Origin of the sequence: Gordonia sp. VNK1 (assembly GCF_040049135.1) — a bacterium.
GTDB classification, from domain to species: Bacteria; Actinomycetota; Actinomycetes; order Mycobacteriales; family Mycobacteriaceae; genus Gordonia; species Gordonia oleivorans.
The window spans coordinates 19,442-76,384 of sequence record NZ_JBDZDJ010000007.1 but is presented as its reverse complement, the minus strand read 5'-3'; the positions used below and the strand labels follow the sequence as shown (position 1 = coordinate 76,384).

Here is a 56,943-nt window from a genome sequence, read left to right as displayed (position 1 = left end):
GATCGACGCCGACACCGGCCGCGGCGAGAGCGATCTCCTCGGCGGTGGGGACGAAGAGCTCGTCGACGTAGGGCCTGATCTGGGCCAGGGCGCCGACCAGTCGTCGTTTGGATTCGTTAGTGCCACAACCGAGTGTGACGATCCAACGAGCCGCGTAGTCGCGATGGTAGGTCAGTTCCTTGACGCCCTTGTCGGCCACCGCGGCCAGGACGGGGTCACGGGAGGTCCGCAACCGATCCACAATGGCGAGCCGCCAGGTGGCGAAGACCAGGAGCCGGACCATCGAGACCGCGAAGTCGCCGTTGTCGACCTCGGTGAGGTGTACGTTGCGGAAGTCTTGCTCGTCCCGGAAGAACGCGAGAGCATCCTCGTCCGGAACCGGTGTGGTGTCCGAAATGTGTGGCACCACCGTGGGATTGGCGGCAGCCGCACGGGCCAGCAGCAGCCGCGCGGCGCCGAGCAGATCGAGACCGATGTTGGCCAGCGCCACTTCCTCTTCGAGTTCGGGTGCATGCGTGCACCATTGGGCGAGGCGGTGCGCACTGATCAGCGCATCGTCGCCCAGCATCAGGCAGTAGGTCGCGAGCGCATGGCGGTCGACGTCGTCGGGGACCGTGGTGTCGACACCGGCGAGCGGGTCGTCGAAGCTGGTGCCGAAGGCCCATTGTCCGTGCGAGTCCTCGTCGACGAGTCCCTGATAGGCGTTGTCGTGGTCTGTCATGTTTCTGTCCGTCTCCTCGCCGTCACTCACATGTGGGGGACGTTGTCGGGGATCTCGTAGAACGTGGGATGGCGGTATACCTTGTCGCCGCTGGGGGCGAAGAACGGGTCCTTCTCCGACGGGCTGGTGGCAACGATGTCGCTCGAGCGCACCACCCAGATGCTGACTCCCTCGTTGCGACGGGTGTACACGTCCCGGGCATGCCGCAAGGCCATCTCGTCGTCGGCAGCGTGCAGAGAGCCGACGTGGACGTGGTTGAGTCCGCGCTTGCCGCGCACGAACACCTCGTACAGCGGCCATTGCGCCTTGATCTGGCTCATCGGTGATTCTCCTGTTCTCGCACGGCGAAGGCGGTGGCGGCGTCGCGGACCCACGCTCCATCCTCGTGGGCGTTGCGGCGCACCGCGATGCGTTGGGAATTGGTGGCGCCGTTACCCTTGACGACCTCGGCGAACTCGCTCCAATCGGGTTCGCCGAAGTCGTAGTGTCCGCGATCGGGATTCCATGCGAGGTCGGGGTCGGGGAAGGTGACGCCGAGTGCTTGCGCCTGCGGCACACTCATGTCCACGAACTTCTGTCGCAGGTCATCATTGGTGTTGCGTTTGATGCCCCAGGCCATCGATTGTTCGGTGTTGGGCGATTGGTCGTCGGGCGGTCCGAACATCATCAGCGCCGGCCACCAGAACCGGTCGACCGATTCCTGGACCATGGCGCGTTGGTCCTCGGTGCCCGACATCATGGTGGTGAGCAGTTCGTAACCCTGCCGCTGATGGAACGACTCCTCCTTGCATACCCGGATCATCGCCCGGGCGTACGGCCCGAAGGAGCTGCGGCACAGCGGAACCTGGTTGCAGATGGCGGCTCCGTCGACAAGCCAGCCGATGGTGCCGACGTCGGCGTAGGTCACCGTGGGGTAGTTGAAGATCGACGAGTACTTCTGCTTGCCGGAGATGAGCTTCTCCGTGAGGTCGTCACGATCGGCACCGAGCGTCTCCGCGGCGGAGTACAGGTAGAGACCGTGACCGGCCTCGTCCTGCACCTTGGCCATCAGAATCGCCTTGCGCCGCAACGAGGGTGCGCGGGTCAACCAGTTACCCTCGGGCTGCATGCCGATGATCTCGGAGTGTGCGTGCTGGGCGATCTGGCGGATCAGCGTCTTGCGGTAGCCGTCGGGCATCCAGTCGCGTGGTTCGATGCGCGCCTCGTCGGCGATCGTCGCGTCGAACCACTCCTGCAGGTCGGTGGTGTCGATGGTGGGGCTGCTCATCTCACTTGCCTTGTCGTCGGGGGCTGTGTCGCCGTGCGCCGTGCGTGTCTCAAACCGCTTAGCGGCCGGCGAAGCGCGGCTTGTTCTTGTTCAGGAATGCCTGCACGGCGGCCGCGTGGTCGGCGGTGGCCCCGAGGTGTCGTTGGGCGTCGAGTTCGCGGTCCAGTGCCGCATCGAGGCCGTCGGCGGAGGCGCCGACGAGTGTCTTGATCCGGCGGTACGCCTCGGTGGGTCCGGTCGCGAGACGCAACGCCAGTTTGTCCACTGCCGTGTCGAATTCGGCGTCGTCGACGACGCGGTGCACGAGTCCCCAGTCGGCGGCCTGTACGGCATCGACGCGGTCGCCGAGCATCAGCAGTCCCATCGCCCGGCTCGCACCGAGCATCGACACGAGGTGATGCGACAGCCCGGAGTCGCTGGCCAGCCCGATGCCGGCGAAGGCGGTCGCGAAGGTCGCGTTCTGCGAGGCGATCCGGATGTCGGCGGTCAGCGCTATGCCGAGTCCGGCGCCGACACACGCTCCGCGGATGGCCGCGACGACGGGGACGTCGATGGCCGCCAACGCGCGAATCACCGGGTTGTAGTGTTCGGCGACGGTGTCCATCGCGTGTTCGGGTGATTTCTTCAGTTCGGCGACGTGATCGCCGAGATCCTGTCCGACGCAGAAGTTCTTGCCGTCGGCCGTGAGCAGCACCGCACGGACGCTGCGGTCGCCGGCGACCTTGTCGATCGCCTGGAGCAGTGCGACCTTGGTGTCGACGTCGAGCGCATTGTGGGCTTTCGCGCGGGCCAGGGTGATGGTGGCGAGCCCGTCGGCGATCTCGAGGGTGGTGGTCATCTTCTCTCAGCCTTTCCAGTCGTAGAATCCGCGGCCGCTCTTGCGTCCGAGTTCGCCGCGAGCAACCTTGTCGCGCAGCAACTGTGGCGGTTCGAAACGCGGACCCAAAGTCGCGGTGAGGTGTTCGGCGACGGCCAGGCGTACGTCGAGACCCACCAGGTCGGTGGAGCGCAGCGGGCCCATCGGATGTCGATAGCCCAGTTCCATGGCCCGATCGATGGATTCGGCGTCGGCGACGCCCTCCTCCAGCATGCGGATGGCCTCCAGGCCCAGGTGCACGCCGAGACGGCTGGTGGCGAAGCCGGGTGAGTCGTTGACGACGATCGCGGTCTTGCGCAGCGCCTGCGCCCACCCGACGACTGCGTCGACGGTCGCGGTGGCGGTCTGCGGCGCGCGCACGATCTCGACCAGTTCCGAGACGGGCACCGGGTTGAAGAAGTGCATGCCAACGAACCGGGTCGGATCGGGCAGTGCCGCACCGAGTTCGGTGATCGACAGTGAGCTGGTGTTGGATGCGATGATCGTGTCGGCGTCGAGCGTCTTCGCAAGTTGGGTGAAAACATCGAGTTTGAGCGCGGTGTTCTCCGGCACCGCCTCGACGACGAGGTCGAGATCGGCGGGGAGTTTGTCCGGTGCTCCGACGGTGCTCACCCGCGCGAGCACGGCGTCGGCTTGTTGGCCGTCCAGCTTGCCGCGTTCGGCGGCGCGTCGAAGTCCGGTATCGACACGCTGATACGCGGCCTGTTGATCGACGGTCTCGGCGATGGTGACCGTGGCCCCGCGTTCGGCGAAGACCTGCGCGATGCCGGCACCCATGCGACCACCGCCGACGACGCCCACGCGAGCCGGAACCTGATTGCTGCTCATGACTTCCTCTCCAGAAATGCACTCATCCGCTGGGCCTTGTCGGCGCTCTCGAAGAGCACGGCCTGCACGATGTCGTCGGCCCACGGGTGATGTCCCGGGGCGTCGATGACCTTTTTCGACAGCCGCAGCGCCAACGCCGATTGCGTGACCACACGATCGACGACGGCGTGGGCGGCGACGAGCGGGTCGTTGGAGATGTCCATCACCAGGCCGTGACGCAGGGCCGTGCCGGCATCGAGTCGCGCTCCGCCGAGCAGAACCTGCTTGGCGACCGAGGTACCCACCAGCTGCGGCAGCCGGTAGCTCGCGCCGGCTGCGGCGAGAATGCCCAGTGCGGGTTCCGGGTTGCCGAACACCGCGTCCGGCGCTGCAATCCGGATGTCACACGCGTAGGTGAGCTCCGCTCCCCCGCCGAGCGCATAGCCACGCACCGCGGCGACCGTCGGCAGCGGCAGGGCCGCTACCCGGTCGAAGAGGGTCCGGTTGATGCCGGCAAGGGCATCGTCGCGGGTGCGCCGCGCGAGTTGGGCGATGTCGGCGCCGCCGGCGAAGGTGCCACCCGCTCCGGTGAGGATGACCGGCTTCGGTGCCTGTTCGACGGCGGCGCACACCCGGTGCAGTTCCGCGATCATCTCGCCGGTGATGGCGTTGCGCTGGTCCGGGCGGTTCAGCGTCACCACATAGCGATCACCGCCGTCGACGATCAGGACGTGCGCCAGGTCGTCGAGCTCCGGCACCGCTGTGCCCTCGGCAACACCACTGGACATCTCCGAGCCTCCTCACACTGTGGACTCTTCTAGTAATAACCGACTGTTTGGTCGGCTGGCAACCCCTGAGTCGAAATACCTACCGACTCTCGCATCGGCGTTTGCCATGATGAGCATGTGACTGATGAACAGGTGACCACGGTGAAGCCCGCGAAACCCGCGAAACGCACCGGCCGCCCGGGCCGCCCCGGCTACGACCTCGACTCGCTGCTCGCCGTAGCGGTCAAGGTCTTCAATGAGAAGGGTTACGACGGCACCAGCATGGATGTGCTCGCCGACCGGCTGGGCATCAGCAAGTCCTCGATCTATCACCACGTGTCGGGCAAGCAGGAACTCCTCGAGCTGGCCCTCGGGCGTGCTCTCAATGCCCTGTTCGCGGCGACCACCGAGACGGGCGCCACCGAGGGAAGGTCCATCGAGCGCCTCGAATACCTGGTCAGACGGAGTGTGGAGATCCTGGCTGCGGAGCTTCCCTACGTGACCCTGCTGCTGCGGGTACGCGGAAACAGTGCCGTGGAGAGACGTGCACTTGCCCGTCGGCGGGAGTTCGACGAGTTCGTCGGCAACCTGGTGATCGCGGCCGCGGAGGAGGGCGACGTCTCCCCCGCGGTCGACCCGGCATTGGTCGCGCGATTGCTCTTCGGCACCGTCAATTCTCTGATCGAGTGGTACCGCCCCCGCGTCGGCATCAGTGCCGACGATCTCGCCGACGCCGTCGTCGCGATGACCTTTGACGGATTGCGTCGTCCCCGCACCTGACGCGACCTCCCTCTTGACATGGGACCTTGGTCCCAGCGATGGTAATTACCGACCGAATGGACGGTAGAGGGAGTTGACTGTGAGCCGGATGTTGGACAGCTACGCACAGGGACGGTGGTACACCGCACCAGACGAGGGCACCGCGTTGCCCGACGCGGTCGACGGATCGGAGGTCGCGCGGATCAGCTCGACCGGCCTGGATCTGGCCGGGATGGTGGACTACGCACGAACCGTCGGCGGGCCGGCGCTGGCGGCACTGACCTTTCACGAACGCGCCGCGCTGCTCAAGCAGCTCGCGCTGACCCTGATGGCCGGGAAGGACGAGTTCTACGAACTCTCCCGGCGAACCGGAGCCACCGATCGCGACTCGGCCGTCGACATCGACGGCGGATTCGGCACGGTCCTCAGCTATGCGAGCAAGGCGCGTCGCGAACTCCCCAACGACACCGTGTATCTCGACGGAGCCGTGGAACCGCTGGGCAAGAAGGGTACCTTCGCCGGGCAGCATATTTACACCTCTCGGCGCGGAGTTGCGGTGCAGATCAACGCCTTCAACTTCCCGGTCTGGGGATTCCTGGAGAAACTGGCGCCCGCATTCATCGCCGGCGTGCCGTCGATCATCAAGCCGGCCAGCGCCACCGCATACCTCACCGAACTCGTGTTCCGTCGGATCGTCGAAAGCGGAATCCTTCCCGAGGGATCGGTGCAGTTGCTCTGCGGGAGCGCACGCGATCTGCTCGATCATCTCGACGGCCAGGATTCGGTGGCATTCACCGGGTCCGCCGACACCGCGGCCCTGCTGCGCGCGCATCCGACGGTCGTCTCGTCGGGCCTGCACTTCACCGCCGAGGCCGACTCGCTCAACGCCTCGATTCTCGGCACCGACATCGGTGTCGACGATCCCGAATTCGAGCTCTACATCAAGCAACTCGTCACCGAGATGACCGTGAAGGCCGGCCAGAAGTGCACCGCGATCCGCCGCGCCCTGGTTCCCGAAGCACTCGTCGACGCGGTGATCGAGGCGGCATCTGCGCGCCTCACTGAGGTCCGCGTCGGCAATCCGAGCAATCCCGACGTCCGGATGGGCGCGCTGGCGGGCATCGAACAACGCGACGAGGTACTCAAGGCCGTTCGCGGACTGACGAAATCCGCCGACATCGTCTTCGGCGATCCCGATCATGTCGACGTGATCGACGCAGATCCCGGCAAGGGCGCCTTCCTGTCACCACTGTTGTTGCGGGCCAACGATTCCACTGCACCCGAACCACACGACATCGAGGCCTTCGGGCCGGTGGCCACCGTCATCGGGTATCGCGACTGTCCCGACGCCGTGGCGTTGGCGGCGCGCGGGCAGGGCAGTCTGGTGGCGTCGCTGGTCACCACGGATTCCGACCTCGCCGGCGAGGTGGTCCGAGGACTGGCCCCGTTCCACGGGCGCGTGCTGGTGCTCAACTCCGAGGATGCCGCCGAATCCACCGGTCACGGTTCGCCGTTGCCGGTCCTCGTTCATGGTGGTCCCGGGCGTGCCGGTGGTGGTGAGGAACTCGGCGGTATCCGCGGAGTGCTCCACCATATGCAGCGCACCGCCGTTCAGGGGACGCCGAATGTGCTGACCGCCGTGGGGCGTCGCTGGGTCAGCGGTGCCGATCGCCGGGAAAGTGACGTGCATCCTTTCCGGAAGGACCTGTCACAGTTGCAGATCGGCGACACCATCGTCGGCGGTCCACGCACCGTCACGCGCGCCGACATCGACCACTTCGCCGAGTTCACCGGCGACACATTCTACGCCCACACCGATCCGGTTGCGGCCGCGGCCAATCCCCTGTTCGGCGGGATCGTCGCCCACGGGTACCTGGTGGTATCTCTGGCGGCCGGACTGTTCGTCGACCCGGCTCCGGGTCCAGTCCTGGCGAACTTCGGGGTCGACGGTCTGCGGTTTCTCACGCCGGTGAAGGCCGACGACAGCCTGACCGTCACCTTGACCGCCAAACAGATCACGCCACGCCAGAGCGCCGATTACGGTGAGGTGCGCTGGGATGCCGTCGTCACCAACGCCGACGGCGCCCCGGTGGCGACCTATGACGTACTCACCCTGGTCGCCAAGGGCCAGGACTGAGCCGATTCAAAGCCGAATTGAGGAGCACACCATGACCATTCGCGTTGCCGTCTGCTACGGCGAGCCCACCGACCCCGCCGCCTTCGACGAGTACTACGAACGGGTGCACATCCCGCTGGCCAATGCGATTCCGGGCCTGACCGACTACACCTACGCCAAGTCGTCATCGCTGGACGGTTCGCCGGCACCGTACTACTCGGTGGCGAGCCTCTACTTCGCCGACGCGGAGTCACTCAAGGCCGGGCTGACCTCGCCGGAGATGGGAGCGGCCGCCGCCGACGTCCCCAACTTCGCCACCGGCGGCGTCACCATGTTCACGCATGAGGAAACCTCGGTCCGTCCATGACAGCGACACCCGCATCCTCGATTGACGATCACCCGATCGCCCGCCGGATGTGGGCCGAGGACAACGCATCCCGCGCGCTCGGCATCGAGTTGATCGAACTCGATGCCGGGCGGGCCCGGACCTCCATGCGGGTCGGGGCGCAGATGGTCAATGGCCACGGCATCACCCACGGTGGCTACGTCTTCATCATCGCCGACACCACCTTCGCCCTGGCGTGCAACAGCGGCGCCGATGCGGCAGTGGCCGCACGCTGCGACATCCGATTTCTCCGGCCCACTCGCGAGGGTGACGTCCTCGTGGCCGAGGCCCACGAGGTGCAGAGCTTCGGCCGCAACGGCATCTATGACGTCACCGTCACCTGCGATGGTGACGTGGTCGCGGAGTTCCGCGGTGACAGTCGGACGATTCCGGCGCGGCGGGACTGAGCGGGCGCGACGCCGCACCTCGCCTTACATCGACCTAACCGATGCATTAGCTCAATTAAATGCGCTGTACAGAACCAATCACCCCCTGAATCATTGACGACAACACACGTGATGATCAGCGGACTTTTTTGGAGGGTTACGGTGACAAACGAACAGGTCGAGGTGCTGATCGTCGGCGCAGGTCAGGCCGGTATCGCGATGAGCGAGCACCTGAGCGCACAGGGAATCGAGCACTTGGTGCTCGAGAAGGATCGCGTCGCCGAACGGTGGCGCTCCTGGCGCTGGGACTCCCTCGTCGCCAACGGCCCCGCCTGGCATGACCGCTTCCCGGGCATGACCTTCGACGGTGACCCCGATGCGTTCGTCGGCAAGGAGGGCGTCGCCGATTATCTCGCCGCCTACGCGTCGATGATCGACGCGCCGATCCGCACCGGCGTCGAGGTGACCTCGGTACGCAAGCTCGACGACGCTGCCGGATTCCGGGTGACCACCACCGACGAGACGATCGACGCACGCTACGTCGTCTCGGCCACCGGCGCCTTCCAGAAGCCGGTCATCCCACCGTTGGTTCCCGCGAACTCCGGACTGCACCAGATTCATTCGAGTTCGTATCACAATCCGCAGCAGCTGCCCGACGGCGCCGTCCTCGTCGTCGGAGCCGGTTCGTCGGGAGTGCAGATCGCCGACGAACTGCGGGCGTCGGGACGTTCGGTGTACCTCGCCGTCGGCCCGCACGACCGGCCCCCGCGCAGTTATCGTGGCCGCGACTTCTGTTGGTGGCTGGGTGTTCTCGGCAAGTGGGATGCCGCAGCTCCCCCGGCCGGAGCCGAACACGTGACGATCGCGGTCAGTGGCGCGCACGGCGGACACACCGTCGACTTCCGTGGCCTCGCCGCCGACGGCATCACCTTGCTCGGTCGTGCCGAAGGGGTGACCGATGGCGTGATGACCTTCGCCGACGACCTGCGCACCAACATCGAGGCCGGTGACGCCAACTACCTGTCGATGCTCGACGAGGCCGACGCGTACGTCGCCCGCAACGGCCTCGACCTGCCGGAGGAACCCGAAGCACGGGTGATCGGCCCGGAACCGGCATGCGTCACCGATCCCATCCGGTCACTGGACCTTGCCGCACAGGGCATCACGTCGATCGTGTGGGCCACGGGATTCGCCTATGACTACGGCTGGCTCCAGGTGGACGCGCTCGACGAGAACGGGCGCCCCCGCCATCAGCGTGGCATCTCCAGCGAACCCGGCGTGTACTTCCTCGGACTGCCGTGGCTGTCGCGCCGCGGGTCCAGCTTCATCTGGGGTGTGTGGCACGACGCCAAGTATCTCGCCGACCAGATCGCCATCCAGCGTGGCTATCTCGCCTACCGCGCGCCGGTCGCCGAGCCGACCCCGGTCGGATAGTCCACCGACCCCACCACACCGAGAGGACATCACACCATGACCGCCACCCCACTGACCCCCACCCACACCCGCATCCGGCCGTTCAACACCCGCGACACCTATCCCGAGCAGAACCTCGACAACGACCTGTGCCAGGCCGTCGTCGCCGGTGGCGTCGTGTATCTGCGCGGTCAGATCGGTCAGGATCTCGACACCCGCGAATCGGTGGGCATCGGCGACGTCGAAGCCCAGACCGAGAAGGCCATGAGCAACATCGCCATGCTCCTCGACGAGGCCGGAAGCTCGTTGCGCGACATCGTGAAGGTGACCGTCTACCTCACCGACATCCGCTACCGCGAAACCGTGTATCGGGTGATGGGACGCTGGCTGGCCGGCGTGTTCCCGGTGTCGACCGGTCTCGTCGTCGAGGCCCTCGCGCGCCCCGAGTGGCTGGTCGAGATCGATGCCACCGCCGTACTGAGCGATTCGGGAGACGCCCGATGACCCTGTCACTGATCGCCCGTGACCCGGCGACCGGAGCCTTCGGCATCGTCATCTGCTCCTCGAGTCCGGCGGTCGCGGCTCGTTGTGCGCACGTACGCCCAGGCGTCGGTGTGGTGGCCTCGCAGAACATCACCAATCCGGCGTTGGGTACCGCGGTACTCGACGGCCTGGCGGCCGGTTCGGATGCCAGCACCGCACTGAAAGCCGCTCTGGCGCAGGAGGACTTCCCCGATCACCGGCAGGTGACCGTGGTCGACGCGCGGGGTGCCGGCGGGGCCCACTCGGGTGCGCTCAGCCTCGGCGTCCACCATCACCTCGTCGGCGATCAGGCCGTGGCCGCAGGCAATCTCCTCGCCGACGTGTCGGTGATCGACGCCCTGCTGACCGGCTACACCGACAGCGGCTCCACCGACTTCGAACGACGTCTCCTCGACGGTCTGGGCGCCGCAATCGAGGCCGGCGGTGAGGCCGGCCCGGTTCACTCGGCGGGTCTGCTCGTCACCGGCGACGTGGCGTGGCCGGTCACCGACCTGCGGGTGGACTTCGCCGACGACCCGTACGCCGACCTCGAGGCACTGTGGCGCCTGTGGCAGCCACAGAAGGACGACTACCGGGTGCGCGGCGTCGACCCGACCCGCGCCCCGTCGTATGGCGTTGCGGGGGATCTGTGACCTCGCCCGACACCGTCGTCTCGGCTCAGGTGACCGCCGATCATGACGTCCTCACCGCCCTGTCCCGCGACCTCTACGACGATCCCGAAATCGCCTGGGAGGAAGAGCGTTCCGCGCGCCGGGTGGCCGATCGGCTGGCCGACGCCGGATTCTCGGTCACCGAACGATTCTGTGACCTGGACACCGCCTTCGCCGCCACCGTCGGCAGCGGAGATCTACATATCGCCCTGTGCGCCGAATACGATGCGCTGCCCGGTCTCGGCCACGCCTGCGGCCACAACCTGATCTCGGCGATCACCGTCGGCGCGGCACGTGCGCTGACGCCGGTCGTCGACGACCTGGGCATCACGCTCAGCGTCATCGGCACCCCGGCCGAGGAGGGCGGCGGCGGCAAGATCGAGATGCTCGAACGCGGCGGATTCGACGGCCAGCACGCCGCGGCGATGGTTCATCCCGGTCCCGTCGACGTCGCCCGCGCGCGACCATTCGCGGTGTCGCACAGCCACATCGAGTATCACGGCAAGGCCGCCCACGCCGCCGCCTACCCCGAACGTGGCGTCAACGCCGCCGACGCCTTCACCATCGCCCAGGTGGCCATCGGATTGCTCCGTCAGCAGTTACCGTCGTCGGTACGTGTGCACGGCATGATGACCCGTGGCGGTGAGGCGCCCAACGCCATCGCCGAACGCACCGAGGGCCGGTGGTATGTGCGCGCCGAGACGCTCGCCGAGCTGGCCGAGGTGGAACCCCGCGTCATGCGGTGCTTCGAGGCGGGCGCACTCGCCTCCGGCGCACAGCTGACCGTCACCCCGGAATCCAAGCCCTATGCCGAATTCCGCACCGACGACGAGCTTCTCGGCTGCTACGAGCGGCGCGCACTGGCTCTTGGACGACGCTTCGAGTCGGGGGCGGATTCGATGATGGCGCGGGCGTCCACCGACATGGGCAACGTGTCGCAGGTACTGCCGGCGATTCACCCCTACATCGGCATCGATTCCATGCCTGCGGTGAACCATCAGATCGAATTCGCTTCCGCCACACTCACTTCCGCGGCCGAAGTCGCCATCGTCCAGGGCGCCATCGCGCTGGCCGGCACGGTGATCGACGCGGCGACCGTGTCGTCGATCCGGAAGCGACTCACTCACCAGGAGCCCTGATGATCTCGTCCGACCGTGGTGCCGTGCGTATCGAGCACGATCTGCTCGGTGACCACGACGTCCCCGCCGACGTCTACTACGGCGTGCACACCTGCCGAGCGCTCGACAACTTCCCCATCAGCGGCGTGCCGATCGCGCGGTACGGCGATCTGGTGATCGCGCTCGCCTCGGTGAAACAGGCTGCCGCCGAGACCAATCGCGACCTCGGATTGCTCGACCCCGGTATCGCCGACGCGATCATCGCGGCCTGCAACGAGATCCGCGAGGGCGCACTGCATGAGCAGTTCGTCGTCGACCAGATTCAGGGCGGGGCGGGAACGTCGACGAACATGAACGCCAACGAGGTGATCGCCAATCGGGCGCTGGAGATCCTCGGATACTCGCGCGGTCGCTACGACATCGTCCATCCGCTCGAACACGTGAATCTCGGACAGAGCACCAACGACGTGTACCCGACGGCGGTGAAGGTCGCCCTCGCCCGCGCGGCGCACACCCTGGAGCACTCGTTGCGCGAGTTGGCTTCTCGATGCCGATCCAAGGCCGACGAGTTTGCCGACGTCCTCAAACTGGGTCGCACCCAGCTGCAGGACGCGGTGCCGATGACGCTCGGTCAGGAGTTCGGCGCGTACGCGGTGACCATCGCCGAGGACGCCGACCGGATGAGCGAGGCGACTCTGCTCATCGCCGAGATCAACCTCGGTGGCACCGCGATCGGCACCGGCCTCAACACCGACCCCGATTACGCGGCACGCGCCTGCGAACGCCTTGCGGCGATCACCGGCCTGCCGTTGTCCACGGCCGACGACCTCGTGGAGGCGACCTCGGATGTCGGGGCCTTCGTGCAGCTGTCCGGCGTCACCAAGCGCGCCGCGGTGAAACTCTCCAAGATCTGTAACGACCTGCGGCTGTTGAGTTCCGGACCACGGTCGGGGTTAGGTGAGATCACCCTGCCGGCGGTGCAAGCCGGATCGTCCATCATGCCCGGCAAGGTCAACCCGGTGATCCCGGAGGTGGTCAACCAGGTGGCGTTCGAGGTGATGGGCAATGACCTCACGGTGAGCGTCGCGGCCGAGGCCGGCCAGTTGCAGCTCAACGCCTTTGAGCCGATCATCGTGCGCGCGCTGCTCTCCTCGCTGACTCATCTGGCCGCTGCGGTCGACGTGCTCGGCACGCGGTGCATCGCCGGGATCACACCGAACGTCGATCGGATGCGTGAGGCCGTCTACGGTTCCGCCAGCCTGGCCACCGCACTGAATCCCCTTCTGGGCTACGAGACCGCCACCGCCCTGGTCGCCGAGGCGATGTCGACCGGCGCATCGATCCCCGATCTCGTGCGGCGGGGGGCACTCGTCGACGAGGCCGTGCTCGAGCGGATTCTGAGCCCGGTTCATCTGCGTCGGACCGGCCAACAGTCGCCCTCGCCGGTCGAGTAGCCCTCGACGGGGCCCAGGACGAAGAAGGTCACCCCGGCGACGGGAGGGTCGCGCCCAATCGCGGACACGACAGTGCCGCAACAAGATAGCCACGCAGCAGGGAGCGCGCCCGGGGTGCGTCGAGGTTCTCGTTGCGGCCGACGAGGTGGATGCCCACTCCGTCCTCGAGTGCGACGGCGGTGGCCGCGATGTCGGCGGCGTCGCCGTTGATCACGAAATCCCCGGTGCGCACACCGTCGGCGATGACGTCGCGGTACAGCGACGCCTCGAGTTCGAACAGGCGCGCCATGAGCTCCGCATGACGTGTCACCCGGGCACTGTGCAGATGCAGTTCGTAGAGCGCCGGCCACATCGGGTCGTCAGGGTCGCAGATCCCCAGATCCACGAGCGCACCGAGTCGGTCGAGCGGATCGTCGTGCTGCGCCATCACGTCTCGGCGCCCCCGATAGAACCGCTCGACGGCGGTCTCGTGTACCGCCAGCAACAGGTCGTCGAGTTCGGGGTAGTAGTAGGCGACCGATCCGGGCGACAACTGCGCGGCGGCGGCGATGTCCTTGATCCGCAATCCGATCAGGCCGCGCTCGGCGATGGCAGCCGTTGCCGCGGTGATGATTTCAGCGCGACGGGCATCTTGCCGGCGGGGACGGGCCATGCCTGCCGATCCTGCCCTGCACCGCACCTCGATGCAAGCGTGCACTTGCATCGGTTCCGCCGATGTCGCGGATCGAATCTTCGGATGACGAGATGTCGGTTACAGGTGGGCGAACCGGCAGGTCTCGCGATACCGTCGAATCATTCTTTGCGATTGAGCGCAAAGAATGCCCATCCCAGCGACCCGCTGATCGGCACAGCCCAGCCCACGGAGCGTTCCCCATGCGTGACCCCCGCTATGACATCCTCTTCGAACCGGTCAAGATCGGGCCGGTGACCGCCCGCAACCGTTTCTTCCAGGTCCCCCACTGCAACGGAATGGGATACCGCGACCCGTCGGGGGAGGCCGCGATGCGCCGCGTCAAGGCCGAAGGCGGGTGGGCGGTGGTCTGCACCGAGCAGGTGGAGATCCATCCCACCTCCGACATCGGGCCGTTCATCGAACTGCGACTCTGGGACGACCAGGACATGCCGGCGATCGCGCGCATCGCCGACCAGATCCACGAGGGTGGCGCGCTGGCCGGAATCGAACTGGCGCACAACGGCCTCAACAGCCCGAACCTCATCAGCCGCGAAACCCCGCTCGGCCCACAGCATCTGCCCGTCGTGTCGTGGAACCTCGACCCGGTCCAGGCCCGCGCGATGACCAAGGCCGACATCGTCGACCTGCGCAAGTGGCATGCCGATTCGGTTCATCGCTCGCTGGCCGCCGGATATGACATCGTCTACGTCTACGCCGGCCACGCCATCGGCGGCCTGCACCACTTCCTGTCACGGCGGTACAACAACCGCACCGACGAGTACGGCGGCAGCCTGGAAAACCGTATCCGGCTGATCCGCGAGATCCTCGAGGACACCCGCGAGATCGCCGACGGCAAGGCCGCCGTCGCCTGCCGCATCTCCGTCGACGAACTCCTCGGCGACGAGGGCATCACCCGCGCCGAGATGGAGGACGTCTTCGGCATCATCGGCGAGCACCCCGATCTCTGGGATCTGGTGCTGGGCAGTTGGGAAGATGACTCGGTGACATCGCGTTTCGGCCCCGAGGCCGAGCAGGAGCCGTACGTCACCGGCCTCAAACAACTCACCACCAAACCGGTGGTCGGTGTCGGCCGCTTCACCTCCCCCGACACCATGGTGCGCCAGGTCAAGGCCGGCGTCCTCGACCTCATCGGTGCCGCGCGCCCATCGATCGCCGACCCGTTCATGCCCAACAAGATCGAACGCGGAGACCTCGAGGACATCCGCGAATGCATCGGATGCAACATCTGCGTCTCCGGCGACTTCACCATGTCCCCCATCCGCTGCACCCAGAACCCGACGATGGGCGAGGAGTTCCGCCGCGGCTGGCATCCCGAACACATCGCGCCGAAGGCCTCCGACTCGTCGGTGCTCGTCGTGGGTGCCGGACCCGCCGGCCTGGAAGCCGCTCGCGCCCTGGGCAACCGGGGATACTCGGTCACCCTGACCGAGGCCGGTCGAGTCCTCGGCGGGCGCCTCGCACGGGAGTCGAAGCTGCCCGGGCTCTCCGCATGGATCCGGGTGATCGACTACCGGCTACAACAGATCGAGAAACTCGACACCGTCGACATCTACCGCGAATCGCCGATGACGGAACAGGACATCCTCGAGTACGGCTTCGACCACGTGCTCGTGGCGACCGGCGCCTCCTGGCGTCGGGACGGTGTCGGCCGCTGGCACACGCACGGCATCGAGATCGAGGCCGGCACAGATGTTCTCACGCCCGACGACATCACTTCCGGGCTGCGCCCACAGGGCAACCGGGTGGTCCTCTTCGACGACGATCACTACTACCTCGGTGCGGTCATCGCCGAGATGCTCGCCAAGGAAGGATACGACGTCACCCTGGTGACGCCGGTACCGCAGGTGTCGCAGTGGACCACCAACACCATGGAATCCCACCGCATCCGGGCACGCATCATCGAGGCCGGTGTGGCCGTGCGCACCGACACCGCCGTCACCGCCATCCGCGACGGTGGCGTCGACACGGCGTGCCGGTTCACCGGCCGCGCCGGGCAGATCGAGGCCGACTCCGTCGTCCTGGTCACCGCGCGCCTGCCGCACGACGAGCTCTACACGGGTTTGCATGCGCGCGAGGACGAGTGGGCCGACGCCGGCATCCGCAGTGTGCGTGGGGCCGGTGACGCATGGGCACCCTCGACGATCGCCGCGGCCGTCTGGTCGGGACACCGCTACGCCGAGGAACTCGACACGCCCCCGTCCGATGCGCCGGTCCCGTTCCGACGCGAGGTGACCCAGTTGTCGATCGAGCCGGTGTTCCGCACCCCGGTTTCGGTGTCCTGACCCGCGCGCCATAACCCCACCGCCGCAACCCACACCACCACAATTACACCGCCGCAGCCGAATACTCCGGAGTCGCCATGTACGCCCAGCACATCTTCACCAATGCAGCCGTCTGGCAGACCGGCGATGGCGCATCCGGCGCCGACACCGTCGCCGTGGCCGACGGGGCGATCATCTCCGTCGGCGGCGGCGTGGATCGCGCTCTCGTCGGCCCTCGGACGCAGGTGCACGACCTGGCGGGTGCGAGCCTGCTGCCCGGCTTCATCGACGCCCACGTGCATCCGGTGGCCGGGGGGCTGGCCGCGCTGCGCTGTGACCTGTCGGAGTTGCCGCATGATCGTCGGCGTTACCTCGACGCCATCGGGGCCTATGCCCGCAGCCATCCGGATGAACCGGTCATCAGCGGAAGCGGTTGGTATGGTGACGCTTTCCCCGGTGGACTGCCCACCCGCGGCGATCTCGACGAGGTCGTCGCCGACCGGCCGGTGGTGTTGTCGAGTCATGACGGTCACGGCGTGTGGGTCAACTCGGAGACGTTGCGGCGCACACGCATCGACGCCTCGACCCCCGATCCCAGCGGCGGGCGCATCGAACGCGACCCGACCGGCCGGCCGACCGGGGTGCTGTTCGAGCGGGCCGGCGACCCCGCGAACGCCCTCATTCCGGCCTACGACGACGAGTTCCTCCGTCGTGCGTTGCTGACCGCGCAGTGCCGGCTGCATGCGGTGGGCGTCACCGGCTGGCAGGATGCGGGCGTGGACATCCCGGCATTCGGACTGTCGGACACGCTCGCCACCTATATCGCCGCCGATGCCGCCGGAGAGTTGACCGCGCGGGTGTGCGGCGCACTGTGGTGGGCCGCGGAGAAGGGTCTCGGGCAGCTCGACACGCTGCTCCAGCGACGAGAACAGGCGCACGGCACTCGCTTTCACGTCGACACCGTCAAGGTGATGCAGGACGGGATCTGCGAGAACTGCACCGCCGCGATGCTCGCACCGTACACCCACCTGCCTGCCGGGGCCGCGCCGGAGGGTCTGTCGTTCATCGATCCGGCGGAGCTCGACGAGGTGTGTGCACTGCTCGCGCGCAACGACTTCCACATCCACATGCATGCGGTCGGCGATCGTGCGGTGCGGGAATGCCTCGACGCGCTGGGCGCCGCCATCCGGTCACGACCGGATGGCGCTGCACGCCATCAGATCGCCCATCTCGACATCGTCGACCCCGCCGACATCCCACGCTTTGCCGAGCTCGGCGTCATCGCCAACATTCAGGCGCTCTGGGCGCGTCGCGACACCGAGATCATCGAACGCAAACTTCCCCTGCTGGGCGACGACCGGCAGCGGTGGCACTTCCCGTTCAGGTCGATCCTGTCGGCCGGCGGCGCTTTGGCGATGGGCAGCGACTGGCCGGTCACCGATCCGAATCCCTTGTGGGCCATCCACACCGCGGTCCATCGGACGGGTTCGCTGGCCGACCCGCACGCCATCGGCGACGACGCCCGAACCGTCCCACTCGTCGCCGAGGAAGCCATCGGGCTGCGGGCGGCCGTCGACGCCTACACGATCGGCGCGGCACGCGCGATGCATGCCGACGACGCGACCGGGTCCATCGAGGTCGGCAAGGATGCCGACCTCGTCGTCCTCGACGGTGACATCCGTGAGGCGCGTGACATCGGTGAGATGACGGTGCGGATGACGATGGTCGGCGGTGCGGTGGTGCACGACGCCTGAGGTTTGTGTCCCGCGATTATCGGCACGTCAGTGCAGCCGTTCGAGGTCAGCGAAACGGTCGAATCCCCAATCAAAGGTCAGGATGCGAGTTATCCCGTTGGCGCGCATCGCGGCAACGTGTAGAGCGTCGGAGCACCAGCTCCGCCGAGGACAAGCGGTATGGCGGCGTCGATGTCCTCACGGCGGATCGAGAAGACATCATCGACAAGTTCGTCGAGCGCGTTGCATGCCGGTTCGATTGCGTCGAGTCGCTCAATCGCGGCGTATCGGCGCAGCAGTTCTTGATAGACCTCGGCGTCAGTGACAAGCCTGGTCTCGTCGAGAATCAACTGATCGAGAATGTCGCGGGCCCGATCCCGATGTGGGTGATCGGCGCCGACGAGATACGTCGGGATGTTGGCATCCAGAAAGACACTCACGCCAGGTAGCCGCGTTCGGTCTCGTCAAGCAACTGTTCGATATCCCCGGTCGGGAACTCATGGGTGAGTGCCTTCCTCAGCGCTGCCAGCTTTCGTGCCTGCGTCTGACGTGGTTGTTGTGCACGCGCTTCTCGCAGGGCAGCGCGCACCCACTGCGACACAGTCTCGCCCTGCCGCTGAGCGAACGCCTCGATCTCGGCATACTCGTCGTCGTCCATCACGACCTGTAGACGTTTAGTCACTCAGTGAGTATGACTCGCTCAGGGCTGATCATGCCGGTCTCGGGCACGTGCGGAGCCTACCCACGGTCCATTGCTTCGGCGACTCGCGCGGGCCCAGTCAGCTCACGCGACACCCCCACGTCCACGCCCTCGTTGCACTGAGCGCGCCAGCACGCAGGCACCGCGTCGAGCAGAACCACCCGCGCCAATCCCCCCGATCCGATCGACGTCGTCGACGAGGCGACTCCCAGAGATACGACGGTGGCCCGGCCCCTCCAGCGGAGAAGCCGGGCCACCGTCGTGATCGCGTCTCAGCCGACAGTTTCGGTGATCCGCGGCTCGTCGGTCACCACCGGTTCTGCTGCGGCAGAAACACTCCCCCGTCCGCGGAGATGGCCGGCGACCGCGATCAGGGCGAGCAGCGCCAGGGTGCCGAGGGTGAACACCTCGAACCTCATGCGGCCGACTCCCCACGTCTCGAGGAAGTCGTAGTCGATGCCGACGAGGTTCTCCAGCGTTCCGGGGAAGACCGCCACCCACACGCCCAGCGCGGCCCAGAACGTCGTCACGGCGACGGCCACGGTGATGCCCACGCGCCCACCGGGAATCGAGTAGGAGCGGCCTCGCGCAGGATGGGTGAACCGCAGGCGAAGCGCCGCCGGGAACACGAAAAGGTATGCGACGAGGGAGGTGGAGATGGTGATCGTGAGCACGACGGCGAACGTCGCGGCACTGTCGCCGCGGGAGAACAGCACACCGGCGACCATGAACACCAGCGCGATGACACCGGTGAACACGTTGACGCGCACCGGAGAATCCCGCTTCTCGTCGAACTTCGCGAAGTAGGGGAAGAAGCCACCGTCGGCCGCCGCGACGGCCAGCGCACGGTTCGCGGCCAGCGCCCAGGTGGCACCGGTGACGCCGAGGCCGACGATGAAGGCCAGCACCGCGAGCTTCACCAGAAGGCCCGCAGCCGGGCCGTAGACGCCGAAGACGGTGTCGACGGCGGCCATGAATCCGCCGATGCCGGTGATCTTGTCTGCCGGGAGCACCAGGAGCAGGGCCAGCACCGGCAACGCGTAGACCAGGATTCCGACGAAGCCGCTGACCGCAATGCCGCGGGGAACGTCACGCTGCGGGTTGGTCATCTCACCGCCGGCCTGACTCGGCACCTCGAAACCGACCAACGAGAACAGCAGCAGCGGAACAAGTCCCAGGAAACCGGTCATCGTGGGCGACCAGCTCACCGCGCCGATGCCGTGGAACCCGTGCTGGAGACCGAAGATGACGGTGGTGATCAGGAAGACCGCGGCGAGACCGAGTTTCAGGTAGGTACCGATCCGGAAGACCACCCGGGCCCGCCGCATCGACAGCAGTGTGACACCCACCGAGGCGCAGACGAACACGACCTTGAACGCATAGTCGCCGACGGTGCCCTCGCCCACCGGGCGAATGAAGCTGCTCCACGCCTCGGTACTGATGAACGCGAGCGAACCGCCGATCCACAGCGGGTTGATCGACCAGTACATGATGGTGGCGATCGAGCCGGGCAGTCGGCCGAAGGCACGTTTGACCCACTCGTAGAGGCCACCCTCGTCGGGGAAGGCACTGCCCAGTTCGGCGGTCACCAGGCCGTAGGGAACCATCCACAACACGGCCAGCACGAGCAGCCAGGTGAAGGTCTCCCCACCGAAGGACGAGATCTCACCGACCATGTCCAGGCTGATGAGTGCCGACAGGATCATGATCGGGACGTCGAGACGGCGCAGCGAATGCCGCAGATGCAGATCCGGCCCGTCCTGGGCCACTGGATGAGTTCCCATGAGTCAACTCCTGCTCGACGAGGGGAATGAAGACGTGTGCTACCAGCCTGAATGCCGAGGTTTCATCTGTACAGTCTTTGTTTCCGTGGTTTAGTATCGGAAGAGTCGAATCAACGAGGTGAGACATGGCGGACTACACGCTGCGGCAACTCGAGTACTTCGTGGCGGTCGCCGAAGCCGGCAGCATCACGAAAGCGGCCACCGCCGTACACCTTTCGCAATCGGCGATGTCGACGGCACTCACCGACCTGGAGGGCTCCCTGGGAGTCCAGTTGTTGGTACGCCACCACGCGAAAGGCATCACGCTGACACCGTCGGGCCGCGAGTTGCTGGTCGCGAGCAGGCAACTGCTGGCGTCGGCCGCCGACCTGCGGTCGATCGCCCACGGCATGGGCGGCTCCCTGACCGGGTCCTTGTCGATCGGCTGCTTCGAGGTGATGGCGCCCTATCTGCTGCCCGAATTACTCAGTACCGCAGCGGAAAAGCTGCCGCGGCTGCAGTTGCAGACCACCGAGGTCGACCTCGCGGATCTCGCCGAGGGCGTCGCCGATGGCACCTTCGAACTCGGGATCGGTTACGACCTCGTCGACGATCCCCGGCTGAAGCGGTGGCCACTGCGGACCGTGCCACCCTACGTCCTCGTGTCCGGTTCACACAGGCTCGCGAAGCGGAAATCGGTACGGCTGCACGAACTCGCGGACGAACCCATGGCCCTACTCGACCTACCGCACAGTCGCGACTATTTCGGCCGGGTCTTCCGGGAATGCGGGGTCGAACCCAACGTCCGGTATCGATCCACCACCGTCGAGACCTGCCGCGCACTGGTGGGACGAGGACTGGCCTACACCGTGCTCAACCTGCAGTCGGCGGTCCCCATGGCGCTCGACGGACACGCGGTCGCGTCGATCCCCATCGCCGACGACGCCCCAGCCCTGACCATGGTGCTGCTCAACGCGATCGCCGCGCGGCCGACCAGGCGGGCCGGGGTGGTCGCCGAACTCTGCCGCGACCTGTTCGGGACATAGCTCTGCGCTCGATACATCCCAGGCTCGTTACAGCTCAGTGCCCGCTACGACGATCAGCGGCGATGAGTTCCGCTGCCCGCTCCGCGATACTCATGATGGTGCCGACCGGATTGACCGACGTCAGCGTCGGCATCACCGAGGCATCGACGACGCGTAAACCGTTGACGCCCCGCACGTTCAGTCGGCTGTCGAGAACCGCGAGTGGATCGTCGTCGGCTCCCATCCGGCAGGTGCCCGACACGTGATAGACGGTCTGATGGGTCGCGCGCAGGGCCTCCGACAGTGCCTCGTCATCGTCGACATCGGGTCCGGGAAAGACCTCCCGCACAACCCAATCCGACATCGGAGCGGTGGCCGCGATACGTCGCGCGGCGCGAACTCCGGCCAGCAGTGCGGCCTCGTCGGCCCCATCGGGGTCGGTGAAGTAGCGGTAGTCGATGGCCGGCGGTGTCGCCGGATCGGTGTCGGTGATCCACACGCGCCCACGACTGTGGGGTTTGGCCACGTTGGGGGTGATGGAGATGATCTTCTCCGGCAGTTCGGTGCCGTAGGTGACGGCATGGTCGGCGACGGCCTCAACCGGGAAGTGCATCAACATATCCGGCCGTGCCGGGCTGTCGTCGGACAGGCGGAGCGCGGCGCCCGCATCCCAGCCGGTGGCGCAGGTCGTCGGCACATCGCGATCGGTCTCCCACACGATCAGCCCTTCGGCGTGATCCATCAGGTTCTCCCCCACCCCGGGCAGATCGACCCGGATCGGCACACCCGCCGCCGCGAGAACCTCGGCGGGGCCGATGCCCGAGCGCTGCAGGAGTGCGGGCGACCCGATGGCGCCCGCGCAGACGATGACCTCGCGGTCGGCATGGATGTCGGCGGATTCGCCCCCGGCGTCGACGGTACGGACACCGGTCGCGCGGTGGCCGGCGAAGAGCATCGTCGTGACCGAACGGTTTTGCACCACAGTCAGATTGGGACGTTGCGCAATCACGTCATGCAGATAGTGCACCGACGTCGACGACCGGAGATTACTCTCCGGCGTGTAGCCGATCTCGAAGAATCCCGCGCCCTCACCGGTTTTCGCGAAGTCGATGTCGCTGTTCCAGGCCGTCCGGGCCGGCAGATCCAGCGCCTCCCGCGCCGCGGCCACCACGTCGGCGACATACGGATTCCGGTCCGCCGGCGCCACCTTGGTGATGGGTGTGACGAGCCGGTCGAAACACCGGCCGAGCGTCTCCACATCCCACCCGGCGACCCCGTAGTCGGCCCATTCGTCGACATCGGCGGCGAGTGGCCGCCAGGTGATCATCGTGTTCGCCGTCGAGCATCCACCCAGGATGTGCATGCGCGACTGACGAATTCCGGAGTTCCCGCGTTCTTGCGGCACGCTGCGGTAATCCATGTCGTACTCGCTGCCGATCATCTCGGCCCAGCGGCGGATCGACCGCGCCCGCGGTTCGTGCTCGTCGCTGGGCCCCGCTTCGATGACCGTTACGGTGACGTCGGGGTCCTCGCTGAGCCGGGCGGCGACGATGCATCCCGCGGTGCCGCCGCCGACCACGACGTAATCGCTTCTCATGCAGCGGGTTCCGTCATCAGTACGGTCGGGGAGGCGACCGCGGCGGACTGCCGCAGCCGCATCAGGCCGTAGTAGAGCGGGCAGATCACCGCGAGCCCCACCAGCCACGAGATGTCTACGCCACCGAGCGATTCCGCGATCGGACCGACCCACAGCGTGGTCGAGAGGAACGGGATCTGCAGGGCGATGCCGAGCACGTAGCAGGCGATCGCCGTCCAGTTGAAGCGGCCGTACACGCCGCCGTCGCGGGCGAACAGCGAGGGAATGTCGTAGACGCCGTGCCGCAGGAAGTAGTAGTCGACCAGGTTGACCGCGGTCCACGGGATCAACACGCACAGCAGCAGGGACAGGAAGTTGGCGTAGTTGGCGAGGAAGTCGTCGGCGCTGACGAGGGCGGGCACCATCGCGATGGCGAAGAGCACCACGGCGATCACCGCGCGACTGGCGGCCTGTGGCCGCCATCGTGGCAGGATGTTCTGTCCGACGGTGATCGTCGACAGCGCACCGCAATACAGGTTCATCCCGTTGGTCAGGCTGATACCGACCGCGAAGACCGCGAACAGTCCCGTCGAGATCCCGTGGGTGAGCGTGGACATGCCGTCGAGGGTGTCGGCGGCGGGTAGCGCCGCGCCGACCAGGACGCCGAGCAGCATCGGCAACACGGAGCCGAGGACGCATCCCGCGTAGGTGGCCCAGAACGCGGTGGTGACGCCGGTGTCCTTGGGGAGGTAGCGGGTGTAGTCGGAGACGTAAGGCGCATAGGCGATCTGCCACAGGGCCGCGGCGGAGAACGTCGCCATGAAACCGGCCCAACCGAAATCACCGCTGTGCCAAGTACCCTCGGGCAGGCCGTTGACGCCGACCATCCAGACGAATGCCACCAGCAGTGCAAGGCCGGCCACCACCGAGAGGACGGCGGCCATGGAGTGGATCAGTTTGTAGCCGATGACGGTCACCGCGACGCTGATGCCGCCGATGATCAGGATCGCCCAGTTCGTCGGCAGTCCGGTGACCTCGGCGAAGGCCTGGCCGCCGAGGACCGCGTTGGAGGCGAAGAATCCCAGGTACATGAAGACGACGAGTACGACGACGAGGAGGCTGCCCAGCGACCCGAACTGCGCGCGGGTCTGCAGCATCTGCGGCACGCCCATCTGCGGTCCCTGCGCCGCGTGCAGTGCCATGACGACGCCACCGACGAGGTTGCCGAGGACGACGGCCAGCGCGCCGGCCCAGAAGGGCAGACCGAACACCGTGGTCGCGAGTGCGCCGGTGATGATGGTCAGCAGCATGATGTTGGAGCCGAACCAGACGGTGAAGATGTCGCGGGCGCGGCCGTGTCGCTCGTCGTGCGGGATGTGGTCGATGGTGCGGCGCTCGAGTGCCGGCGCGGCACCTCCCGGCGCGGACTCGGGTGTGGTCGTCATGAATGCGACTCCTCGTTGCCGTCGTGGTCTGTGGGATGTGCGCCACGTCGTCGGGGCGTTCAGGCCAGTATTCGACAGCGCGCATCCCAGGGAAAACAGAATCTTCCGACCTTCTGGATCAGCAAATCAGATGCAACTGTCATCGGCTGCACCGATGTAGATCATCAGATAATTCGGCTCGACAGGATCTGTTGCTTCATGGCCGAGTCGGTCACCATGGGTGCATGTCTGCACTCACGATCGATTGGCACGCCCGCGCGGCCGGCCTCAAACTGCCGACCGACGCCGTCATCGACGGTCGTCCGGTTCCCGCGGTCTCGGAAGACACCTTCGATGTCATCAACCCGGCCACCGGGGATGTCCTCGTCGCTGTCGCCGCCGGTGCGGAGGCCGACATCGACGCCGCGGTGGACGCCGCACGGCGGGCCTTCGACGACGGCCGCTGGTCGCGTCGCTCCGCCGCCGACCGTGGCGCGATCCTCATCCGCTTCGCGGATCTGCTCGTCGAGCACGCCGACGAACTCGCGCTCCTGGTGACCCTGGAGATGGGCAAGGCCATCCGCGACTCGATCGACGTCGAGGTGCCCGGCGCGGCCGCGGTGTTCCGCTACTACGGCGAGGTCATCGACAAGATCCCCGGTGAGCTCCCACCCACCGCCGACGGCAGTGTGGCCATGGTCCGACGCGTACCCCTGGGCGTGGTGGGTGCGGTGGTTCCGTGGAACTTCCCCCTCGACATCGCCGCGTGGAAGCTCGCGCCGGCGCTGGCAGCCGGTAATTCGGTCGTCCTCAAACCCGCCGAGGAATCACCGCTGTCGGCGCTGCGGATGGCCGAGATCGCCCTCGAGGCGGGCATCCCGAGCGGCGTCCTCAACGTCGTACCCGGTCTCGGGGCCACTGCCGGACGTGCCCTGGGCCTGCACCCCGACGTCGATTGCCTGACGTTCACCGGGTCGGCCGAGGTCGGCAAGAAGTTCTTGGCCTACAGCGCCGAATCCAACATGAAGCAGGTGTGGCTCGAGTGCGGCGGCAAGAGCCCCAACATCGTCTTCGCCGACTGCGGCGACCTCGAATCCGCTGCGGAGATGGCGTGTTTCGGGATCTTCGGCAACCAGGGTGAGGTGTGTTCGGCCAACAGTCGACTCCTCGTGCAGCGGGAGATCGCCGACGAGTTCGCCGCGACCCTCGTGGCGAAGGCCGCGGCGTATCGGCCCGGCGATCCGCTGGATCCGTCCTCGACCACCGGCGCGATGGTGTCGCGCAAGCAGCTCGACCTTGTCCTCCGCTATGTCGAACGGGCACGATCGGAAGGTCGGATCATTCTCGGCGGCAACCGAATCGGAGACGCCGGGTTCTTCATGGAGCCCACCGTCGCCACCGACCTGCCGGCGGACTCGACGGTCATCACCGAGGAGATCTTCGGCCCGCTGCTCGCGATCATCCCGTTCGACACCGAGGAGCAGGCCATCGCCATGGCCAATGACACCGACTACGGTCTCGCAGCATCGGTGTGGACCGCCGATCTCGATCGGGCCTTGCGTGTTTCGGATGCCCTGCACGCCGGAACGGTGTCGGTCAACACCGTCGACGCCCTGTCTCCGGGGACCCCGTTCGGCGGCTTCAAGGGATCGGGATTCGGGTCCGACCTCTCCGTGCACGCCATCGACAAGTTCACCGGACTCAAGACGACCTGGATCGCGCGGCGGTAGGTCGGTCGGGCATCTGAGATGCGCGGCGGGTGACGCCCATCAGGCGCGTGCCGGTTCGTTGCTCTGCGCACCCGCGATCGCCGATTCCACCAGATTGCCCTTGTCCAGGGCGCGTCCATCACCGAGCGCGGTAAGCCACTCGTCGGTCGACGCGACGGCGGCAAAGTTGGAGTGGAACAACACCATCAGCGTCGTGTGCAACTGTTCGGCAGAGACCGATCCGGCACCGTTGGCCAGGTGCACCGCACCGGTGGCATCGGACAGGATCTCCGCGCTCAATCCGCGCACCTCGGCCTCGGCGGCGGTGGCGAGGTCACAGTTGTTCGTCATATAGCCGACGATGGTGATGGTGTCGACGTCACGGTCGGCGAGCCACTGCGCCACCTCGGTGCCACCGAAGACGGTCCCGAACTGTTTGGTGGCGACCAACCAGTCGTCGCCGACGCGCCGCGCCACCTCGGGATGAAGCTTCCATCCCTCCGATCCCTCGGCATAGACCGGGAAGTCGGCGGGCAACGTGTGCTGCAGCGCCACCACCGGCAGCCCCGCCGCAACGGCCGCGTCGATCGCCCGCGCGATGTTGGCCAGCGACTCGTCCCGCGGCGGGTACTGGATCTGCATCGGTCCGTCGAAGTAGTCGTTCTGCACATCGACGATGACAAGGGCGCGCTTCGGTGCGGTCATGGGACATCCTCTTCCGGTGTTCGGCGAGAACGGATTTCCTCACCGTGCACTGCAGTCTGCTGCGGTATCGTCGGGCGCAGAAGTGGCACGAATGCCACAGTGCGATGGAAACGCGCCACCCGTGGGCGCGACGCGCAGCGCCGAAAGGAGCCGACGGATGCACGTCGCGATCTTCGTCTTCGACGGTGTGAGTCTGTTCCACGTCGCCGCCCCGCAGATGGTGTTCGGCGAGGCCGCCGTAATCGCCGACGACCCGGCGGCGTGGTCGGTCACGTTGTTCTCGACCGGCACCGGGAGCGTCGAGGTGGCCGGCGGAACACGGCTGTCCGGCATCGCCGGGCCCACCACCGCCGACGACGCCGACGTCGTGATCATTCCGTCGTGGCCGGAGTCCACACCCGAGATCGGCGAGGATCTGCGTGAGATCCTCGTGCGCGCGCATGCACGCGGCGCGGTGGTCGCCGGGCTGTGCCTGGGCGCCATCGCGGTCGCCGACGCCGGCTTGCTGGAAGGCCGTGCGGCCGTGACACATTGGCTGGGCACCGACACCCTGCTCGGCCGCGGCCGTTGCGGCTCGGTCGACGACTCCGTGCTTTACATCGACCACGGCGACGTGATCACCTCGGCCGGTACCGTCTCGGCGGTCGACGCCTGCCTGCATCTGCTGCGCCGCCGCAGCGGAGTGGACCTGGCCAACCGGGTGGCCCGTCGCATGGTGGTGGCACCGCATCGCGACGGCGGTCAGGCGCAGTACATCGAGAACCCGGTCACCGCAGTCGATTCCGAGGCATCCATGAGCACGGTCATGCAGTGGGCGGTCGGGCGGCTCAACCACAACCTCTCTGTCGCGGTGCTGGCCGACCACGCCGGCATGAGCCGGCGAAGCCTCATCCGCCATTTCCGGAGCGAGACCGGCACCACGCCGGCACGATGGGTGACCCGGCAACGGCTTGACCGCGCCCGGCAACTCCTCGAGACCACCGACCTCGATCTGCGAATGATCGCCCACACCTGCGGCTTCGGCAGCGAGGTGACGCTCCGCCAGAATTTCACCGCGCAGTTCGGGGTACCGCCGTCACGTTTCCGCAGCCAGTTCCGATGAGGATCAGTCCACGAGATCCTCATAGCGGTACTCGGTGGCGATCTGCACCGAATCCCGGTGTGCGACACTCTCCCGCTGCTGGAGTTCGACGCGGCGGATCTTGCCCGAGATCGTCTTGGGGAGTTCGAAGAACTCCACCCGCCGCACCTTCAGGTACGGGGCGAGGTGATCGCGGGAGTACTCGAGGATCGCGCGCGCGGTCTCGGCGGTGGGCTCCCAGCCCTGCGCCAGAGTCACATAGGCTTTCGGGATCGCGAGCCGGGTGTCGTCGGGTTGGGGTACGACGGCGGCCTCGACCACGGCCGGATGTTCGATGAGCACGCTTTCGAGTTCGAAGGGTGACACCTTGTAGTCCGAGGACTTGAACACATCGTCGGTGCGGCCGACGTATGTGATGTAGCCATCGGAATCCCGTTGCGCCACATCACCGGTGTGGTAGTAACCGCCGGCCATCACGGCCTCGTTGCGCTCCGGATCGCCGAGGTATCCGGTCATCAGATTCTTCGGATGCTGCGACAGGTCCAGGCAGATCTCGCCCTCGTCGGCGAGTTCGCCGGTCAGCGGATCCACCAGCACCACCGGCACTCCCGGCATCGGGCGGCCCATCGATCCCGACTTCACCGGCTGCCCCGGCGTGTTGCCGACCTGCAGCGTCGTCTCCGTCTGCCCGAAGCCGTCCCGGATCGTCAGTCCCCACGAGTCTTCGACCTGACGGATCACGTCGGGGTTCAACGGTTCACCCGCGCCGAGCAGTTCGCGCAACGCGTCCGGACGTTGGCCGAGGTCGGCCTGGATCAGCATGCGCCACACCGTGGGTGGTGCGCAGAAGGTGCTCACCTTCGCGCGGCGGAGTTGATCCATCAGGGCCGCCGCGTCGAACCGGCCGTAGTTGTAGACGAAGATGGTGGATTCCGCGATCCACGGTGCGAAGAAACAGCTCCACGCATGCTTGGCCCACCCCGGTGAACTGATCGCGAGGTGAACGTCACCGGGGCGCAACCCGATCCACGCCATGGTGGTGAAATGCCCGACGGCGTAACTGGTTTGGGAGTGCTCGACCAGCTTCGGCCGGCTGGTGGTACCCGAGGTGAAGTAGATCAGCATCGGATCGTCGACGTCGGTGACCGCCTCGAACGGACCGGCCGACTCCGATTCTCCGGCGTCGGCGTACCCGACCCAGCCCGGTGCCGGCGATCCGACGACGATCCGGAGATAGTCGCCGTCGAGGTCGTCGAACTTCGGTGTGTCGGCGGCGTTGGCGATCACCGCACGCGCCTGCCCGCGGTCGATGCGGTCGCGCAGATCCTCCGGGCCGAGCGCCGCAGTCGTCGGCATGACGATCGCACCGAGTTTCAGCACGGCCAGCATCGCCTCCCACAACTCGACCTGATTGCCGAGCATCAGGATGACGCGATCCCCCTTGCCGATGCCCAGGCCCCGCAGCCAGGTGGCGACGCGATCGGAACGCTGCGCCATCTCGGCGAAGGTGACCGTCACCTCCGACCCGTCCTGCTCGGTGATCCACAGGGCGACGGAGTCGTTGTCGCGGGCGATGACGTCGAACCAGTCCGTCGCCCAGTTGAAGCGACCGGACAGTTCCGGCCACCGGAACTCGGCGACGGCCTTGTCGTAGTCGGAGATGAGACTGATCATCTGGTCGCGCCCGGCGCGGTAGAGGTCGGTGTTACTCGTCATGGACGACATGATCCACGTCACACGCCGGTCCCGACACCCCCCGAAGAGGGGTCGCTCGATGAGACACCATCGGGCCGCCGGGAGAGGTGGGTGGGTCGGCGCGGTCGTGTCGGTTCGATGGGCCATGCTCGAACGATGACGACACGACCTCCACGCGTCGAGGACCACCCGCGGACGACCACCTACGAGACAGGTGACGATGCCGCCCTCTCCCCCGACGCGTCCGTCGAGATGACGTCGTTCCGCGATCTGGACCTCACCGATCGGGACCTGATGGGTGTGGCCCTCACCGATTGTGAGGTGCGATCGGTGATCTTCGACGGCGCCGACCTGAGTGCATCGCGCATCGCCGACTCCGTGCTCACCCAGCTCCAGGTGGGGCGATTGTCGTTGCCGCGCAGCACTCTCCGCAATCTGCACATGTCGCGTTGCCGGTTCGGCGCGCTCGACATGTTCGACGCAAGGGTCCGCGGAATGGTCGTCGAGGGTTGCAAGGTCGACCTGCTGAATCTGCGCGGCGCCGACGTCCGGGATGTGCTCTTCCGGGACTGCACCGTCGGCGAGATCGACCTCGGCGACGCCGCCCTCTCCCGCCTGGCGTTCGAGGACTGCACCGTCGGGGCCATCGATGTGCACCGCGCGAAGCTCACCGATCTCGACCTGCGCGGGGCGCGGGTGGGCACGCTGCGGCACCTGGACGGACTGTCCGGGACCACCATCGACGGCGAACAGCTCATCGGATTCGCAGGACTGTTCGCCGCCCATCTGGGCGTCGAGGTCGACTGAGCGCCGCCTGTTCTATAGACTATTTTTTACAGTCGTCAGCGAGACCAGGAGGCATCACCATGTCGGACACCGTGCAGCGAACGCTTCGCGACCACGTCGCCGGTTGGCACCCCGCACCGATCGTCGAGACCGACATCCTCGATCCGGCCCAGGCGAGCCGACTCGCCGCCACCCTGGACACCGGCGAGACCTTCGGGCCGGAAGACGCACTCCCCATCCCGTGGCATTGGGTGTACTTCTCGGAGTGGCCGCCGACGGCGGACCTCGGAGCCGACGGACACCCCGCGGATGGCCACTTCCTCCCGCCGATCCCCGACCGGCGCCGCATGTTCGCCGGGTCGCGGATCACCTCCACCGGGCCGCTGCGTCTCGGCGTCCCGACCGAGAAGCGATCCTCGATCGCCGCGATCACCGAGAAGACCGGACGCACGGGCGACATGCTGTTTGTGACCGTGCGATCGGAGTACCGCCAGGACGGCGACGACGAACCGCGCCTCGTCGAAGAACAGAACCTGGTGTACCGCAGCGACTCCGGGCATTCGCGCCCGTTCGAGCGCCCGTCGTCGGAGTTGGGCGCGTCCACCGCACAGTGGTCGACGGAACCGACCCCGACCACCCCCACGCTGTTCCGCTACTCCGCGCTGACCTCCAACGCCCACCGCATCCACTATGACCGCCCGTATGTGACGGAGGTCGAGGGTTACCCCGACCTGGTGGTGCATGGTCCGCTGCTGGCCACCTACATGGCCGAACTGGTACGCAGCCGCCGAGGTGGAGAGTCCCTGCGCGACTTCGAGTTCCGGCTTCAACGCCCGCTCTTCATCGGTGACCGGTTCCGGGTGGAGGCCACCGACACCGGCGGTGACATCGCACTGCGCGTCGTCACCGGAGGCGACACGGTGCATGTGTCCGGACGAGGATCGTTCTGATGAGCAACCAGGTCAGCATCGCCGAAAAGATCCGCACCGCACGGACATTCCTCTTCGTTCCGGGCGATCGTCCGGAACGATTCGACAAGGCCGCCGCGGCCGGCGCCGACGTCGTGATCGTCGACCTCGAGGACGCGGTATCCCCCGCCGACAAACCGGCGGCCCGCGAGCACATCGCCGACTGGTTCGGCGCCGGGAATTCGGCATTGATTCGCATCAATGCCGCACAGACACCCTGGCACGACGACGATGTCGCTCTCGCACAACAGCTTCAGGCGTCCGTCGTCCTCGCCAAGGCGACCGACGCCGACGCGGTGGCCGCGGTCGGAGCGGCCACATCCGCATCGGTGATCGCCCTGATCGAGACCGCGCGCGGAATCGGCAACGCGGGCGCCCTCGCCGAGCTCGACGCGGTGGTCCGACTCGGCTTCGGCGCGATCGATTTCGCCGTCGACATCGGCGTCGACCCCAATGACCGTGAGGCGCTGTTGTTCGCGCGCTCCGGACTCGTGCTAGCCAGTGCCGCAGCGGGTATCGCCGCACCGATCGACGGTGTGACCACGGCCCTGCGCGAACCCGACGTCCTCGTCGACGACGTGCGGTACGCCGCGCGCATAGGCATGCCCGGCAAGCTGTGCATCCACCCCGCCCAGGTGGCGGCGGTGCACGACTGCCTTGCGCCTACCGACGACCAGATCGCCTGGGCACGTTCTATTCTCGAGGCGGCCGGGCTCGGCTCCGCAGCGGTCGCAGTGGACGGCCACATGGTGGATCCGCCCGTCGTGGCACGCGCAGAACGGATCCTGGCTTCGGTGAGTCGCTGACTTCATCAGCGCTCGCTCACGCTTCTCACCGGTTCGACCAACGGGTTACGGCTCGACCGGCGGGAGGAGGAACGACGACTGTCGATCACTTGCCCAGTGCGCCAATGTCATTGCGTACCAGCTGCAGCCTGCGGAGGCCTCGACACGGCTCGTCGTTTCGACGGAGCTCAACGCGGCGGCTTGCGCTCCTCACCGGCGGGAGAAGGAGGCTCGACCGGCGGGGTAGTGGCTCCACCCGCGGGGTCACGGCTCCACCGGCAGGGTCACGGCTCGATCGGCGGGACAACGGCCCGACCAACGGAAGGACGACTCGGCCGGCGGAAGAACCGGCCGCTACTCCTCGCGGCGATTGTCGGCGAGCAGCCGACCGGCCTTGCGGACGTGTTCGGCCATGGACTCGCGTACCGCCCCGGCGTCCCCGCGGCGCAATCCGTCGAGGATGGCGCGGTGATCATCGGCCGACGCCTGCGGCCATCCCTCGACCGAGGCGAAGAATCGTCGAGGTGCGTAGCTGAGAGACGACTTGATCATCCACGACAGCTTGGGAGAGTCGGCGGTGCGGTAGATCCGACGATGGAACTCGTGGTTGAGACGCTCCACCTCGTCGTTGTCGCCGCGGTCGGCCGCCGATTCCAGATCGGACTGGATCGCCTCGAGGGCGGTGAGCCCGGCGTCGTCGATGTTCGCGGAGGCCCGGGCGGCGAGTTCGCCGGCCAACAACGCCTGACCGGCGAACACATCCTCGATGTCGGCGCTACTCAGGGGCGCGACGACGAATCCGCGCCGCGGCTCGACCCGCAGCATCCCCTCCGTCTGCAGCGAGAGCAGACCCTCCCGCGCCGGGGTCGCCGACACCCCGAGTTCCTCGGCGACGTTCTCCGGCCGGATGAACTCGCCGGGTTGCAATTGCCCCGACACGATGAGTTCACGCACATATTCCGAGACCTCGTCGGATAGTCGGGGGCGACGACGGCGTGGCGATACCGCCGCGGAGGATGATCGGCCCGTCGGCCCCTGATCGGGCATAGTCTATAGACTATACACAGGCTCGTCCGAGGTTCCCCGCCGTCGACCGTGCCTACAGTGGAGCCGATGTCTGAGCGCCGCGCACCCGAGACCACCGCCGGGGTTTCCCCGCAGGCATCGGACTCGGGAGTGTTCTCCTCCCTGCGAATCCACAACTACCGCCTCTATTTCGGCGGGCAGGCCCTGTCGTTGGTCGGCACCTGGATGCAGGCCACCGCCCAGGCCTGGTTGGTCCTCACGCTCAGCGGGTCGTCGGCGGTCCTCGGCGTCATCGTCGCCCTGCAGGCCGTTCCGATCCTGGTGCTCGGACCGTATGCGGGGGTGGTCGCCGACCGGGTGGATCGACGGAAGCTGATGATCGCGCTCCAGTCGGTGATGGGTCTGCTGGCGGCCGTCCTCGCGGTCCTCACCCTCGGCGGCTGGGTGCAGGTGTGGCACGTCGGAGTGCTGGCGGTGCTGTTGGGGCTCAACAACGCCTTCGAGAATCCGGCCCGCCAGGCCTTCATCCACCAGATCGTCGGCGAATCCCTCATCCGCAATGCCGTCACCCTCAACTCGGTGATGGTCAACGCCGCCCGCGCGGTGGGCCCGGCGGTCGCCGGCGTCATGCTCGCCGCGGTCGGTGCCGGTTGGTGCTTCGCGGTGAACGCGGCCAGCTTCGTCGCCGTCGTGGTGTCGCTGATCGCGATGCGCACCGCCGACATCGCCCATGAGAAACCCATCAAGCGCGGTAAAGGTCAACTGCGCGAGGGACTTCGGTACGTATCCGGAAAGCCGCTGCTGTGGGTGCCACTGGCGATGATGGCCCTCGTCGGCACGCTGGCCTACGAGTTCCAGGTGTCGTTGCCCGCGGCCGCACGCGACTCGTTCGGCGGCGGACCGCAGGCCTTCGGATTCATGACCGCCGCGATGGGTGTCGGCGCGGTCGTCGGCGGCCTGCTCGTGGCCGCGCGGGGAACCACCGGATTGCGCACGTTGACCATCGCCGCGGCAGGCTTCGGGGTCACCATCGCCGTCACCGCCGCCGTCCCGCACCTGTGGATGGCGATCGTCGCGCTCTTCTTCGTCGGCTGGCTCAGTGTCTCGTTCATGTCGACCGGCAATGCCACGTTGCAGCTCAACTCGGAACCGCATATGCGCGGTCGGGTGATGGCGCTGTGGTCGGTCGCCTTCATGGGATCGACGCCCATCGGTGGGCCGATCATCGGGTGGATCAGCGAGGTCGCCGACCCGCGTACCGGCCTCGCGGTCGGCGCCGCGGCCTGCTTCGTGGCCGCGGTGATCGGCGTCGTCGCCCAACGTCGAACGGAGACCCCGACGCCCAGGATGGTGCGGACGACGTCGTGAGCGCCAGTCGCCGGCCGAACTCGCCCCGGGTCACGAGTGACGGGAGGGACGAGCCGTCGCAGTGGGATGCGTCACATCACGGCAGGGTCGTCGCGCGACGTGCGGCAGGCCGGAATCGCGGCGAGTCGGTCGGGCGCCGCGTCCCCGCCTTCCTGCATATTTGATGTCAGGATGGCAGGGAGACTGCTGATCGGGCGATCGACAGGGACAGCGCCGCGACGTCCCCCCACAGCGACGGTTGTGGAGTGCCCCGACGGCCGACCGACTTCGGTTCTCCCAGCAACACGGAGTAGCCTCACCCACTGCGCCGTGCGAAGAATTGTGGTCGTGCGAAGACTTGGATGGAGGGTCCCCGATCGTCACCGAACAGCCATCGACCGGCACCCCACCTGCCTCGTCGGACACCACGTCATCTAATGCTGCATCCTCTGACGCGGCCACACCGTCGGTATCGGTGACCAAGCCTGCAACGACCGGTGCTCCGGAGACCGAGGCTGCGGCAACTCCCGCCACCAAGCGCGACAAGCACCTCTACCAGATCGACCTCGTTCGTCTGGTGACCTTCGGCGGCGTGATCCTCGATCACGTCATGCTCACCGTCACCGCACCGACGAGCGTCGCGGCGGGCGCCGTCGAACTCTTCCTGCGCTACACCCGCTACGGATTCTTCACTCTCACCGGCTTCGTGCTGACCTATCAGTACCGCAAGCGTGAACTGCAGACGATCCCGTTCTGGCGACGCCGCTTCAAACTCATCGGCCTGCCCTTCCTGACGTGGAGTCTCTTCTACTGGTTCTACGTGCGATATCACTTCCACGGTGTGCAATCGATCGTCGACGCCTGGAACAGCGTCGACGCCGTCAAACAATCGGTGAAGAGCATCGGCTACGACCTCCTCACCGGCCACGCCGCCTACCACCTGTACTTCCTGTCGGTGAGCATGCAGATCTATCTGGTGTTCCCGGCGGTCCTCTGGGTCCTCAAGCGGACCTGGGGTTATCACCGATACCTCTTGGGCCTGAGCTTCGTCATCCAGATGACGATGATGTACCTGATGGTCCGGCCGCCGCTGTCGTTCCTCACCTGGGGGCTCCAGGGAGTCATCTGGCGTCACCTCGAGGTGCTGATCTTCCCGTATCAGTTCTTCATCTTCGCCGGCTGCGTGGCCGCCATGCACTACGAGGCCGTGCAGGCGTTCGTGAAGCGCTGGCGCATCCACATGATGGTGATCGGTGCCGTCGTGATCTTCGGGACCTGGCTGTACTACCTGTACACGGTCGACCAGGGCGAGAATCTGTTCCGCGCGACCAACGTGTTCATGCTGCACAACCTGTGGGCGTTCATCGCGATCATCGTGATCCTCTACAGTCTCGGCACCATCTGGCAGGAACGGCGCCACCCCGGTTCCATCCCCGACAAGCTGATGAAGACCGCCTCGGACCGGTCCTTCGGCATCTACCTCGCCCATGCGCTCGCGATCTACGCACTGATGCCACAGATCGCCGACCCCGACATGCCGGCTGTGCCCCGAGTGCTCATCGCATACGTCGCGACCGTGGCGCTGACCGTCTTCATGGTCGAGACCCTGCGTCGCAGCCCGATCAGCCTGATCACCACCGGCCGCAACCGCATCGACTGGCGCTCCCAGAACGCGACGCGGTCCGTTCTCGTCGGTGCGGCCGCGATCGTGCTGGGACTCATCCTGCGATTCGGCTTCGACATGTGGGCGGGCAACCTCGTCGCCCTCACCGGCGCCTTCCTGATCTTCTCGATGGGCCTGGTGTACTGGCGTCAGGTCCGCCACCGCGATCACGAGTTCGTCGAGCAAGCGGTCTGAGACCTGCGGGGCCGAAGGCTCGGGGCTGAGAGCTGTTGACAGCGCTCTCCCCCCACTGACAGCGCTCTCCCCACCACTGACAGCGCTCACTTGAGCGCTGTCAACGACCACGAGAGCGCTGTCAACGACCACGAGAGCGCTGTCAACGTCCTCGAGAGCGCTGTCAACGGTTCGGGGGCACCCACTCGACGCGAAACAGCGCCCACTCGACACGAAACAGCGCCCACTCAACCCGAAACAGCGCCCACTCGACGGGAAAGAGCGCCCACTCGACGCGAAACAGCGCCCACTCGACGGGGAACGGGAGAGCTCAGCGAACTGCGTTGACGATCATCGCGGCGACGGCGGCCTTACCTGCGGAATTCGGGTGGTAGGGCACGGGCGTCTCGAATCCCCGCAGCCACGGGTCCGTTGAGCAGACCGTGTGGTCGGCGCCGGCGGAAGACGCCGTGATGAGTTCGGCGCCCGAGATCTGGGCCGCGGCGGCGGTGACCATCGCCAGGCCGTCGAAGACGCGGATCGTGGCCTCGATCTCGCTCGGCGACAGGGGCAGCTTGGCGCAGGTGGGTCCGCCGAGCACGACGGCCGGCGGGTAGTCGACCAGCAGGATGCGGGCCTGCGGTGCGCGCTGGCGCACCGCGAAGACCGTGGCGATCATCTTCTGCTCGACGGCGGCGTACCGTTCCGGCCCGGGTTCGGCCGGGATCGGATGGCCGAGATTGCATGTGCGCGCCGCGACCTCTTTGGCAACCTCCGGCGCGACGTTGCGGCAACTCATCGCGATCAGCCGTTGGATGTAGCCGACGTCGTTGCCGCCGGTGGTGATGGTGACCAGCGAGGTCTCCGGGGTCACCGCGTCGATCTGCGGATTCGGGGTGAACCGCTGCGGACGGTCGAGGATGTTGTCCGACGTCGATCCCGAACATGTCGCGTCCACCAGGCTCATCCCGAGGGCGGTGGCGACCTGATTCGGATAGTTGTCGGGTGAACGCAGGCACCGATTGCTCAACGATTCGATGCCTCCGGGTCCGGCGGCGTACGAACTGCCCAGTGCCACATACTTCTGCGGGGCGGGCGCACTGACGTTCACCGGCGTCTCGGTCTCGTGCTGCGCCGCGGTACGCACCGATGGCGCCGCCTCGGTGTGCGACGCCAGCCCCGAACTCCCGGACAGCACGACGACGCCCGCGGCCACCAGGGCTCCGCAGGCCGTCGCGATACGACCGATCAAGGCTCGAGACATAACCGTCCAAGTCTCACACACGCGGCGCCCGAACCCACGACGCGACCCGTGTTGGGTTGACCACGCCGACAAGAACTTCTGGCGAACCGCCGACTCACCACCCGGTGGGTGTGTCGAAGATGTCGGGTAGGTCCGTCGCGACCGAGTCGGTGAACACCGGATCTCGCTTCTCGAGGAACGACATCACGCCCTCGTGGACGTCGGCCATGCGGCCGCGCGCGTAGATCGCCGTCGAATCGGCACGATGCGCGTCCCACGGACTCGGCGCACCGGCCATCCGCCACAGCAGTTGACGGGTCAGCGCCACCGACACCGGTGCGGACCCGGCCGTCATCGACCGAGCCACCGCGATCGCGGTGTCGACGACCTCCTCGGGTGCGACGACCTGCTGCACCAGCCCGGCGTCGAGCGCCTCGGCGGCACTGACCATCTGCGCCCCGAGCGTCCAATGCAGCGCGGTGGGAAGGCCCACGAGACGCGGCAGGAACCACGTCGAACAGGCCTCGGGGACGAGCCCGCGCTTGGCGAAGACGAATCCGAATCGGGCGTTCTCCGACGCGATCCGCGCGTCGGCGGGCAGCGTCATCGTCACACCCACGCCGGCCGACGGCCCGTTGACGGCCATCACGACCGGCTTGAGCGATTCGAAGATGCGTAGTGAGACGCGGCCCCCGTAGTCGCGGGGCACCTCTCCGGCGGCCTCCTCGGTGAGCTCGAATGTCGATGCGCCGGCTCCGAGATCGGCTCCGGCGCAGAACGCCCGGCCCGCGCCGGTGATGACCACGGCACGCACGGAATCGTCGGCATCGGTGTCATCGAGGGTGGCCATCAGCTGATCACCCATCTGGGAGGTGAAGGCGTTGAGCCGATCCGGCCGGTTGAGGGTGATGATCGTGATCTCGTCGTCGCGGGTCACGATGATCGGCGCCTCGGCGCCGGTTTCGCCGGACGTCGGGTCGCGATGGTCGGATTCGGTGGTCACGGTGCGCAGTCTCCTCGATCGGTTGCCGGTAGCCAGAGTAGTGAATGGCTCCGGGTGGTGGACCCGGGTCGGGAAACGACGACGCCCGCCGCGTCCCCATCGGGGAACACAGCGGGCGTCGTGGTATTCGATTGGGCGCGATCAGCTCTCGCTGCTGCCCTCGCCTGCCTTGGTCAATTCGACCGGGGCATCCGGCAATTCGCGGGGCTTCTCCGAGCCGGTGAAGGTGAACTTGGCATCCTCGCCGTCGCCTTCGCCGTCCCAGCCTTCCACGTCGATGAGGACGATCTGGCCCGGCGTGATGTCACCGAACAGGATCTTCTCCGACAGCTGATCCTCGATCTCGCGCTGGATGGTCCGACGCAACGGACGGGCACCGAGCACCGGATCGAAGCCGCGCTTGGCCAGCAAGGACTTGGCCTTGTCGGTGACCTCGATGGCCATGTCCTTGTTGCGCAGCGCGGTCTCCACCCGGTTGAGCATGAGATCGACCATCTGGATGATCTCTTCCTGCGTCAACTGGTGGAAGACGACGATGTCGTCGATACGGTTGAGGAACTCCGGGCGGAAGTGCTTCTTCAGCTCGTCGTTGACCTTCATCTTCATGCGCTCGTAGTTCGACTTGGAGTCGTCGCCCTTGCTGAAGCCCAGACCGACGGCCTTGGAGATGTCGGAGGTTCCGAGGTTCGAGGTGAAGATCAGCACGGTGTTCTTGAAGTCGACCGTGCGACCCTGACCGTCGGTGAGGCGGCCGTCCTCAAGGACCTGCAACAAGGTGTTGTAGATCTCCGAGTGGGCCTTCTCGATCTCGTCGAACAGCACCACCGAGAACGGCTTGCGGCGCACCTTCTCGGTGAGCTGGCCGCCCTCTTCGTAGCCGACGTAGCCGGGAGGCGCGCCGAACAGACGCGACGCGGTGAACCGGTCGTGGAACTCACCCATGTCGATCTGGATGAGCGCGTCGTCGTCGCCGAACAGGAAGTTGGCCAGCGCCTTGGACAGCTCGGTCTTACCGACGCCGGACGGGCCGGCGAAGATGAACGAACCGGACGGGCGCTTCGGGTCCTTCAGGCCTGCGCGGGTGCGGCGGATCGCCTTGGAGACGGCCTTGACCGCATCCTCCTGGCCGATGATCCGCTTGTGCAGTTCCTCCTCCATGCGGAGCAGACGGGTGGTCTCCTCCTCGGTGAGCTTGAACACCGGGATACCGGTCCAGTTGCCCAGCACCTCGGCGATCTGCTCGTCGTCGACCTCGGCCACGACGTCCAGATCACCACTGCGCCACTGCTTTTCACGCTCGGCACGCTCGGCGACGAGCTGCTTCTCCTTGTCCCGCAGGCCGGCGGCCTTCTCGAAGTCCTGCGCGTCGATCGCGCTTTCCTTCTCCTTGCGGGCGTCCGCGATCCGCTCATCGAACTCACGCAGGTCCGGCGGTGCGGTCATCCGGCGGATGCGCATCCGGGCTCCGGCCTCGTCGATCAGGTCGATCGCCTTGTCCGGCAGGAAGCGGTCGTTGATGTAGCGGTCGGCCAGGGTGGCCGCGGCGACGAGCGCACCGTCGGTGATGGACACCCGGTGGTGGCTCTCGTAGCGATCGCGCAGACCCTTGAGGATCTCGATGGTGTGCTCCACCGACGGCTCGCCCACCTGCACCGGCTGGAAGCGGCGCTCAAGCGCGGCATCCTTCTCGATGTACTTGCGGTACTCGTCGAGGGTGGTGGCACCGATGGTCTGCAGCTCTCCGCGGGCCAGCTTCGGCTTCAGGATCGACGCGGCGTCGATCGCGCCCTCGGCGGCACCCGCGCCGACGAGCGTGTGCAGCTCGTCGATGAACAGGATGATGTCGCCGCGGGTGTTGATCTCCTTGAGCACCTTCTTGAGGCGTTCCTCGAAGTCACCGCGGTAGCGGCTGCCCGCGACCAGCGACCCGAGGTCGAGGGTGTAGAGCTGCTTGTCCTTGAGCGTCTCGGGCACATGACCGTTGACGATGGCCTGGGCGAGACCCTCGACGACGGCGGTCTTGCCGACGCCGGGCTCACCGATGAGCACCGGGTTGTTCTTGGTGCGGCGGCTCAGCACCTGCATCACGCGCTCGATTTCCTTCTCGCGCCCGATGACGGGGTCGAGTTTGCCCTCCGACGCGGCCGCGGTCAGGTTTCGACCGAACTGGTCGAGGACCAGCGAGGTCGACGGGGTGCCACCCTGCTCGGTGGAGCGACCACCGGTACCGGCCTCCTGCGGCTCCTTGCCCTGGTAGCCGGAGAGCAGCTGGATGACCTGCTGACGCACCCGGTTGAGGTCGGCGCCGAGCTTGACCAGCACCTGCGCCGCCACGCCCTCACCCTCGCGGATGAGGCCGAGCAGGATGTGCTCGGTGCCGATGTAGTTGTGGCCGAGTTGCAGCGCCTCACGCAGCGACAACTCGAGGACCTTCTTGGCACGCGGCGTGAACGGGATGTGCCCCGACGGCGCCTGCTGGCCCTGACCGATGATCTCCTCGACCTGACTGCGCACACCCTCGAGGGAGATGCCGAGGGACTCGAGTGCCTTGGCGGCGACTCCCTCACCCTCGTGGATCAGGCCGAGCAGGATGTGCTCGGTGCCGATGTAGTTGTGGTTGAGCATCCGCGCCTCTTCTTGGGCGAGCACGACAACCCGCCGAGCGCGGTCGGTGAACCGTTCGAACATTGTTCTCCCTCATTTCGCTTTCGCCCCGGCCGTCGTGTTGTCCCGATGATCACCGAGCGTTCGGTGATCGAGATAGGCGACAACTGCGATGGTGTCGGGGTACACGACGACCAGCCTGCTTCCACTCTAGAGGTCGTGTGGTGTGCACCTGCAGTTAACGCCCGCCTGAAGTGATGTCGAAACGGGTGACGACGGGGGTTCGAGCTGTACAACCGCCCTGCATGGCAGGGTGTTCCGGCCTCGCTACGCCGAGAGCGAACGCGGGGCGATCAACCCTTTTCGGTCGTGAAGGAGTCGACGATCCGATCGAGGATCGCGGTCACCTGCGCGGTCGCGGTGGCCGAGTCCTCGGCTGCGGCCACGAACAACGCCGACTCGTCGAGCGCGCCGAGTGCTACATGCGCCATCGGCCGGGTGGGCCCCGGGATGATCTGTCCGGCCTCCATTGCCGCGGCGAGCAGGGATTCGACGAGGGCGAAGCCGAACTCCTCTCCGCGCGCCCGCCACGCCGCCCAACCGAGTACCGCCGGCGCATCGACAAGGCCGATCGTCTGGGCGGCCGGATCGTGAAAGTACTCCAGAAATGCACGAATGCCCGCTTTGAGGGCGGCCACCGGATCGGCGTCCACGAGTTCGGCCGCCGCATCGGCGCAGAAGCGGGCCACGTCCTGCTCCAGCTCATCGAAGACGGCCGTGAAGAGTCCCCTCTTGTCGTCGAACTGGTGATAGAGCGCTCCGCGAGTCACCCCGGCGCGCTCGACGATCGCCTGGGTTCCGACGCCCGCGTATCCGTCACGTCCGAAAAGCTCCCGTCCGGCACCGACCAGCGCCGCACGGGTGGCTGCAGTGCGCTCCGCCTGTGTTCTACGACCATTGACATTCATACTGTGTGTACGTAACTTCCATACGCAGTGTTCGTAACTTGTTCGGCAACACTACCGGGAGGTCCCGATGCCATCGGTCCATACGCTCGAACTCCCGTCGGGAGTCCTCGAGTACCGTGAGGCGGCGCCCACGGGTCACGCCACCACCCTGCCGCCCGTCGTCTTCGTGCACGGAGTGGTCGTCGACGGCCGGATGTGGGAGTCGGTGGCCGCACGTCTCGGCGCGGCAGGGTTCCACTGCTATATGCCCACGCTCCCGCTGGGCGCCCACCGCATTCCCTGGGGGGCGGACGCCGATCGTTCTCCGCGTGGCGCGGCAACGTTGGTTCGTGAATTCGTCGCCGAACTCGGCCTGTCCGAGGCCATCCTGGTCGGCTGCGACACCGGCGGCGCAATCTGCCAGTTCGCGCTCGACGCCGATCCCGGCTTCGTCCGACGGGTGGTCTTCACCAATTGCGATGCCTTCGGACAATTTCCACCACAGCCGTTCCGCATCATCTTCGGCCTTCTCACGCAGCGACCACTGCTGCGACCGCTCATCGCCGGGCCATTGCAGATCCGAGCACTGCGTCATAGCGCTCTCGGCGTGGGACTTCTGATCACCGACCCCGACCCCGCGTACACACGCTCGGTCTTCGATCCGCTGCGGACCGATCCGGCCATCCGCGATGACTTCGTCACGTTCCTGCGCGCCATCGATCGACGAGAACTCGCCGAGTTGACGCCTCGACTATCCCGGGTGACATGTCCCGTGTCGGTGGTGTGGGGCCTGTCCGACAAGGCATTTCGTCCTGCCCTCGGCCGACGGTTGGCAGCGGTGTTCGAGCAGGCCGAGTTCATCGAGGTCGCAAACTCCCGCACGTTCGTGGCGATGGATCAACCGGAGGCACTCGCCGAGGCGATCATCGCGATCAGCCGGAAGGTGGGTATCACGACCGAATGACAATTCCTGAACTCCGCTAACAATCCTCGGGTGACGTCGATGTGACCAGTACGGAATCAACTTCCGGGGTCGGGATCACGGTCGGGAACGAACGCCACCACATCGAGGAAGGCCGCATCATGATCGATCCATCACAAACCTCCCGCGCATCCACACGTCGTCGCCCACGCACTCTGCGGCGCCTGATGATCGCGTGCCTGTCGGTGACCGGCATCGTCGCCGGCACCCTCGGCGCCACGTCGATCGGCGCCGGCGACGCCGCGGCCGCACCCAACGGCAGCGGACACGGTATGTGCTTCGACATCAACTCCGCCCTGGCCCGCACCTCGGCCGCCAAGGTCGGCCGCGACGTCAACGGCGGAACCTTCGTCCCCTATCGGGCCAGCAACAATCCGATCTCCCGCGGCTGCAACCTCGACTGGATGCTGGTGAACGGCAACGGGATCGGCGATGCCACCTACCAGTCGCGGGTACTGCTGTTCGCCGGCGGACGATTCCTGGGGACCGTCGATCCGAAGCCCTTCGGTTACACCAGCATCTCCGGTTACTCGCCCTATCACGTCACCGTCCGCTACCGCTGGCTGCTTCCCCAGGACGCCTTCTGCTGCGCGAGCGGTGGACCGACCTACGTCACCGCCTTCCAAGTCGCCGGCCAGGTGTTCCGGATCGGGACGTTCCCGCCCAGTTAGTGCATGCGTCCGGCGCCACGAGATCGGGTAGGTTCCGCACATGATCGATCCCCACGCCTGGGCCGGGGCGCCGTTCACCTATCCCGAGGTCGGGGCGACGGCGTCCACCCCGCCCGCCGATGCACATGCGATCGTCGTCGAACGCGTCGTCGGGGCGGGCCGCACCGATTTCGCCACCTCCGCGGAATTCATCCTCGCCTACGGCATGCAGCGCGGCGCCGGACTGCGCGTGCACGCGAGCACCCCGGCCGCCGCCGTCGGCACGATCATGGTGATGTCGGCGCCGGCGTTCGGGCGCATCCGGATTCCGTGCCGGGTGGTCTACGTCCTCGACGAGCCCGATCGGGCCGGTTTCGCCTACGGCACCCTCGCGGGGCATCCCGAGAGCGGCGAGGAATTGTTCAGCGTCGAGCACCGCGCCGACGACTCCGTCGTTGCGGTGATCCGGGCCTTTTCCCGCCCGGGACGCTGGTACACCCGACTGGGCGGACCGCTGGTGAGAGCGGTGCAGGCCGCGACGACGCGTCGCTATCTCGCCGCGGTCGCCGACGCCGTCGGCGCGCACTGATCAGAAATACTTTCCCCGAGACCGTCGGATTTCCGCCTCCGCCGACGACGATAGAGATGTGAGCGGTCAACGCGGCGGTGCCCAAGCACTGCTGGAGTGCTACGACGAGGCACTGCCGGCGGTCTACGGGTACGTGCTGCGCCGCTGCTCGGACCGGGGCGTCGCCGAGGACGTGACGTCGGAGACCTTCCTGGCCGCGATGGACACCGTGCGCCGCGACACCGACCTGATGCCCACCGTGGCCTGGCTGATCGGGGTGGCACGCCACAAGCTGGCCGATCACTGGCGCCGCGCCCAACGCACTCCCGAGCCGGTCGATGGGATCCCGGAGACCGCCGCCGACGACTGGGACGCGCATCTCGATCGGATGATCGCCCATCACACACTCGCCCAGCTCTCCCCGATCCACCGCGCGGCGCTGACCCTGCGCTACGTCGACGACCTCCCGGTCGCCGAATGTGCCGCGCTGCTCGACCGCACGGTCGGCGCCACCGAGGCACTGCTCACCCGGGCCAAGCGAGCGTTTCGCGCGGCCTACCCCGAGGAGACGACCCACCCCGAGCAGACCCGGCCATCCCGGAAAGGAGGACGCGCATGAGCACCGACGGGACCGAATTCGGGTCGACGACAGATCCTTTCGTCGCACTGCGCGCGCCGACCGGACCGGAATGGACCGATCCGATCGCACCCGACCCCGACTTCGCCGCGCGCCTTCGTGATCTCCTCGAGCGCGGCGCCACCCTACCGACAGGAGTTCTCATGTCCACCACCACCGTCGATGACCTCACCGCGCCCACCGACTCCACCGCACCGGTCGTCGAACGGCCCGGCGCCCTCCCCTACCTCACCGTGCGCGATGCCCGCGCGGCCATCGGCTGGTACGTCGAACACCTCGGGGCACGGCTTCGCGGTGAGCCGATCCTGATGGACGACAACACCATCGGGCACGCCGAACTCGAGATCGGCGACGGCGTGCTCTATCTCGCCGAGGAGTTCCCCGACATGGGTTTGCGGGCACCGGGTCCCGGCCACGTGTCGGTGAGCCTGATGCTCCCGGTGCCCAGCGCCGACGCGGCCCTGCAGAACGCCCGCGGCGGGGGCGCGATCGTGACCCGGGAACCGTACGAGGCACACGGCACCCGATCGGCCACCATCATCGATCCCTTCGGTCATCGGTGGATGCTCACCGGCCCGGTGCTCGCGACCACCGTTGCACCCGAGCCGCTCCGGCCCGGCGATATCGCCTACCTGTCGCTACAGACCCCCGACGTCGAGAAGGCCGCGCGCTTCTACGGTGCGGTATTGGGCTGGGAATACGATCCGGCACATCGTCAGGTCACCAATCTCGGTCACCGGCTGGGCATTTCGGCCGCGAGCGACTACGGGGTGAACACCCTGTTCTGCGTGTACGCCGTCGACGACTTCGACGCCGCGCACGCGGCGATCGTCGCCGCCGGTGGTCGCGCCGGCGAGGTGTCGACGGCCGGCGACGGCGTGCAGGTCCTCGACGCCGTCGACGACCAGGGCGTCGCCTTCTCGGCGTACATCCCTCAGGCGAATGACCAACGCATGCACCAGCATCCGTCCGGTCATGGCGAGATGTCGTATCTCACGGTGCACACCCCCGACAGCGCTCGGCTGCGGTCGTTCTACGGCTCCGTGCTGGGCTGGTCGTTCACACCCGGGCGCATCGACGACGGCTGGGAGGTGGATGGCGCCCATCCGCAGATCGGCGTCGCCGGTGGCGCGGATTCGTCTGTCGCCGAACCGATGTGGAGTGTCTCCGACATCGACGCCGCGGTCGCACGGGTGCGCGATGCCGGCGGCCGAGTGCTGCGCGAACCCGATCGTCAGGCCTACGGGATCACCGCGCACTGCGTCGACGACCAGGGCGCGCGGTTCTACCTCGGTCAGCTCTTCTGACGCGACTCGTCGAACGCCTCGCGTGACCGCGCGACGCTTCCGACGCTGCCCTCGACGAGTTCGATCAACCCCAACAGTCGTGCCGCCACGTCGGCACCGAGTTCGGTCAGCGAATACTCCACCTTCGGCGGAATCGACTGCAGCACCGTTCGATTCACGAATCCGTCGCGCTCGAGGTGCTGCAGCGTCTGGGACAGCATCCGCTCGCTCACCCCGTCGACGCGGCGACGCAGGGCACTGAACCGCAGATCCCCCTCGCCGAGTGCGACCAGCGCGAGCAGCCCCCAGCGACTGGTGACGTTCTGCAGGATGTCGCGCGAGGCGCAGTCGCGGGCGAAAACATCGGCCATCAGAACCGGGTCCGGGCCCAGCCCATCGCCGACCGAGTCGATCCCGGGGTCGGTGGCGGCAGGCTCGGCGGACATGACAGTCATCGTATGCCCTGATCGACGCCTGTGCTAACTCCAGTGTTTGCACTGCACGAATAGTAAGTGCATGATGATCGGGAATCGTCAATCGAAGGAGCATCGTCATGACCAGCTACGCCGTGACCGGGGCCACCGGAGCCCTGGGTGGCCTCGCCGTGTCCGCACTCATCGACCGGGGCGTCGCACCCGCCGACATCCACGCCGTCGTGCGCGACCCCGACAAGGCGGCCGCGCTGCGTGATCTCGGCGTGGACGTGCGCGTCGCCGACTACTCCGACCCGGCCGCCCTGCGCGCCGCGCTCACCGGCGTCGACCGACTGCTCCTCGTGTCGGGATCGGAAATCGGATCACGAGTCCCCCAGCACCGCAACGTGATCGAAGCCGCCGCCGAGACCGGCGTGACCCTCGTCGCCTACACGAGCGTCGTGCGGGCCGACACCTCGCCGTTGACCCTGGCACAGGAGCATGCCGCGACGGAGAAGATCCTCGTCGAATCCGGCGTCGGGTATGTCCTGCTGCGCAACGGCTGGTACTGGGAGAACTACCTGCAGTCGGCGCCGGCCGCGATCGAATCGGGCGTGCTGTACGGCGCGGCCGGGACGGGCACCGTCGGCGGGGCGGCTCGTGCCGACTTCGCCGGTGCGGCCGCCGCCGCCCTCGTCGACGCGGCGGGCGCGGAGATCTATGAACTCACCGGCGACGAGCACCTCACCTACCCGGAGATCGCCGCGGCACTCGCACAGGTCAGCGGCCGGCCGGTCGCCTATCAGGACCTCCCCGAGGCCGACTACGCCGCCGGACTCGAGCAGGCCGGCATCCCGGCACAGTTCGCGGCGATCCTCGCGGACTCGGATGCGGGCGTGGCGCGCGGCGACCTCGATTCCGACTCGACCGCGTTGCACGATCTGCTCGGGCGGCCCACCACACCGCTGGTCGACGTCCTGCGTGCCGGGCTGGTCAGCGCCACCGCCTGAGCTCCGCCTGCCCGCCGCCTGGCCTCCCGACGCCGGCCGGTCGACGTGATTGACTGTTCGCCATGTCACTTCGCGCCGACCTGCGCCGTCTGGCCCACCGCCTCCCGTTCGGGATCGGGACCGTCGTCGCGATCCTGGCGGCCGCGATGGTGGCCTCGGTCGGCGCGGTCCTGGCGATGGGCACTCCCGACGACGCCGACACGGCGCACGACTACGGACAGTTGCGGTCGTATCCGCACACACCGGCCGTGGCGTGGACGATCACCGACCGGCGCCTGCCCGGCTACACCGCCGCCGTCGGACGGATCGAGGTCGCGGCCACCCATGGCGACGAGTGGCTGCTCAGCTACCCGTCGGGCATCGGGCGCAGTTACCTGCTCGTCGACCGCGGCGACGGCCACGCGCTGTGGCCGTCGCCAGTGCGGGCGGGCACCGGGAGTTGCGACATCACCGACGACGGTGTGGTGGGATGTGCCGTCAACGCGAGCAGCGACCTCGCCGAGGGCTTCTATCTCGTCGAGGACGACGGCACACCCACCGCGGTGCCGGGGGACGACGATTCGGCGAAGGTCGTCGCCGTCGGCCACAACTTCGCGCACATCGACGCGACCGGATATCAGATCACGATGCGCACGCCGTCGGGCCGCACGCTGTGGTCGCGCTCGTTCTCCGACAGCGCCACGCCGGAGGTCACCGCCAACGGCCTCCTGATGATCACCACCTCCGGCGGTGCGCGATTCATCGTCGACCGTGGCACCGGCGCCGACCTGCTGACGTGCTCGGGCTGCACGATCAACGTCTATCCCACCGGCATCACCGTCGACCACACCGACGCCGACACCCGCACCTTCGATTCCTATGCCGTCGACGACGGTCGGATCGATCCGACCCCCACCGCGCACAAGGACGGCTGGCACGTCATACCGGGGCCGTCGACCCTTCCGGTGCTGGCCCTGACCGGGCTCGCGCAGATGCAGGCGACCGACGGGCTCTATGTGATCGTCGACCCGGCCCGATCCGGCGCACTCTGGCAGGTGACCGATCCCGAACTCTCCAAGGCCAACACCCGCCCCTGCGGCCGCTACGTCGCGTTCGCGCTGAAGGATCGTTCGCGGTCGATTCATGCACTGTCCGACGGTTCGGCGGTCGGTTCGCTGCCGGCGCCGTCGTTCGAGGACCCCAACGGCAACCTCGACAATCTGCGGTGCGTCGGATCCAGCGGAGGCCTCTTGGTCTTCGCCAACGGCGCGCGGATCTCCGCGGTCGATCCGGCCACCGAGTCGACCGCGTGGTCGGTCGACGTGAACGGGGCCGTCGACAGCGTCGACGGTTTCATCGTGGCGCATGAGGGAAGCACGCTGCGGGTCTTCCAGCCCAGTTGAGCGATGCGTTGTGGCGGGTATCACATCGCTTCACTCGCGTCCGGGATGACCTGCATCGGCGTGGGTGACGCTCAGCCGACTCCCAGGATTTGATAACGACCAGATAACGGATTGGACACGCTGACGTGTAGCGTCGTCGGCGGTCCGCGACCGAACAGATGCTCGCGGGCCTCGATGTACCCGAGATGTTCTGAGGTCCGACCGTTGGGAAAGCACTCCAAGCCACGCTCGCCGCTCCTTCCGCGAGCGCGTAAACCGTTGATGGCCACCGCCTTGATCCCGGTCGTCGGCGCCTTTGCCGCCGCGGCCGCCGCAGCCACCGACGACGGCGGGCAGGCCGTCGCCCAACCCGCCGCGACGTCGACGCCCTCCGCGTCACACGCCGCGTCGTCGGCCTCCCCGGAGGCGGTCGGCGCACCCGTGCCCGCGGCGCACACCGCAATCACCGCGACACCCGCCGTCGCCACCCCGGCCGCGGCACCGTTGCCCGCCAGCGTGACCGACGGAGCGGTTCCGACGATCAACTTCGAGGCCTACCGCAAGGCCGCCGACACGATCGCCCGCACCGAGCCGGTGTGTGGCATCGACTGGAAGCTGATCGCCGGCATCGGCAAGGTCGAGTCGCACCACGCCAACAACGGCGACGCCGACGCGTCCGGCCGCCTGCGCACGCCGATCTTCGGCCCCACCCTCGACGGCTCGTTGGCCGGCAATCAGGTGATCACCGACACCGACGGAGGACGCCTCGACGGAGATGCCGTCCACGACCGGGCGGTCGGGCCGATGCAGTTCATCCCGGCGACGTGGCAGAAGTACGCGGCCGACGGCAACGGCGACGGCGTGGCCGACCCGCAGAACATCTTCGACGCGGCCCTCACGACCGCCCGCTATCTCTGCGACGGTGGCCTCGATCTGCGCAATGCCGCGGCCCAGACGACCGCGGTGCTGCGCTACAACAATTCGATGACCTACGTCTCCGACGTCCTGGGGTTCGCGCGCGGGTACTGACGCGGGCACGGTGTGTGATGACGCGGGACCGGCAACACGATGGGACCCACCACAGTTGACTTCCCCGACCCACTGGATAGAGTGACGTTACCCATCGGGGAATTCGACATCGTGAACTCCCCGTCCTCATTTGCGAACGGAGAGTTCATGAGGCGCATCCTGCGCATCGTCACCGTGGTTGTCGGTCTGCTCTTGGCCCTGACACCCGCATTCACGGCACACGCCGCACCGCTCGCACCCGTCGGTGGTGGTAGCGGCATCGTCATCGACTCGCGGTACGGCTGCACGATGACGACTGTGGGACACGATCGCGCCGGACGACTCATCGGCCTCACCGCCGGCCACTGCGGCGATGTCGGATCGCGAATCTCGTTGGAGAACAACCCCCGAGCCGGGGTCATCGGCCGCATCGTCCAGAAGAGCAAGCCAGGTGACTACGCGGTGATCCAGCTCGACACCAACCGCGTGTTCGGCACCCGGACCGCCGGCGGAGCCACCATCCGTTCCGTCGGAGCGTTCCCGCCTGCCGGCGCGTCGGTCTGTAAGACCGGACGCACCACCGGTTTCAGCTGCGGCCCGGTCCTGCAGACCTCCAGCACCGACAGCCTCAGCTACGTCTGCGCCAACCACGGCGACTCCGGTGGCCCGGTGCTGTCGGGCAACCGCGTCGTCGGCATGCTCAACGGGGGACTGATCGTCGGTATCCCCGGCACGCCGCTGCGAGGTGCCATCGGCTGCATCCATCCCGCCGTCCCGGTCTACACACCGATGGTCGCCACCAAGATGACCGCCATCATCGGCGACATGAACTACTACGGACGCTACGGAGCCGGTTTCCGTCCGATCTGAATGACGTTGACAGCGCCCTGAATAACGTTGACAGCGCCCTCTCGAATGCTCACCGCACTCGGGAGGGCGCTGTCAGCGTGAGGGAGAGCGCCGTCACCGGGCGACGGGCTGCCGGTCGGGGTTGCTAGTCGGCGCTCAGAAATGCTTGCAGGGCAGCCGAATACATCGGTACGTCGGCGGCGCCCATCATCTCCCGGGCACTGTGCATCGCCAACTGGGGCGCACCGACGTCGATGGTCATCAGACCGGTGCGGGTGGCGGTGATGGGGCCGATCGTCGAACCACAGGGCAGGTCGGCGCGATGGATGTAGCGCTGCATCGGCACCCCGGCGGTGTCGCAGGCGAGGGCGAAGATGGCCTCCCCCACCGCATCCGAGGCGTAGCGCAGATTCTGATTCACCTTGAGCACCGGACCGCCGTTGATCGCGATGCGGTGTGACGGTTCGTGCCGCTCCGGATGATTGGGGTGGGTGGCATGCGCCATGTCCCCGGACACGCAGACACTCGAGGCCATCGCCTGCAGGTAGTCGGCACGGGTTCCGCCGCGCGTCAACACGATTCGTTCGAGGGTCGTCGCCAGGAAGTCCGACGCGGCGCCCCGTTCGGACCCGCTGCCGACCTCTTCGTGATCGAACAACGCCAGCACCCGGGTGTGGATCGACGGCGCACCGTCGAGCAACGCGCGCAGCCCGGCGTAACAGGTCCCCTGATTGTCCAGGCGGGGCGCGCTGAGCAAGTCGCGATCGGCACCGATCAGTCCCGACGGCGCGATGTCGTGGGTCATCAGTTCCCAGCCGAGCAACGACTCCGGTTCGATACCGGCGTATTCGGCCACCCACTTCAGCACACTCGGCACGTCGTCGCCGATCCCCCAGATGCCGTCGACGTGACGCTGCGGATCCGGTGTGACACCCTTGCGGTCGGCGGAGAGGTGGATCGCCAACTGCGGCACCCGCACCACCGGTTCGGTCACGTGAACCAGCGTGTGCGCCACGGTGTTTCCCGATCGGTACGCCAGCCGCCCGGACAGCCCGAGGTCACGGTCCAGCCACGAGTTCAGCCACGCCCCGCCGTACGGTTCGAGCGCGATCATCGCGACGCCCGCACTCATCCGATCCGGGTGCTGCTTGAGTCGCAGGTTGGGGCTGTCGGTGTGGCCGCCGACGATGCGGAAGTCGTTGCCGTCACCGAGATCCCACGCGATGATCGAGCCACCGCGGATGACGTAGAACTTCCGATCCGGTGACGGGATCGACGCGTCCTGCTCGGTGAGCCACTCGTGTTCCTCGAACAACCGCCGAAAACCCGCCTCCTCCAACGTCTTCGCGACGGTGGCACAGACGTGGAAGGGTGACGGCGAGGCGTCGATGAACTCGCCGAGCCCGCCGGCGGTGGCCGAGGTGGACAGACTCATGCGCGGCGACTCATGCGGCCGAGAGCACCGCGTCGATGGCCGAGTAGAACATCCCCAGACCGTCGTCGCTCGGGCCGGTCAGGGCCTCGGTGGCGTGCTCGGGGTGCGGCATCAGCCCGACGATGCGGCCGTCGGGGCTGCTGATCCCGGCGATGTCGAGCGCGGAACCGTTGGGATTGCCGCCCGCGTAGGTGAAGACGATGAGGCCCTCCCCCTCGAGTTCCTCGAGTTTGCGTTGCGGGGCGACGTAGCGGCCCTCACCGGACTTCAGTGGGATGAGGATCTCCGCGCCCCGCTCGAACCGCGAACTCCAGGCGGTGGTGGTCGATTCCACCCGCAGCCACTGATCGCGGCAGATGAAGTGCAAGCCCTCATTGCGGGTCAGGGCGCCGGGCAGCAGACCGGCCTCGCACAGCACCTGGAATCCGTTGCAGATGCCGAGCACCGGCATGCCCTTGCCCGCGGCCTCGATGACCGAACCCATGACGGGCGCGAACTTCGCGATGGCGCCGGCGCGCAGGTAGTCGCCGTAGGAGAAGCCGCCCGGCACGATGACCGCGTCGACCCCCTTCAGGTCGGCGTCGCCGTGCCACAGGTCGACGGCCTCGGCGCCGGCGAGGCGGACCGCGCGGGCCGCGTCGACGTCATCGAGGGTGCCCGGGAAGGTGATGACCCCAATACGTGCGCTCATCTGCTCCCGACCTACTCCGAGACCCGGGAGACGCTGAAGTTCTCGATGACCGTGTTGGTCAGCAGTTCCTCGGCGATCCGCTCCAGGGTCACGTCGTCGACGCTGTCGTCGACCTCGAGTTCGAATCGCTTGCCCTGCCGGACGTCACCGATCCCGCTGAATCCCAGGCGCCCCAGTGCACCGACGATCGCCTGACCCTGCGGATCGAGGATCTCGGCCTTGGGCATCACGTCGACCACCACTCGTGCCATCGGCAATTGCTCCCATTCGGTATGTCCATGTGTCGCGTCGGAAAATGGACTTTGGCTGATCACGGGCTACCTTACCGGCATCACGGGCGCCCGCTCGCCCCGACCGGCGTCGGTCTACAGCGCCGCTTCGATGGCCTCGATCACCTCGGGGGCGGTCGGTTCGGTGCGCGGGCGGAACCGTGCGGTGACCTCACCGTCGGCGCCGACGACGAACTTCTCGAAGTTCCACTGGATGTCGCCGGCCTCGCCCTCGGCGTCGGTGGCCTGGGTCAGTTCGGCGTAGAGCGGATGGCGGTCGTCTCCGTTGACGTCGGTCTTTGCCAACAGCGGAAAGGTCACGCCGTAGTTCGTGGAGCAGAAGGTGGCGATCTCCTCCGGGCTGCCCGGCTCCTGTCCCATGAACTGGTTGCAGGGCACACCGACGACGGTGAGCCCGCGATCGGCGTACTTCTCGGCGATCTCTTCGAGACCCGTGTACTGCGGGGTGAGACCGCATTTGCTGGCGACGTTGACCACCAGCAGCGGGCCGTCGAAGTCCGACAGCGACAGCGCCGATCCGTCGAGGGCGGTGACCGGGATGTTCTTGACGTTGCTCATGGCATCCGAGCGTAGTCGCACTATGACCGAGCTCACCATTATTTGCGTTGGTGCGATAGTTGCGTCCCCGTTACTATTTCCCGGTGTCTTCCTCAGTCGATTCCGCGTGTGGCGCGCTCCGCGACTTCCTGGATCGATTGACCTGTCTCGGCAAGACGGCCGCCATGGATGATCTCGCCACCACCGACCTCACCCTCAGCCAGATCCGAACGCTGTTCGTGACCGGTGACGCCGAGGAACCGATGTCGGTGCACGAGATCGCCGATGCGATCGGTTTGTCGGTGGCCGCCACCGGCCGCACCGTCGACCGGCTGGTCAAGTCGGGATTCGTCGACCGCCGCGAAGATCCCGACGACCGTCGGGTCAAACGGGTCAGCCTCACCGCCGAGGGCCGCGCACTGATCGACAAGCAGTTGACCGTCCAGCAGGGCGTGCTCCGCACCTTCGTCGCCGGCTTGCCCTCCGAACACCAGGCCGCCCTGATCGCGGCACTCCGACCGATCGTCGACGCCGACGTCGACTACTTCGACCTCTCCCCCATCGACTCTTCCACTCGCAAGCAGAAAGTCACCTCATGACGACATCCTCCACCGGAGGTCATCTCCATTCCGGACCGCCGGACACCGGGCTCGACAAGCATGTGCTGAAGATCGCCGGCGTCGTCGTGCTCGGCGCCATCATGTCGATCCTCGACGTCACCGTGGTGTCGGTGGCGCAGAACACCTTCCAGGAAACCTTCGACACCGACGCCGCCGGCGCCGCCTGGACGATGACCGGCTACACCCTGGCGCTGGCCGCGGTGATCCCGCTGTCGAGTTGGGCCGCAGCACGTTTCGGCACCAAGAAGGTGTATCTGACGTCGCTGCTGCTGTTCCTGCTCGGCTCCGCCCTGTGCGCGGTCGCCTGGAACATCGGATCGCTGGTCGCCTTCCGCGTGGTCCAGGGTCTCGGCGGTGGTCTGCTGATGCCGATCGGCATGATGATCCTCACCAAGGCCGCCGGTCCCGAGCGGGTCGGTTCGGTGATGGCCGTCCTCGGTATCCCGATGCTGCTCGGCCCCATCGGTGGCCCCATCCTCGGTGGCCTGCTCATCGAGAAGGCCAGCTGGCACTGGGTGTTCCTGATCAACGTCCCGATCGGTCTGGTTGCCCTCGTCTATGCGTGGCTGGTGCTGCGTGATGACGAGGAGACCTCCCACCCGAGTATCGACATCGTCGGATTGCTGTTGCTCTCACCGGGTCTGGCACTGTTCCTCTACGGCATCTCCTCGTCCACCGAGGCCGGCACGTTCATCGACGCCAAGGTCCTCACGATCACCATCATCGGTTTACTGCTGATCATCGGGTTCGTGTTCCACGCCCTGCGCTCCAAGAATCCGCTGCTGGACCTGCGTCTGTTCAAGAACAAGACCCTGGCCATCGCCGTCATCACGATGACGACGTTCATGATCGCCTTCTTCGGTGCGGCACTGCTCTATCCGCAGTACTTCATCGGTGTGCGCGGCGAGTCCACCCTGATGGCCGGACTGCTGCTGGCACCGCAGGGACTCGGCGCGATGATCACGATGCCGATCGCCGGTCGCCTCACCGACAAGATGGGCCCCGGCAAGTTCGTCCTCGCCGGTATCGTGCTGATCTTCTGCGGCATGGGCTATTTCGTCTTCCTCGGCCCCGACACCCCGTACTGGGCACTGTGCATCGCGCTGTTCGTGCAGGGTCTGGGCATGGGTATGACGATGATGCCGATCATGTCCGCCGCGCTGGCCACCCTGAACAACAAGCAGGTCCCGGACGGTTCGACCCTGATGAACGTCGTTCAGCAGTCGGCGTCGTCGATCGGTACCGCGGTGATCTCGGTGGTCTTGGCCACCCTGTTCAAGGCACATCCGGAGTCGCTCATCGCGATCAGCAGCAACGCCGCCCCGGACAAGTACGAGGCGGGTGTGCAGGCCGGGCAGTTGCCCCCGGAACCGCCGCAGCAGTGGTTCGAGTGGGCCGCGAATGCGTTCGGCACCACCTTCATCATCGCCACCGTCCTGGTCGCGGTGACCCTCATCCCGGCGTTCTTCCTGCCCCGCAAGAAGATCGCCTCCCCGCTGGTCGAAGAGGACATGGATCGTCCGGCACCGACGATGTTGCACTGACGCTCCGCGTCGGGTTGCACTGACGCTCCGCGTCGGGTTGCACTGACGCTCTGCGTCGCACGATGCCCCGCACCCGTTCTCGGGTGCGGGGCATCGCCCGCTTGTCGCGATGAGTTTCGGTAAAAGTCGTGGTAGATCTACCGCTCGGGGCCGGTCGGGCCCTCTTCTCCGATCTGGAGCAATCAGTGCGCCTCGAGCGCGTCACCACGGCCGTGTTCCGTGGCGGAATCGTGGCGCACACCATGGTTCCGGTGTCAGATGCCGCCGACTGACACCCGAACACCGCCGGACGCACATACAGATGGGATGAATAGCGGGACTCACGTCAATAATTGTCGCGAGTCCCCTGAGCCATCCCGGTTATATGAGGTCCTCTCCCACTCAGACCGTGTGACCGCACCGGTCTGCTGCAGGATCCAGGCGATCTCGAAGGCGACTTCCTCCCACTGCTTGTACCGGCCGGACACGCCGCCGTGGCCGGCCGACATCTCCGTCTTGAGCAGGATGAGATTGTCCGAGGTGCTCAGATCCTGTAGCCGGGCAACCCATTTGGCCGCCTCGGTGAACAGCACACGGGTGTCGTTGAGCGAGGTCTGCGCGAGAATCGGCGGATAGGACAGGGCGGTGATCAGATGCCGCCGACTGACACCCGAACACCGCCGGACGCACATACAGATGGGACGAATAGCGGGACTCACGTCAATAATTGTCGTGAGTCCCCTGAGCCATCCCGGTTATATGAGGTCCTCTCCCACTCAGACCGAGACCGCACCGGTCTGCTGCAGGATCCAGGCGATCTCGAAGGCGACTTCCTCCCACTGCTTGTACCGGCCGGACACGCCGCCGTGGCCGGCCGACATCTCCGTCTTGAGCAGGATGAGATTGTC

The 56,943-nt window shown here is 66.9% G+C and carries 54 protein-coding genes and 1 pseudogene (1 of these 55 running past the window's edge); 30 read left to right on the top strand and 25 right to left on the bottom strand.

The features are described from left to right. The 6 genes in view from paaC to ABLE94_RS10775 are tightly spaced (at most 58 nt apart) and all read right to left on the bottom strand, a layout consistent with a single transcriptional unit that may run on beyond the window. A protein-coding gene (paaC, locus tag ABLE94_RS10800) for a 1,2-phenylacetyl-CoA epoxidase subunit PaaC (protein ID WP_348804685.1) crosses the window boundary here: on the bottom strand, nt 1-721 show its 5' portion. 197 nt of this gene lie to the left of the window's left edge; only the first 721 of its 918 coding nucleotides appear in the window; it begins with the start codon at nt 719-721; its stop codon lies beyond the left edge, outside the window. 26 nt (nt 722-747) lie between these two features. After that, nucleotides 748-1,041 carry a 1,2-phenylacetyl-CoA epoxidase subunit PaaB gene (paaB, locus tag ABLE94_RS10795; protein WP_348804684.1) on the bottom strand — a complete coding sequence of 98 codons (294 nt, stop codon included), beginning with the start codon at nt 1,039-1,041 and terminating at the stop codon, nt 748-750. Then, a complete protein-coding gene (paaA, locus tag ABLE94_RS10790) occupies nt 1,038-1,988 on the bottom strand; it encodes a 1,2-phenylacetyl-CoA epoxidase subunit PaaA (protein WP_348804683.1) in 951 nt (316 codons plus the stop codon). Before paaA ends, paaB begins: the two co-directional genes overlap by 4 nt. 58 nt (nt 1,989-2,046) lie before the next feature. Beyond that, nucleotides 2,047-2,826 (bottom strand): enoyl-CoA hydratase-related protein, encoded by a 780-nt coding sequence (locus ABLE94_RS10785; RefSeq protein WP_348808725.1) that lies wholly within the window; start codon nt 2,824-2,826, stop codon nt 2,047-2,049. Nucleotides 2,827-2,832: 6 nt separating this feature from the next. Continuing rightward, complete coding sequence (locus ABLE94_RS10780; protein WP_348808724.1) at nt 2,833-3,693, bottom strand: 3-hydroxyacyl-CoA dehydrogenase family protein; 861 nt, start codon at nt 3,691-3,693, stop codon at nt 2,833-2,835. Next, on the bottom strand, nt 3,690-4,460 hold the full coding sequence (locus ABLE94_RS10775; RefSeq protein ID WP_348804680.1) for an enoyl-CoA hydratase/isomerase family protein: 771 nt from the start codon (nt 4,458-4,460) through the stop codon (nt 3,690-3,692). The genes ABLE94_RS10780 and ABLE94_RS10775 overlap by 4 nt, the downstream gene beginning before the upstream one ends. Nucleotides 4,461-4,601: 141 nt before the next feature. On the opposite strand from ABLE94_RS10775, the gene ABLE94_RS10770 reads away from it, so the two are divergent. The 9 genes from ABLE94_RS10770 (at nt 4,602) to ABLE94_RS10730 (ending at nt 13,263) form a co-directional block, all read left to right on the top strand. Next, on the top strand, nt 4,602-5,219 hold the full coding sequence (locus tag ABLE94_RS10770) for a TetR/AcrR family transcriptional regulator (protein WP_348808809.1): 618 nt from the start codon (nt 4,602-4,604) through the stop codon (nt 5,217-5,219). 79 nt (nt 5,220-5,298) lie between these two features. After that, complete coding sequence (gene paaZ / locus ABLE94_RS10765; RefSeq protein ID WP_348804679.1) at nt 5,299-7,335, top strand: phenylacetic acid degradation bifunctional protein PaaZ; 2,037 nt, start codon at nt 5,299-5,301, stop codon at nt 7,333-7,335. A gap of 31 nt (nt 7,336-7,366) precedes the next feature. After that, entirely contained in the window at nt 7,367-7,681 is a 315-nt protein-coding gene (locus tag ABLE94_RS10760; RefSeq protein ID WP_348804678.1) for an EthD family reductase, read from the top strand. After that, entirely contained in the window at nt 7,678-8,106 is a 429-nt protein-coding gene (gene paaI, locus ABLE94_RS10755; protein ID WP_348808723.1) for a hydroxyphenylacetyl-CoA thioesterase PaaI, read from the top strand. Before ABLE94_RS10760 ends, paaI begins: the two co-directional genes overlap by 4 nt. 141 nt (nt 8,107-8,247) lie before the next feature. Next, complete coding sequence (locus tag ABLE94_RS10750) at nt 8,248-9,519, top strand: flavin-containing monooxygenase (RefSeq protein WP_348804676.1); 1,272 nt, start codon at nt 8,248-8,250, stop codon at nt 9,517-9,519. Nucleotides 9,520-9,555: 36 nt separating this feature from the next. After that, the gene (locus tag ABLE94_RS10745) at nt 9,556-10,002 is read left to right on the top strand and encodes a RidA family protein (protein WP_348804675.1); all 447 of its coding nucleotides are present in this window, start codon (nt 9,556-9,558) and stop codon (nt 10,000-10,002) included. After that, a complete protein-coding gene (locus ABLE94_RS10740) occupies nt 9,999-10,673 on the top strand; it encodes a DUF1028 domain-containing protein (protein ID WP_348808722.1) in 675 nt (224 codons plus the stop codon). The genes ABLE94_RS10745 and ABLE94_RS10740 overlap by 4 nt, the downstream gene beginning before the upstream one ends. Then, nucleotides 10,670-11,830 (top strand): M20 family metallopeptidase, encoded by a 1,161-nt coding sequence (locus tag ABLE94_RS10735; RefSeq protein WP_348804673.1) that lies wholly within the window; start codon nt 10,670-10,672, stop codon nt 11,828-11,830. Before ABLE94_RS10740 ends, ABLE94_RS10735 begins: the two co-directional genes overlap by 4 nt. Then, the gene (locus ABLE94_RS10730) at nt 11,830-13,263 is read left to right on the top strand and encodes an aspartate ammonia-lyase (RefSeq protein WP_348804672.1); all 1,434 of its coding nucleotides are present in this window, start codon (nt 11,830-11,832) and stop codon (nt 13,261-13,263) included. The genes ABLE94_RS10735 and ABLE94_RS10730 overlap by 1 nt, the downstream gene beginning before the upstream one ends. Nucleotides 13,264-13,291: 28 nt before the next feature. Here ABLE94_RS10730 and ABLE94_RS10725 read toward each other — a convergent pair whose 3' ends face one another. Continuing rightward, on the bottom strand, nt 13,292-13,915 hold the full coding sequence (locus tag ABLE94_RS10725; RefSeq protein WP_348804671.1) for a TetR/AcrR family transcriptional regulator: 624 nt from the start codon (nt 13,913-13,915) through the stop codon (nt 13,292-13,294). A gap of 221 nt (nt 13,916-14,136) precedes the next feature. Between ABLE94_RS10725 and ABLE94_RS10720 the strand changes: the two genes are divergently transcribed. Together ABLE94_RS10720 and ABLE94_RS10715 are read left to right on the top strand one after the other, a co-directional pair. Beyond that, nucleotides 14,137-16,239, top strand: a complete 2,103-nt coding sequence (locus ABLE94_RS10720) for an oxidoreductase (protein WP_348808721.1) — start codon at nt 14,137-14,139, stop codon at nt 16,237-16,239. Nucleotides 16,240-16,316: 77 nt separating this feature from the next. After that, on the top strand, nt 16,317-17,972 hold the full coding sequence (locus ABLE94_RS10715) for an amidohydrolase (protein WP_348808720.1): 1,656 nt from the start codon (nt 16,317-16,319) through the stop codon (nt 17,970-17,972). An 89-nt stretch (nt 17,973-18,061) separates the two neighbouring features. On the opposite strand, the gene ABLE94_RS10710 is transcribed toward ABLE94_RS10715, so the two are convergent. The 3 genes from ABLE94_RS10710 to ABLE94_RS10700 all read right to left on the bottom strand — a co-directional run bounded on the left by ABLE94_RS10710 (nt 18,062) and on the right by ABLE94_RS10700 (nt 20,435). After that, the gene (locus tag ABLE94_RS10710) at nt 18,062-18,391 is read right to left on the bottom strand and encodes a type II toxin-antitoxin system VapC family toxin (RefSeq protein WP_348804668.1); all 330 of its coding nucleotides are present in this window, start codon (nt 18,389-18,391) and stop codon (nt 18,062-18,064) included. Next, on the bottom strand, nt 18,388-18,633 hold the full coding sequence (locus ABLE94_RS10705) for a plasmid mobilization protein (protein WP_425476182.1): 246 nt from the start codon (nt 18,631-18,633) through the stop codon (nt 18,388-18,390). The genes ABLE94_RS10710 and ABLE94_RS10705 overlap by 4 nt, the downstream gene beginning before the upstream one ends. A gap of 290 nt (nt 18,634-18,923) precedes the next feature. Continuing rightward, nucleotides 18,924-20,435, bottom strand: a complete 1,512-nt coding sequence (locus ABLE94_RS10700) for an APC family permease (protein WP_348808719.1) — start codon at nt 20,433-20,435, stop codon at nt 18,924-18,926. Between the two features lie 125 nt (nt 20,436-20,560). Between ABLE94_RS10700 and ABLE94_RS10695 the strand changes: the two genes are divergently transcribed. Next, a complete protein-coding gene (locus ABLE94_RS10695; RefSeq protein ID WP_348804664.1) occupies nt 20,561-21,460 on the top strand; it encodes a LysR family transcriptional regulator in 900 nt (299 codons plus the stop codon). A 34-nt stretch (nt 21,461-21,494) separates the two neighbouring features. On the opposite strand, the gene ABLE94_RS10690 is transcribed toward ABLE94_RS10695, so the two are convergent. Further along, nucleotides 21,495-23,036 (bottom strand): GMC family oxidoreductase, encoded by a 1,542-nt coding sequence (locus ABLE94_RS10690; protein WP_348808718.1) that lies wholly within the window; start codon nt 23,034-23,036, stop codon nt 21,495-21,497. Next, nucleotides 23,033-24,460 carry a purine-cytosine permease family protein gene (locus tag ABLE94_RS10685; protein ID WP_348804662.1) on the bottom strand — a complete coding sequence of 476 codons (1,428 nt, stop codon included), beginning with the start codon at nt 24,458-24,460 and terminating at the stop codon, nt 23,033-23,035. Before ABLE94_RS10685 ends, ABLE94_RS10690 begins: the two co-directional genes overlap by 4 nt. Before the next feature lie 224 nt (nt 24,461-24,684). Between ABLE94_RS10685 and ABLE94_RS10680 the strand changes: the two genes are divergently transcribed. After that, nucleotides 24,685-26,169, top strand: coding sequence for an aldehyde dehydrogenase family protein (locus ABLE94_RS10680; protein WP_348804661.1), 1,485 nt, complete (start codon nt 24,685-24,687; stop codon nt 26,167-26,169). Nucleotides 26,170-26,208: 39 nt separating this feature from the next. Here ABLE94_RS10680 and ABLE94_RS10675 read toward each other — a convergent pair whose 3' ends face one another. Beyond that, complete coding sequence (locus ABLE94_RS10675; RefSeq protein WP_348804660.1) at nt 26,209-26,853, bottom strand: isochorismatase family protein; 645 nt, start codon at nt 26,851-26,853, stop codon at nt 26,209-26,211. 157 nt (nt 26,854-27,010) lie between these two features. Between ABLE94_RS10675 and ABLE94_RS10670 the strand changes: the two genes are divergently transcribed. After that, nucleotides 27,011-27,955 (top strand): GlxA family transcriptional regulator, encoded by a 945-nt coding sequence (locus ABLE94_RS10670; protein WP_348808717.1) that lies wholly within the window; start codon nt 27,011-27,013, stop codon nt 27,953-27,955. A 3-nt stretch (nt 27,956-27,958) separates the two neighbouring features. On the opposite strand, the gene ABLE94_RS10665 is transcribed toward ABLE94_RS10670, so the two are convergent. After that, entirely contained in the window at nt 27,959-29,650 is a 1,692-nt protein-coding gene (locus tag ABLE94_RS10665; protein ID WP_348808716.1) for an AMP-binding protein, read from the bottom strand. A 135-nt stretch (nt 29,651-29,785) separates the two neighbouring features. On the opposite strand from ABLE94_RS10665, the gene ABLE94_RS10660 reads away from it, so the two are divergent. The 3 genes from ABLE94_RS10660 to ABLE94_RS10650 are packed head-to-tail and all read left to right on the top strand — an operon-like array spanning nt 29,786 to nt 32,189. Then, the gene (locus ABLE94_RS10660; RefSeq protein ID WP_348804657.1) at nt 29,786-30,436 is read left to right on the top strand and encodes a pentapeptide repeat-containing protein; all 651 of its coding nucleotides are present in this window, start codon (nt 29,786-29,788) and stop codon (nt 30,434-30,436) included. Between the two features lie 59 nt (nt 30,437-30,495). Beyond that, on the top strand, nt 30,496-31,365 hold the full coding sequence (locus tag ABLE94_RS10655; protein ID WP_348808715.1) for an HTD2 family dehydratase: 870 nt from the start codon (nt 30,496-30,498) through the stop codon (nt 31,363-31,365). Beyond that, a complete protein-coding gene (locus tag ABLE94_RS10650; protein ID WP_348808714.1) occupies nt 31,365-32,189 on the top strand; it encodes an HpcH/HpaI aldolase/citrate lyase family protein in 825 nt (274 codons plus the stop codon). The genes ABLE94_RS10655 and ABLE94_RS10650 overlap by 1 nt, the downstream gene beginning before the upstream one ends. A gap of 333 nt (nt 32,190-32,522) precedes the next feature. On the opposite strand, the gene ABLE94_RS10645 is transcribed toward ABLE94_RS10650, so the two are convergent. Next, entirely contained in the window at nt 32,523-33,215 is a 693-nt protein-coding gene (locus ABLE94_RS10645) for a GntR family transcriptional regulator (protein ID WP_348804654.1), read from the bottom strand. A 66-nt stretch (nt 33,216-33,281) separates the two neighbouring features. Here ABLE94_RS10645 and ABLE94_RS10640 point away from each other — a divergent pair, with 66 nt between their 5' ends. Both ABLE94_RS10640 and ABLE94_RS10635 read left to right on the top strand, forming a co-directional pair. After that, on the top strand, nt 33,282-34,562 hold the full coding sequence (locus tag ABLE94_RS10640; protein WP_348804653.1) for an MFS transporter: 1,281 nt from the start codon (nt 33,282-33,284) through the stop codon (nt 34,560-34,562). 454 nt (nt 34,563-35,016) lie between these two features. Further along, on the top strand, nt 35,017-36,399 hold the full coding sequence (locus ABLE94_RS10635; protein WP_348804652.1) for an acyltransferase: 1,383 nt from the start codon (nt 35,017-35,019) through the stop codon (nt 36,397-36,399). Nucleotides 36,400-36,709: 310 nt separating this feature from the next. Here the strand turns inward: ABLE94_RS10635 and ABLE94_RS10630 are convergent, their stop codons facing one another. From ABLE94_RS10630 to ABLE94_RS10615, 4 genes are all read right to left on the bottom strand, one after another. Further along, the gene (locus ABLE94_RS10630; protein WP_348804651.1) at nt 36,710-37,642 is read right to left on the bottom strand and encodes an SGNH/GDSL hydrolase family protein; all 933 of its coding nucleotides are present in this window, start codon (nt 37,640-37,642) and stop codon (nt 36,710-36,712) included. Nucleotides 37,643-37,736: 94 nt separating this feature from the next. Further along, entirely contained in the window at nt 37,737-38,624 is an 888-nt protein-coding gene (locus ABLE94_RS10625) for an enoyl-CoA hydratase-related protein (protein ID WP_348808713.1), read from the bottom strand. A gap of 141 nt (nt 38,625-38,765) precedes the next feature. After that, nucleotides 38,766-41,312, bottom strand: coding sequence for an ATP-dependent Clp protease ATP-binding subunit (locus ABLE94_RS10620; protein WP_348808712.1), 2,547 nt, complete (start codon nt 41,310-41,312; stop codon nt 38,766-38,768). Between the two features lie 269 nt (nt 41,313-41,581). Further along, nucleotides 41,582-42,196, bottom strand: a complete 615-nt coding sequence (locus tag ABLE94_RS10615) for a TetR/AcrR family transcriptional regulator (protein WP_348804648.1) — start codon at nt 42,194-42,196, stop codon at nt 41,582-41,584. A gap of 67 nt (nt 42,197-42,263) precedes the next feature. Here ABLE94_RS10615 and ABLE94_RS10610 point away from each other — a divergent pair, with 67 nt between their 5' ends. From ABLE94_RS10610 to ABLE94_RS10590, 5 genes are all read left to right on the top strand, one after another. After that, a complete protein-coding gene (locus ABLE94_RS10610) occupies nt 42,264-43,139 on the top strand; it encodes an alpha/beta fold hydrolase (RefSeq protein ID WP_348808711.1) in 876 nt (291 codons plus the stop codon). 119 nt (nt 43,140-43,258) lie between these two features. Then, on the top strand, nt 43,259-43,828 hold the full coding sequence (locus ABLE94_RS10605) for an LppP/LprE family lipoprotein (RefSeq protein ID WP_348804646.1): 570 nt from the start codon (nt 43,259-43,261) through the stop codon (nt 43,826-43,828). Nucleotides 43,829-43,868: 40 nt separating this feature from the next. After that, nucleotides 43,869-44,396, top strand: coding sequence for a DUF1990 domain-containing protein (locus ABLE94_RS10600; RefSeq protein WP_348804645.1), 528 nt, complete (start codon nt 43,869-43,871; stop codon nt 44,394-44,396). A 58-nt stretch (nt 44,397-44,454) separates the two neighbouring features. Then, nucleotides 44,455-44,994 (top strand): RNA polymerase sigma factor, encoded by a 540-nt coding sequence (locus ABLE94_RS10595; RefSeq protein WP_348804644.1) that lies wholly within the window; start codon nt 44,455-44,457, stop codon nt 44,992-44,994. Then, the gene (locus ABLE94_RS10590; protein ID WP_348804643.1) at nt 44,991-46,319 is read left to right on the top strand and encodes a VOC family protein; all 1,329 of its coding nucleotides are present in this window, start codon (nt 44,991-44,993) and stop codon (nt 46,317-46,319) included. Before ABLE94_RS10595 ends, ABLE94_RS10590 begins: the two co-directional genes overlap by 4 nt. Here ABLE94_RS10590 and ABLE94_RS10585 read toward each other — a convergent pair. Next, nucleotides 46,307-46,669 carry a winged helix-turn-helix transcriptional regulator gene (locus tag ABLE94_RS10585; RefSeq protein WP_348804880.1) on the bottom strand — a complete coding sequence of 121 codons (363 nt, stop codon included), beginning with the start codon at nt 46,667-46,669 and terminating at the stop codon, nt 46,307-46,309. The two genes, ABLE94_RS10590 and ABLE94_RS10585, sit on opposite strands and share 13 nt — an antisense overlap. Before the next feature lie 182 nt (nt 46,670-46,851). Between ABLE94_RS10585 and ABLE94_RS10580 the strand changes: the two genes are divergently transcribed. From ABLE94_RS10580 to ABLE94_RS10565, 4 genes are all read left to right on the top strand, one after another. Further along, entirely contained in the window at nt 46,852-47,721 is an 870-nt protein-coding gene (locus ABLE94_RS10580; RefSeq protein ID WP_348804642.1) for an NAD(P)H-binding protein, read from the top strand. A gap of 62 nt (nt 47,722-47,783) precedes the next feature. Continuing rightward, the gene (locus ABLE94_RS10575) at nt 47,784-49,103 is read left to right on the top strand and encodes a hypothetical protein (RefSeq protein WP_348804641.1); all 1,320 of its coding nucleotides are present in this window, start codon (nt 47,784-47,786) and stop codon (nt 49,101-49,103) included. A 204-nt stretch (nt 49,104-49,307) separates the two neighbouring features. Beyond that, complete coding sequence (locus ABLE94_RS10570; protein ID WP_348804640.1) at nt 49,308-50,111, top strand: lytic transglycosylase domain-containing protein; 804 nt, start codon at nt 49,308-49,310, stop codon at nt 50,109-50,111. 147 nt (nt 50,112-50,258) lie between these two features. Then, on the top strand, nt 50,259-50,960 hold the full coding sequence (locus tag ABLE94_RS10565; protein WP_348804639.1) for a S1 family peptidase: 702 nt from the start codon (nt 50,259-50,261) through the stop codon (nt 50,958-50,960). Nucleotides 50,961-51,084: 124 nt separating this feature from the next. Here ABLE94_RS10565 and ABLE94_RS10560 read toward each other — a convergent pair whose 3' ends face one another. The 4 genes from ABLE94_RS10560 to ABLE94_RS10545 form a co-directional block, all read right to left on the bottom strand. Then, the gene (locus ABLE94_RS10560) at nt 51,085-52,374 is read right to left on the bottom strand and encodes a M18 family aminopeptidase (RefSeq protein WP_348804638.1); all 1,290 of its coding nucleotides are present in this window, start codon (nt 52,372-52,374) and stop codon (nt 51,085-51,087) included. A 10-nt stretch (nt 52,375-52,384) separates the two neighbouring features. Beyond that, nucleotides 52,385-53,065, bottom strand: a complete 681-nt coding sequence (gene purQ, locus ABLE94_RS10555; RefSeq protein WP_348804637.1) for a phosphoribosylformylglycinamidine synthase subunit PurQ — start codon at nt 53,063-53,065, stop codon at nt 52,385-52,387. Between the two features lie 11 nt (nt 53,066-53,076). Then, nucleotides 53,077-53,316 carry a phosphoribosylformylglycinamidine synthase subunit PurS gene (gene purS / locus ABLE94_RS10550; protein ID WP_348804636.1) on the bottom strand — a complete coding sequence of 80 codons (240 nt, stop codon included), beginning with the start codon at nt 53,314-53,316 and terminating at the stop codon, nt 53,077-53,079. A 114-nt stretch (nt 53,317-53,430) separates the two neighbouring features. Further along, nucleotides 53,431-53,913 (bottom strand): glutathione peroxidase, encoded by a 483-nt coding sequence (locus ABLE94_RS10545; RefSeq protein WP_348804635.1) that lies wholly within the window; start codon nt 53,911-53,913, stop codon nt 53,431-53,433. Between the two features lie 83 nt (nt 53,914-53,996). Here ABLE94_RS10545 and ABLE94_RS10540 point away from each other — a divergent pair, with 83 nt between their 5' ends. Together ABLE94_RS10540 and ABLE94_RS10535 are read left to right on the top strand one after the other, a co-directional pair. After that, the gene (locus tag ABLE94_RS10540; protein ID WP_348804634.1) at nt 53,997-54,491 is read left to right on the top strand and encodes a MarR family winged helix-turn-helix transcriptional regulator; all 495 of its coding nucleotides are present in this window, start codon (nt 53,997-53,999) and stop codon (nt 54,489-54,491) included. After that, the gene (locus tag ABLE94_RS10535; protein ID WP_348808710.1) at nt 54,488-56,056 is read left to right on the top strand and encodes a DHA2 family efflux MFS transporter permease subunit; all 1,569 of its coding nucleotides are present in this window, start codon (nt 54,488-54,490) and stop codon (nt 56,054-56,056) included. The genes ABLE94_RS10540 and ABLE94_RS10535 overlap by 4 nt, the downstream gene beginning before the upstream one ends. A 320-nt stretch (nt 56,057-56,376) precedes the next feature. Here the strand turns inward: ABLE94_RS10535 and ABLE94_RS10530 are convergent. Beyond that, nucleotides 56,377-56,685 (bottom strand): annotated as a pseudogene (locus tag ABLE94_RS10530) (prolyl oligopeptidase family serine peptidase); the annotation flags it as partial. Nucleotides 56,686-56,943: the final 258 nt, after the last annotated feature.

Coding starts and splice junctions, on each gene's coding strand:
- paaB (WP_348804684.1), bottom strand. CDS start 1,041: ATGAGCCAGATCAAGGCGCAATGGCCGCTGTACGAGGTGTTCGTGCGC.
- paaA (WP_348804683.1), bottom strand. CDS start 1,988: ATGAGCAGCCCCACCATCGACACCACCGACCTGCAGGAGTGGTTCGAC.
- ABLE94_RS10785 (WP_348808725.1), bottom strand. CDS start 2,826: ATGACCACCACCCTCGAGATCGCCGACGGGCTCGCCACCATCACCCTG.
- ABLE94_RS10780 (WP_348808724.1), bottom strand. CDS start 3,693: ATGAGCAGCAATCAGGTTCCGGCTCGCGTGGGCGTCGTCGGCGGTGGT.
- ABLE94_RS10775 (WP_348804680.1), bottom strand. CDS start 4,460: ATGTCCAGTGGTGTTGCCGAGGGCACAGCGGTGCCGGAGCTCGACGAC.
- ABLE94_RS10760 (WP_348804678.1), top strand. CDS start 7,367: ATGACCATTCGCGTTGCCGTCTGCTACGGCGAGCCCACCGACCCCGCC.
- paaI (WP_348808723.1), top strand. CDS start 7,678: ATGACAGCGACACCCGCATCCTCGATTGACGATCACCCGATCGCCCGC.
- ABLE94_RS10745 (WP_348804675.1), top strand. CDS start 9,556: ATGACCGCCACCCCACTGACCCCCACCCACACCCGCATCCGGCCGTTC.
- ABLE94_RS10740 (WP_348808722.1), top strand. CDS start 9,999: ATGACCCTGTCACTGATCGCCCGTGACCCGGCGACCGGAGCCTTCGGC.
- ABLE94_RS10730 (WP_348804672.1), top strand. CDS start 11,830: ATGATCTCGTCCGACCGTGGTGCCGTGCGTATCGAGCACGATCTGCTC.
- ABLE94_RS10725 (WP_348804671.1), bottom strand. CDS start 13,915: ATGGCCCGTCCCCGCCGGCAAGATGCCCGTCGCGCTGAAATCATCACC.
- ABLE94_RS10720 (WP_348808721.1), top strand. CDS start 14,137: ATGCGTGACCCCCGCTATGACATCCTCTTCGAACCGGTCAAGATCGGG.
- ABLE94_RS10715 (WP_348808720.1), top strand. CDS start 16,317: ATGTACGCCCAGCACATCTTCACCAATGCAGCCGTCTGGCAGACCGGC.
- ABLE94_RS10700 (WP_348808719.1), bottom strand. CDS start 20,435: ATGGGAACTCATCCAGTGGCCCAGGACGGGCCGGATCTGCATCTGCGG.
- ABLE94_RS10695 (WP_348804664.1), top strand. CDS start 20,561: ATGGCGGACTACACGCTGCGGCAACTCGAGTACTTCGTGGCGGTCGCC.
- ABLE94_RS10690 (WP_348808718.1), bottom strand. CDS start 23,036: ATGAGAAGCGATTACGTCGTGGTCGGCGGCGGCACCGCGGGATGCATC.
- ABLE94_RS10685 (WP_348804662.1), bottom strand. CDS start 24,460: ATGACGACCACACCCGAGTCCGCGCCGGGAGGTGCCGCGCCGGCACTC.
- ABLE94_RS10680 (WP_348804661.1), top strand. CDS start 24,685: ATGTCTGCACTCACGATCGATTGGCACGCCCGCGCGGCCGGCCTCAAA.
- ABLE94_RS10675 (WP_348804660.1), bottom strand. CDS start 26,853: ATGACCGCACCGAAGCGCGCCCTTGTCATCGTCGATGTGCAGAACGAC.
- ABLE94_RS10670 (WP_348808717.1), top strand. CDS start 27,011: ATGCACGTCGCGATCTTCGTCTTCGACGGTGTGAGTCTGTTCCACGTC.
- ABLE94_RS10665 (WP_348808716.1), bottom strand. CDS start 29,650: ATGACGAGTAACACCGACCTCTACCGCGCCGGGCGCGACCAGATGATC.
- ABLE94_RS10660 (WP_348804657.1), top strand. CDS start 29,786: ATGACGACACGACCTCCACGCGTCGAGGACCACCCGCGGACGACCACC.
- ABLE94_RS10655 (WP_348808715.1), top strand. CDS start 30,496: ATGTCGGACACCGTGCAGCGAACGCTTCGCGACCACGTCGCCGGTTGG.
- ABLE94_RS10650 (WP_348808714.1), top strand. CDS start 31,365: ATGAGCAACCAGGTCAGCATCGCCGAAAAGATCCGCACCGCACGGACA.
- ABLE94_RS10645 (WP_348804654.1), bottom strand. CDS start 33,215: ATGCCCGATCAGGGGCCGACGGGCCGATCATCCTCCGCGGCGGTATCG.
- ABLE94_RS10640 (WP_348804653.1), top strand. CDS start 33,282: ATGTCTGAGCGCCGCGCACCCGAGACCACCGCCGGGGTTTCCCCGCAG.
- ABLE94_RS10630 (WP_348804651.1), bottom strand. CDS start 37,642: ATGTCTCGAGCCTTGATCGGTCGTATCGCGACGGCCTGCGGAGCCCTG.
- ABLE94_RS10620 (WP_348808712.1), bottom strand. CDS start 41,312: ATGTTCGAACGGTTCACCGACCGCGCTCGGCGGGTTGTCGTGCTCGCC.
- ABLE94_RS10615 (WP_348804648.1), bottom strand. CDS start 42,196: ATGAATGTCAATGGTCGTAGAACACAGGCGGAGCGCACTGCAGCCACC.
- ABLE94_RS10610 (WP_348808711.1), top strand. CDS start 42,264: ATGCCATCGGTCCATACGCTCGAACTCCCGTCGGGAGTCCTCGAGTAC.
- ABLE94_RS10605 (WP_348804646.1), top strand. CDS start 43,259: ATGATCGATCCATCACAAACCTCCCGCGCATCCACACGTCGTCGCCCA.
- ABLE94_RS10600 (WP_348804645.1), top strand. CDS start 43,869: ATGATCGATCCCCACGCCTGGGCCGGGGCGCCGTTCACCTATCCCGAG.
- ABLE94_RS10590 (WP_348804643.1), top strand. CDS start 44,991: ATGAGCACCGACGGGACCGAATTCGGGTCGACGACAGATCCTTTCGTC.
- ABLE94_RS10585 (WP_348804880.1), bottom strand. CDS start 46,669: ATGGCCGATGTTTTCGCCCGCGACTGCGCCTCGCGCGACATCCTGCAG.
- ABLE94_RS10580 (WP_348804642.1), top strand. CDS start 46,852: ATGACCAGCTACGCCGTGACCGGGGCCACCGGAGCCCTGGGTGGCCTC.
- ABLE94_RS10575 (WP_348804641.1), top strand. CDS start 47,784: ATGTCACTTCGCGCCGACCTGCGCCGTCTGGCCCACCGCCTCCCGTTC.
- ABLE94_RS10565 (WP_348804639.1), top strand. CDS start 50,259: ATGAGGCGCATCCTGCGCATCGTCACCGTGGTTGTCGGTCTGCTCTTG.
- ABLE94_RS10560 (WP_348804638.1), bottom strand. CDS start 52,374: ATGAGTCTGTCCACCTCGGCCACCGCCGGCGGGCTCGGCGAGTTCATC.
- purQ (WP_348804637.1), bottom strand. CDS start 53,065: ATGAGCGCACGTATTGGGGTCATCACCTTCCCGGGCACCCTCGATGAC.
- purS (WP_348804636.1), bottom strand. CDS start 53,316: ATGGCACGAGTGGTGGTCGACGTGATGCCCAAGGCCGAGATCCTCGAT.
- ABLE94_RS10545 (WP_348804635.1), bottom strand. CDS start 53,913: ATGAGCAACGTCAAGAACATCCCGGTCACCGCCCTCGACGGATCGGCG.
- ABLE94_RS10535 (WP_348808710.1), top strand. CDS start 54,488: ATGACGACATCCTCCACCGGAGGTCATCTCCATTCCGGACCGCCGGAC.